Here is a 56,471-nt window from a genome sequence, read left to right on the forward strand (position 1 = left end):
TGAAAGAGTGAATTAAATCCAAGTTTATCCAGAAATTTGATGACAGGAATCAATCCAGCTTTACTGGTCATGTTTTTCCCTGTTTTCTGAAAATGAATTTTTGCTGGCTTTGTGCGTGCCTTGCTGGGGGGGGTTTCTGGTATGCTTACTCATGAAAATGGTGACTCATCGGTTGTGGTTAAATGCAATTAACTGATTGATGAGTTTACCATTTTCTTTCATTGCTGTTATCTACTTGCAGGATTTAGGAGAAACATTAAACTTCGTGCGTAAAAAATAGAGTGTATCCCCCCGATCCCCCGATAGAAACCTTTAAATCGCAGAAAGCCTTAGCTGTATAATGGTTAATGACAAAAGCCACCATCACCCAATGGGTACACAGCTCATGGCTTATGATGCTTCTCCCCTACAAACTTGATACAACAAACGATTTGCTCACTTCCCGTGCGGGCTTGTTGGCCGCTGCGCAATTAATGGATTTCCTGAAACTCGCTGCTGGATATTTCGCAAGCACCAAAACAAGCTCGCTCCAGAACAACCATTGAGCAAGCTCCAGTGGCCAGCGCACCAAGCCACTGATTAGCAATGCTGTAACTACGGAGAGCATGACCGAGAAGAGTGCCGCCGTCAGTGAAGTGTGGTTGAATCCAGAAAATTAGGGTAAAAAAGAGCCTGGAATTAGAGGGGAATCAGCAGAGCGCTGGACAACTACCTTGACAAACATCGATCCCCAGATAGAAACACGTATGCTGCACAAGCTCTTGACTCCACAGCAAAACAAAAAATAGCCGCCGAACCTGCGGGTGCGACTAATATTTGTAGTTTCACTGTGAAGCCAAACGCTTACACATCATCTCGCGTTTCTATCTGGGGGTTAGGGAAAGATGGCAAAGACACCCAGCCCACCGAGGTATTTGCCTGTCTATACCAAAATGATGGCTGAGCACGCCGAGCAGGGGACGAAGGTGATCAGTGCCGAGGCGAGTACATGCTCACGCCCATGGGTGGTTTGCGCTACGCTGGTGATGGCAGGCACATTGCGACCTAGACCGAGCAGAAACGGCACGGCCACCCCGCTATGCAGTCCGAGGCGGTGAAAGTCGCGATCCACCACAAAGGCGATGCGGTGCATGATGCCGCTCTGTTCCAGAACTTCTAATAACAGTACCAGCGGCAGCATGTAGGGGATGACGATACCCATCAAGCCCACCAGTCCGTCGACCACTGCACGGGCGACTACTCCGCTGGTGGAGTCGGGCTGCCACCCACCAAGGCGATGAGCAGGCGTCGATCACCGCAGAAGAGTTGTTTTGGAATGACGAAAGTAGATTCAGTCATACGATTGTCTGGCTTGGGTGCTTTGTCAGTTTGCACAAAAAATCACGCAGAGTGTTGGTTTCACAGGGGGTGTTCTCGAAAGAGCGCTGGGTTGTAGCGGTCGATGAGTTCGAGTAACAAAGCACGGTCATCGGCGCTGGCTGGCTGTGCGGCAAAGAGCACGCGTGTGGCGAGCAGCATGGTCGGCAGTGAAGTAACGAGTGAGGTAGACATGGGTACTCTCCTTATTTTCTGCGCCAAGGGGCATGCAGTGATTGTTGTAGGCGAATCAGAAAGCCGCGATGACGCTGAGTCTCTTGTGACATGTGGCGGTAGACCTGTACCTTGACCCAGTCGGTGAGCAGGGCCGAGGCGATGGAATAGCCCCAGATGAGGGCAATCTCTGGCCAGGTGATGGGGGTGATGAGTCCGAAGCCGTAGGCGGCCAGCAGGGTGGCGGCTAGCTTGGTGATGAGTGCTGACCAAATCATAATGGGTGCTGGCCAAGGGTGTTGCCAGAAGTGTCCTTTACTGCGCGCAACGAACAGCACCAGATGTCCGGCCACGGCCATCTTCAGAAATACATACGTCTGGATCTGTGTCACATCCAAAAGCATCCAGTCCATGGCAATCAGCAGCATGCCAAAACTACCAATGACACCGACGATGCCCATAGCAGTGGCCACGGTAATCACCTGGCGCATATTCCAACGCACGGGGTCTTTTTCCAAATTGGTGTGGTCGTAGGCGATGGTCATGATGGGTAGATCGTTAAAAAAGGCCAGTAGGATGATCATCACTGCAGTGATGGGGTAGAAGCCGAAAAAGACCATGGCCAGCACGACGAAGAACATAATGCGGATGGTTTCGCTGATGCGGTAGATGGCGTAGGCATTCATGCGTTCAAAGATACGCCGAGCCTCCTCGATGGCGTTGACGATTACCGATAGTCCGGGTGCGGTGAGCACTAGGTCGGCCGCTGCGCGTGCGGCATCGGTGGCACCACTGACGGCGATCCCGACATCGGCTTGCTTGAGTGCGGGGGCATCGTTGACACCGTCGCCGGTCATGCCGGTGATGTGATCGTGTTTTTGCAGAATCTTGACGATGGCGAATTTGTGCTCAGGGAACACCTCGGCAAAACCATCGGCTTTTTCGACGGCCTCGACACTGGTTTTTTGATCGTGGTGATCATTGGCGACAGGCAGTGCATCAGCGCACAGGATATTGCTGCCCAATCCAAGTTTAGCGGCGACCTGCTTGGCAATGGCAAGATTGTCGCCGGTGACCATCTTCATGCTAATGCCGTAGGCGCGGATGCTGGCGATGGTTTCGGTGGAGTCCGTACGAGGGGGGTCGAAAAGTGAGAGGATGCCGAGAAAGGTCCAGCCTGCGGCACCGCCGTCTCGGCGTGCCACACCGAGGGCGCGGTAGCCCTGTTCAGCAAAGTCAGCGACGACCTGTTGGGCACGAACCTGCATCTCATCCGATAGCCCGGCCATCGCCATGATGACCTGCGGTGCACCCTTGACCACCTGAAAGGTGCTGCCATCAGCACTCTGGATTGTCGCCTCAGTACGTTTGTGTACTGGGTCAAAAGGCACGAAGGCCGTCTGGCGAAAGGCTGCGAGGCGTTCCTTGTTCACCAGGCCTTCCAATACGGCCTCATCGATAGCATCCTGATTCTCTTCACGAGAGGCCAGTGCTGCAGCCAGCAGCACCTCTTGTCCATTCTCGGCGTGAAAGATCTCGACCTCACCCAGGGTGAGGCGATTTTGCGTCAAGGTGCCGGTCTTGTCTGAGCACAGTACATCCATGCTGGCCATCTCCTCGATGGACTCTAGGCGGGTGACGATGGCCTTGCGTTTCGATAGCGCCATGGCACCCATGGCCATGGTCATAGAGAGTACTGCCGGCATGGCGACAGGAATTGAGGCGACGGTAAGGATCAGCGCAAATTGAACCAGCTCCAGCCAGTCTGTGCCACGGTGAAGTTCAACGATAATCAGCAGTGCCACCAGCGCCAGACTGAGGTAGATCAGATAGTCGCCAATGGTGAGTACAGCTTTTTGGAAATGGGAGGTGGTCGTGGCCTGTTGCACCAGACTGGCCGTCTTGCCGAAGCGGGTGTCGGCTCCGGTGGCTGTCACTTCGGCCAGCACCTCACCCTGTTTGACCGCAGTGCCGGAGAAGGCTTCGTCACCGGTACGCTTGGTGACCGGTAGGGACTCGCCGGTGAGCGCCGACTGGTCGATGCTGAGGTAATCACCGTCCACCAGCTTGACATCAGCAGGAACGACATCACCTAGGCGGATGCGCACGATATCGCCTGGTACCAGTTGCTTGGCATCGATCTCCTGCCACTGACTGTCGCGCAGCACCCGAGCCTTGAGGGCCAGCTGCTTCATCAACGCTGCTATCGCATTGCCTGCGGTGTACTCCTGCCAGAAGCCAACCGCAGCATTGAAAATGAGCAGGGTGATGATGATCCAGAAATCAGCCCAGTGCTGAACCAGTGCAGAGAGCACGGCTGCCACCTCGATCATCCATGGGATGGGGCCCCAGAAATAACCCAGCAGGCGCCGTAGGGTGGAGACTTTCTTCTCTTCCAGGGCATTGGGCCCATACTGCGTGAGGCGTTGGGCCGCCTCGCCACTACTAAGGCCCTGCACGGGGGGTGTTCTATCAGCGGCTTGCGTGGGTTCTGTCATTACTGATCTCCTCCATCTGAGAGTGCGAACTCTCGGTCAGGTGTTATTCCGTCTCTTGTGGAGCAATAGTTCATTCAGCTCATCGTGAAGATAATCCTCACCCTTTCGTAGCAGGGATAGCTCTCGTTGTATGAATTTACGCCGGGTCAGCCCACAATAGATCAACTCCACCAGTACACTGCCGCCGAGAACAATAAAGGTGCCATAAAAACTGCTGCGGTTGGTGTGCCATTGATAAGCCAGTAACAAGAGAAACACTGCGGAAACAACGATAAAACCCAAGGCAATAATTGCTGCATTCCCACCATATTGACTCTTCAACCGCCAGTGGGCGTAAAGCACAAAGAGGTAGATGACCATGAAAACGCCACTGGTGATTGAGGCGATACCATTGAGATTGAAAGTGAGTGCAAAAATAATCCCCAAGGCAGCAGTAAAGTAGAGCCCTTCACTGGAATTAAACCACAGTTTTCGATTGAACTGCCGCGGCAGTTCCCCCCGCTTTGCTAAGGCATAGGCCACATTGGCACCCCCGAACAAGGTGGCATTGAGCGCTGATGCAATGGAGAACAGTGCACCGAGAGAAATCAACAAAAATCCGGTCTGTCCCAGAAAGGGTTCAGCGGCAACAGCCAGGGCATTGTCCTGTGCCTTGATCAGGTCAGCCGGTGCCAGGTTTCCTACTGCTACCAGCGATACCAGGATATAAACAATGCTAACGATAAATATACTGAGGTAGATGGCGCGAGGAACATTCTTCTCTGGATTTTGCATATGTTCAGAGGCATTAGTAACCAGCCCAAAGCCCATGTAAGAGAGGAAAAACAGGGCGATTGCATTGATGCTTCCAGTGATTTCAGAAGGTGTAAAGGACGGTGTGACGAGATACGGCTTGATGCTGCTTACGCCCAGCACCACAAACAGAGCCAGGATGGAGAGCTTGATGACAACAATAATCAGCTCAGCCTTGCCCACAGCAGAAGAGCCCAGAACGCCTAGTGCCAGAAAGAGAAGCACGATGCTCGCCTCAGTAATGTCACTTGCCAGAGGTGAAGGTTGGAGGTGCAATAAGGGTAAAAAATAGCTGGCAAAACCTTTGGCGAACAGGGCAATAGAGATCACATAGGTGAACCAGAATAGAAAACTCAGAGCCCCGGTCAGCAGACCATCACCGATACCCTTGAGGATGAATTCGATGGGCCCCGCATCGGAGATAATGCGACTGCCCAGCGTGGCGTAAGAGTAGGCCACCAACAGGGCTATCATGCCAGAAAGAAAAAATACCAGCGGCAGATTAGGCCCGGCCAGGCGTGCACCGAGTCCAAATATTGAAAATATGCTGGCACCTACCATAGTGCCCACTGCCAGTGCGACGACCTGCCACAGCCCCATCTTTTTTGTTGACGCTACCGCTGCCGAGCTATTTTTTTTCGTTAGCATATCCATTATCTTATAGTGTGCTCGGGTAGTCGGTAGGAGGCGTTACAGTATGATATTTCTCTCGCTTGGTGTTTTTTTGGAAATATCACTCATAGTCATCCTGCCTGTTTCAATGTATGACCTCTGCTGATCTTATTCTCTTATCTTAATGTTCATCTGCTACTTGGGTTACACAGCGCATGGGAAAGTAGTGGTTGAAATGAGCCGGATGGCGCAATCTCTTTATTTAGCCGAGTTCTGTTATCGCTTTAATCGTCGTCTTAAGCTAGAGGGCATGCTACCAAGGTTTGGTTGTATTGCAGCGAGAACAGTGCCTATGCCAAACAGGCTTCTACAGCGGGCTGATAATTATGGGTAATTAGGAGAGCTCAAGACTGGCGTATGAGCTAATTCAAAATCCAGCAATCAAAGGTTGCATTGCTTCTTTAAAGAGCGCCAAAAAATCGCGCTTTCGGGTAAACTACGCCCGAAAGCGAATGAGGGAAATCAACATATAGCTAAACTTTACTGCGTTTTTAGTTTAGCTTTATATTGACTTATATTTTTTAAGTATAGATTTAACTAAACTAATGATGGTTTAAATTATAGATTAAGGTCATCCGATGGGCATCGAAGCGGTTGTTTTAAAGCAATATCAAAACAAGGTGAACCAAGCTTTAAAGCAGTTTGGTGACTATGCCATGCCCTCTTCTGAAGGGTGGCTTAAAACAGTTCGCAAAGCGCTTGGCATGTCAGGCTCGCAATTGGCAAACCGCCTTGGTGTTACCAAGGGGCGGGTTTCACAAGCGGAGTCTGCTGAGCTAACAGGCAGTGCCACGCTTAAAAGTATGCAAAGCATGGCGCAAGCCATGGATTGCCGCTTTGTGTATGCGGTCATTCCTGAAAAAGAAATTGAAAGCGTGATCAGGGATCGGGCCGTATTTAAGGCAAAAGAACAGATCAAAGCGGCATCCACACAGATGGCGCTTGAAGCGCAAGCGCTCAGCGATGAGCAGCTTACCTTTGAAGTGGATCGTCTTGCTTCTGAGATCATCGAGAAGATGCCTTCTGATTTATGGGATGAGTAATGAGTTAGTTGAAACAGATGGCGCAACACCCCTCGATCCTGATGAAAAGGAAGGGCTTCGTTTTAAGCACATTACAACCAGAGGCGAACTTGATCAGTTGGAGCAAGCCAATATTGTTGAAGGCATGCAGTGGCTTAAAAAGCAAAAGAACCCAGATATATTGAGCGAAGGATTTGCGCGAGATTTGCACAAACGGTTATTTGGGCAAATGTGGAAATGGGCAGGCACATTTCGTAAAACGGAAAGGAACATCGGTGTTGATCCGACCCAGATCGCAATTCAGTTGCGACAGCTATTAGGTGATACGCGCTACTGGATAGAGCATGAGACCTGTCCACCAATAGAGCTTGCTGCACGCTTTCATCACAAGCTGGTATCGACCCACCCATTTCCAAATGGAAATGGTCGCCATGCACGCATAATGGCAGATGCAATACTCACCAAGCTCATGGACGCACCTGCGATTGATTGGGCGGGGGGCTACAAATTAGCAGCAATGAATGAGCGCCGTGATCAATATATTGCGGCACTCAGAGCCGCCGACAAACATGATTTTGACAAGCTATTTGAGTTTGTTGGTGCGTAAGATTTTTGATCAGGTAAAATAACGTGCTTTTCGAGTATTCCATTTGTTCGAAAAGGTATTTTTAACAATGGCTACAAGTTTGGGTACAAACTAAGGTTTTTAGGGCATGGCAGATAGCAATTTTATTAATGAAATCAAGAGAAGACGCACGTTTGCTATCATCTCTCACCCAGATGCGGGTAAAACAACACTAACAGAAAAGTTGTTGTTGTTTGGGGGTGCTATTCAGTTGGCGGGTAGTGTTAAAGGACGGAAGGCGGCGCGACATGCGACGTCTGACTGGATGGCGCTTGAGCAGCAGCGCGGTATTTCTGTTACGACATCTGTGATGCAGTTTGTGCACAACGATCGGATTATGAATCTGCTCGATACCCCGGGTCATGAGGATTTTTCTGAAGATACTTATCGGACTCTGACGGCTGTGGATTCTGCGTTGATGGTGATCGATTGTGCCAAAGGTGTTGAGAATCGCACGGTCAAGTTGATGGAGGTTTGCCGATTACGCGATACGCCGATCATCACTTTCATCAATAAGCTGGATCGTGAAGGGCGCGATCCCATTGACCTTCTGGATGAGGTTGAAGAGGTATTGAAAATCCAGTGTGCACCAATTACCTGGCCAATTGGTATGGGTAAAGAGTTTAAGGGGGTGTTTAACCTGGTGACTAATGCGATCCACCTTTTTAGCTCGACCCATGGGGGTAAAATACAAGAGGGTGAGGTGATTCATGGGCTGGATAACCCTCGGCTTGATGAGCTTTTTGGTCAGATGGTTGTTGATTTTCGTGAAGAGGTGGAGCTGGTGCGAGGCGCAAGTCATGCGTTTGACCTGGATGCCTATTTGAGTGGTGAGCTAAGCCCGGTGTTTTTTGGTTCAGCAATCAATAACTTTGGTGTGAAGGAGCTGCTGGATGCTTTTGCTGAATATGCGCCGGCACCGCTCCCCCGTCCTACAAATAGTCGCGTGGTTCCCGCCACTGATGAGGCGTTTAGCGGTTTTATATTTAAAATTCAGGCCAATATGGATCCACAGCACCGGGATAGAATTGCATTTATGCGAATCTGTTCGGGTGAGTTTCGCCAAGGGATGAAGATGCGACATGTGCGGATTGGCCGCGATGTAAAGATTCCCAATGCGATCACTTTTATGGCGGGCCAGAGAGAGCATGCGATAACCGCATGTGCGGGTGATATTATTGGCTTACATAACCACGGTACTATTCAGATTGGAGATACCTTTACACTCGGCGAAGATTTGAAATTCACCGGTATTCCCCACTTTGCTCCCGAGCTTTTTCGTCGCGCCCGCCTGAAAGATCCGCTACGCCAAAAAGCACTGGTAAAAGGGTTGGATCAATTGTGCGAAGAGGGAGCCTCTCAACTCTTTAAGCCGATGAATAATAATGATCTTATTGTGGGTGCTATCGGGGTTCTCCAGTTTGATGTGGTTGCACATCGACTTAAGGATGAGTATAACGTTGAATGTTTGTTTGAACCTGTTAATGTGGCCACTGTGCGTTGGGTCGAGTGTGATGATGAAAAAACACTTGAAGAGTTCAAGCGCAAAGCGGCTGATAATCTTGCCATTGATGGGGGCGGGGACCTTGCCTATGTTGCCCCCACTCGCGTTAACCTTCAGTTGACGATTGAACGGTGGCCAGATATTCGTTTCTTATCTACACGTGAACATTAGAGGTTAGTATGAGTCCACGAGTTATTCTGTATATTGGGCTTGTTATCGCCCTCATCCCGATGATTGGAATGTGGCAGTATATGTCGGTAATACTGGCTGTTCCCGTCGAGTCGCATGATCCTGAAATGCTGCGTAAGCTGACAGAGAAAATGGCTATGCTAGGCATGTACTCATGGCCTGTCTGGCTCGGTGTGGCCGGTTTTTCAGTGTTTCGCTGGCATGAGTTGAAAGCACCTGAGCGTTTGCTTGCCTGGATACCAATGATGGTTTTTCTGGCATGTTATGCTGTGATATTTCTGCGATAACGTGCCGTATTATTTTTTTGTGGTTTAAGGTTTTGGCTGCTACCTTTAAAGTTGAGGTGCATTAAGACGCTGGGCTGTTGGTCGGCGGGTATCCTCAGAGGTGTGATGGTGAAACCTCTTTTCAGGCTATGTGTGGTGTCGCTCTTCTGTGGGGCGCTGCTCTCTACCCCCGCCACCGCATCAAGCGCGGCTGCGAATGATGTTGTTATGAAGGAGCACTCTTCATTGATGTACCAGCAACGTCACGCTTATGCCGTCATGCTGTTTGGGCTGATTGATCGCCACCTGCCAGCAGTTGTTGGCAGCGATACTCATCAAGAGGCGGAGCGTCTGCTCAATGTGGCTAGAATTTCACGTGATGAGGGTGATATTGAGCAGGCTATGTTGCAGCTTAATGAGTCACTCTTGTTGCTGAAACAGCTTTCGAGCGAGCAGCCATTGCAGCTCCGCGAAAAAAGACGTTACCTTTCATTGAAAGAGGGAATCCCTCTCTTTACTACGGCATATCAACGCCATTATGACGAGCTTGCTCCGCAAGCCGCAGCAAACAGTCCGTATCGTTACAATCAGGAAGAGGTCGATCTGTTGATGCATGAGGCCGAAGTGTATGTTCAGCAGGGGAGATTCGGTGAGGCATCCATCCTGATGAAAACCGCGCAGGAGCATATCGCTGTCGCGATAAAAAGCTTGCTGGATCACAAGCGGATAGGTGTTGTGGCCTATCCGGCGGTATCAGTAATCGAGTTGGGTCGACCACAGCATGAGATTGATCGGGAGCAGTACCAGCAAGTTATCGTATCGATCAATGCCTTTAAAAAGGCTCATTTACGACAAAAAAGTGTAGACGCTCAACCTGTGATTGGCTTTGATAAAGAGCTAGTAGAGTGGTTGTTATCTGAGGCGGCAGCTTTAGCATCGAAACAGCGCTATGTGGCCGCGACCGAAATAGCTGAGCGTGTGCGTACGCTAATAACAGCGGCGCTGCGAGACACCCTGGATGGTCATGATATTGTCGTAAAGCTGGATATCAGCACACCGAAGCTTGAGTTTATTTATGAGCACCGCCGCTATTTAGGCTATGAAGAGCTGATTCCCATTGCCATTAGACAGATGCAGCCGGATGCTAAAACCCTGGCAGAGATTACTCAATATAGAGCGCAAGGCGGAGCGATGGCACAAAAAGCCTTGGATAAAAGTGCTGAGGGTGAGTACCCCGTTGCTATTCGTATGATTATGGATGCAACACGAGCCATGCAGAGGGCTCTGCATACTGCGGGTGTGCCCATTTATGATGCAAGATAGTCGGTTTTTTCTCAAGATATTGTGTGGCAACCCGAATGCCTGTGGGCTGTATCTGGTTTTTTATCCAATTTCGTATAATAGCTAGGTTTTTATGGCGGTTATTTCGTCAGGAAATTGACAGGCAGGCAGGGCAATAGAGTGTGGACGTTATTTTTAGGTTGCACTTATTGGGTGCGGGCGTTGCAACTTGATTGAAGCAATGGGAGGTTAATCGGCCGTTTTGATATCTATTACCACATTTTTGTCATCTTCATGGCGTATGATCCGAGCCGGTGTTGAACCGATGATGTGTTGATACAAGGCAGTTTGTTTTTTTATTTTCCATTATCTATCGGCTTGGAGCAAATATTGCTTCATGATTCATGTGTAAAGTATTTTTTAGTGGAATCAGGGAGGATGGCTAGGTTGCTTGGTATACGATGAATTGACACTGAATTTGATATTTTTTGGTTAGGCCCTAACAGGGAGGTAGGTCTATGCTGCTTTCCTGTTGGCTGACAATCGAGTAAATAAAACTATGCTGCTAACAGTTGCTGCGCTTGGGTTATGTGAAAAAGAACAAGGGGCGCTGCGTGCCGCACTTGATGTTGCCGCTGGCCTGGAGATTGGTCGCTGGCAGTTAGCTCATCATTCACAGCCTGCGTCGGTTATTTTTGTTAATGTCGATACACCGGTCGCGAATGAGTGGATTAATGAAATAGTGGCGATAGACTCTTCGGCTATTTTCATCCAATGTTCAAGCGAAGAGTTGAAGGACTCTTCAGTTTGCTACCACACCACCCTGCCTCTCAGTTATCGGGCGGTGGTCACTTTGCTTCAAGGGTTTGAAGGCCAGCTTCACTTGGTTAAACGTCCAGATGGAGCGTCTCCGATCACGGTCGAAGCGTTGGCTGCTATCGCGCGACGCATTCCGTATGAAAAGCCTGCTGTATTGGATATGTCGCAAGATGAACCGGTTGCGCAAGTAAAAGTTGATTCAATGGTTGAGGAGCTGGAGGGTGGCTTGGTCGATCCCCCTGTGCTCGATGATGTTTATATCGCAGATGAGTCAGCGGTGTTGCCTGAAAAGGACTCGACTGAAACACTCGTGGTTGAAGCCGTTGAAGCCGTTGAAGCCGTTGAAGCTGTTGAAGCTGTTGAAGCTGTTGAAGCTGTTGAAGCCGTTGAAGCTGTTGAAGCCGTGGAAACAGTTGAAACAGTTGAAACAGTTGAAACAGTTGAAACAGTTGAAACAGTTGAAAATACCGATGTTTTAGAGCCTGAAGAGCTTCTCACCCCTTCCACTGAAAGGCCCTCTTTTCATCGCCCCCCTCTTCGTCAGCATACTTACCTGCCTCGCGGCGGCCTGTTTGATGAGCAGCAAAAGCCTCGGCGTGAGAAGCCCGCGATGGAGATGATGCAGATGCTTAACCGCCCTGCCATGCGCTTCTATCAATATACTCGACTCCTCGGGCTGTTGCATTCAATTGTTGATAAAAATCAGTCTGTTGTGGTTACTCATTTGAGGCTTCCCGCACTGGTTATTTCGCCGGAGAGGGGGGTGTTCGGTTCCATTGATCCTTTGGATCGAGAGGTGGAGCTATTTTCCATGGCGGCTTATAAGTTTAAGGTACAAGAGGTTTCATCGGCTGATCTTGATGATGTGATGGCCGGTTGTATTGTTCAGCCATTATGGGCACTGTTTTACACGGCGGCACTCTTTGGCTCTGAAGGGCGCTTAATGGAGGCTCTGGCACCAAATGATCTGCTTCATTTGAAGCGTATGCCGGACTTTAAACGGGTGCCCCACTGCATGGAGCACATGAAGCTTGCAAAGTATCTGGTTTCACACAACATCGATATTATTGGTTTGGCTCAAATGACCTCTGTGCCACTACCGATGGTGATCAATTTTTGTAACGCATGTGAAGAGGCTGAGCTGATAAAGCGACGCTCTGCTCTGCGAAAAGTACCTGAAAAAGCGCTGGCTAGTCGGCCTAAAAAAGGGGTTGTGACCGCTTTTCCCTCACCCGCACATCATAAAAAAACCAAGTTTAAACATAAAGTGGGTACTTCATTTTGTCTGGAGCGAGATGGCGACAGCTTAAGAACTGTGGATGATAGTCGTTATAAACAAACAACAGAACCAAGTAACAACAACGGGGATGCATAATGAGTAAGCAAGATGAGCTAAATAAAATAACCAAAGAGCTGCGGATGAATGTACCGGATATCTCAGGCGTGATGATTGCCAGTGATGAGGGTCTCTCAATCGCCACTGACTTTGCTGAAGAGGATGCCGTGCGCGTGGCTGCTGTGAGTGCGGCCGCATCGGGCTTGGGGAACAGGATTTCACAAAATGCCACTTTGGGTGAGCCAGAAGAGGTGATGGTAAAAGGGCGTGATGGCCTTCTGCTTATCTATCTTGCAGGAGATAACAGTGTTTTGGCAGTGCGTGCGCCATCACGAGGTAACCTAGGGCTTGTTCGGCTTGAGGCTAGCTCGGCGGCACAGGAAGTACGTAAGGTTTTGGGCTAATCACAACAAAAGTGACGGGACAATATAATCATGACAAATGAAATTATCGAGCAGATACCCGAGTGCGTTCGTTTTAATGATGAGGATGCTCAAGCATTAATTCGCAATAAGGATGTGCTGCTGACACTTGAGGATGGCCTTGTGGATGGGTTTTATAACGCAGTCTACTCTTACAGTGTGACGCGTGCAGTTTTTACTGATAATGAGCGAGCAGCTCGCGAGCAGACCTTGAGAGACTGGTATAGGCGCACTTTGAATGGCCCTTTTGATGATGCATACTGGCAGTGGCAGACATTTGTTGGCTTGGTGCATATTAAGCGTAAAGTGAATAATGCGATGGTCTCCGGTATGTGGGGTTGGATTTTGACCTACCTCAGTTCAAATGCACTTGAGCATTTGGGTGAGAATGAAGCAAAAGCGGTGATTAAGGCGCTGCATTCGTTACAGGCTGCTGTTATGGCTTTAATATCAGAAAGCTACCAACGTAATATGTTTGTCGCTGTGGATAAAGCATCCGGTATCAAAGAGGCGTTGTTAATGCGCTTGGTTAATATCGAGATTGATGGCATGTTGGACGATGCCCGTTCAAACGGTACCGGATAACTGATTTGTATGGAGTATTATCAGTTAGTAACACAATCGGCGAAAGGAGCAGCGTTAGCCGTTAATGGTCTTTCGGGTGGAGAGGCGAGCTTGCTACCTGATAGTAAGGGGCTTCACCCAAAACTCTCTGCAGCAGTATCCAATGATGCATATGCTGAGCACCTACAGCGACGCATTGAGCGTAACCCACGAGACCTTCGTTCACATACACAGCGTGTTTTGATGCGATTTTCTCGAGGGGATGCTTTTGCAATATTCAGTGCACTGGCTGATCTTTTCATTGTGCTGGGTGATCGGGGCTATGACCTTCGGCATTCGCTACTCACTCATGTGTCGGAAAAGCTTCAGGCAGATCAGTTACAGTTTTTGATGCAACGATTACAAACCGGCTTGCGTGCAGATGAGCAGCTGCCGGATGGTAGTTACTCTCGGTTATCACAAGGTGGGGTTGAAAATTACCCCTTGGTCTCTCAGGCGGGCATTGCTTGTCAGCAGGGTGACGGTGTCGTGCTGGTTCAGCACTACATCGATGCAGGCAATATTGAGCAGGCATGTGGTCTGTTAGAGCAGCGTGTTGATGCGGACCCGGGTGATCAGAGTGCATGCGAAAAACTATTGGCACTCTATCGTGAGCATCAACTGGTCAATGCCTTTCAGGCTAGTTATTATCGCTTTTCAGGGCGCTCATTGGCGGTTCCAACGTCTTGGCAGGCGCTTGATGAGTATTTTAAAAACAGATCTTAATATTACAAGGAAGCACATTTGTCTGATTATCAATTGGCGGATGACCTCTATTTATACCCTACGCCGGCCGGTGCTTTTCATGCCGTCTCCAGTGCAGAAGATGATCATACCCGTGACCTTTTACGTCACATTCTAAGTTTCCAATCCTGCCCAAAGGCGGAGATAAACAAACTCTGTGAATGGTTGCGGGTGGATGATGAGCAGCAGGCGCTCGCCCTATTGCATCAGGCACAAACCATGTCATGGGTTCATGGCCTCAAGGAAGCGAAGGAGATACATGATGCGGGCATTGGGCAGGAGATGGCGGCACTCATTCCGCAGCTTTCATCAATAGGTAAAGGGTTGCTAGTGGATGATAATGGCTTCTCATTGGCACGCAGCGGGGTCGACGATCCCACCGCAGAGGCGTTGTCAGCATTGACGGCTGACCTGTTATCTGTGCAGGATCGTCATGCAAAAAGGATGGAGAAATGCTTGGGTGTCACCACTCAGGCATGGGGCGCTATTGATGCCTTTGGTGCCAGTCGCATTGGTGTTTGGCCGCTTTATGTTGGGGATTATCGCTTTTCACTGGTGCTGCTGGGTGTGCCACAACTGAATCGCCAAGAGTTTGTTGCCCTGGTCTGGAGCTTAATGAAACGCTATGGCGGGGAGAGTAAAGAGCGTTAGCTGCTGGGATAGTGTCATGGATTGCGTATACATTGACTAAAAAGCCCCTGCCAATAAATGGCAGGGGCTTTTTTGTGAGAAAGAAGTGGCTACTGGCTGGAGAGGTACTCGGCCACGGCATCGATACTCTCTTCTGAAACGGAGGGTAAAATAAGGTTCATCATGTAACCTTCATTGCTGGTGCGTTTACTGGTTCGGAAATCATACAGCGCCTTCACAATATAGCGTTTGCTCTGCCCTACAACCATGGGTGATGTGGCACCTTCGGTAGGTGCCTCTCCCATGCCGTCACTGCCGTGACACATGCTACAATTATAAGAACTAAAATAGACTTTTTTGCCTGCTTCAATCAGCGATTTATTGGAGCTTCTGTAGCGTGCCCGGGGTAGAGAGCCGTAATAGGCGGCAACATTTTCGATATCCTGTGGGTTGTTAAGTAAATTAGCGAGACCATGCATCAGGCTGTCTCCTTGTCGAGCATCACGAAATGAATTGACTCGCTTGACAATGTAGTCAGGGAGCTGCCCTGCCAGATTAGGGACTTCAGCACTGGGGCTGATGCCATTGTTACCATGACACGAGGTGCAGTTGGCAGAGAAGGCCTCGCCTGCTGCGATATCAGCAGCATTGGTCTGGCCGGCAATCAATAGGGCAACTGCAATTGTAAGCCACTGTTTTTTTATAAGCATGGTCTCTCTCTTTTCATATTCATAATACACAATAAGTTCAGGGTAATGCTATTTTATGGCGTGGCTAGCTTGCCAACACTCCGCCACTTATCACTTAGCCCGAACAATTTGTAAATTATACACAATTTCACTTGCCCGTTGCTGCCATGAGGGAATATTTCCTCCATCATCACTGATGCAGGGCTTTTGGGTCATTGTTCTGTGAAACCAGTCTCCTGAGCGATCTTGGTACAAGTTGATGGGATATTCGGGCTGGTTGCAAGGCTATTTAAGTGTTTTTGTGAGTTCAGCCGCCAAAATCAGGACTCAATGGTGGTGGTTCATTTCAGGTGCGGCATCGACCGGGTGCTGGTCACCATGATGCGGGTGAGGATGTTCTACAGGTTGAGGCATCACATGCTCAGCATGCGGCTGCGAGGTGTTGCTCGTTGCATGGTTATGGTCACCGTGAAGTAGATTGCGGCTGGCGGTGAAGATAGCCAGAATGATCAGCGCAACCGCGGCCACTTTTAAGAGTGTGCCGCGTAGTTGTGGTGTAAGGGTGCGCATTAAATAGGGCGTGAACAGCATGGCGGGGATTGTACCGGCCCCGAATGCCAGCATGACCAGTGCGCCTTCGAGTGGTGAGTTGGCTGTTAGGCTAAGTGCTAAGCCGGCATAGACGAGGCCGCAAGGTAGCAAACCGTTGAGCATGCCCACCATTAGCCAGGGGGGAAGCTTGTCCTGTTCGTTCGCCTGTTTGCTCCAGCGGCTGAGGCCAGTTACTCGCATTATTGTGCCGGTGAAGCGGCTGAGTGGGTCAGGCATCCAGCCACCCAGGTTTAAGGCAAACAGCACCATGATTGCAGCGGCAAAATAGCCTAGCCAAACCTGAGTGGATTGCAGATTATTTTCACCGTGCAGGTTGATGCCAATGGCTGCAATCATCGCACCCAATAGCATATAGCTGCTAACGCGTGCCAGCTGATAGCTAATAAGACCGGGCCACCACACTTTTTCACGACTCATCGTGATAGCGGTTACCAGGCCACCGCACATGCCAATGCAGTGAAGGCTGCCTAGCAAGCCAATAGTGAAGGCGCTTACCAGCAGTACTTCCATCAAAGTGCCTCGTTGTTAAGTTTTTGTGGGTGAGTGTTGTCGCTCACCAGATCTTTTTCATCGATATCTAGAGAGTCTAATACCAGGGAAAATTTTCCGGGCTCTACAAACTGCAACAGTGCTTCGCCGCTTCGATCAAGAATGACATCCAGTCCTATCTTGGGGTAGAGGAAGTGAACAATCTCCCCGCGCACATGAACCAGCGCCGGCTCACCGAATTTATTGCTGATATCTTCCGGCCCCAGACTGACGCGTGGAATTGAGGTCAAGGTAATTACCGGCATGGTGTTAACCATCGACTGCTGTTTATCGTCAATTTCCAGTTTGATATTGCCAGAGGGAAACGCGATGGGGCCGTGGGCCTTGTAGCGAATCTGCTCTAGCTGTGGTTCTGTGGAGTAGAGCCCGAGCAACATTTTGCTGTTATCCGGCATGCTGGGGAAGAAGGCCTCAACATTGTGTTCGGGGACTAGGTCATTGCCTTGTTCATCTTTTTCCGGAGGCATGATGAAAAGAGCCCGCTTAGCGCGACTTCCTAATATTATTTCTGCCTCACTCAAGGTTGTTTTCCCCAAGACAATGCCAAATACAGTCATTTCGCCCTGCTCACTCTCACCGATGATGGCCGCTTGGGTTATCTCTTGTTTATCGCCGCCAGAGGGCCACAGGGTGTAGACGACGAGTATGGCAAGGGCGAGATATAATATTTTTATTTTAGTGCTCATAGCGTGGGTATCTTTCATCTAGCTGATAATTTGCGCTATTGTACATTAAGAGCGCGCCGAATAAGAGATGATTATTTTACGCTGAAATGAAATTCAGTCAGGCCTTATTCAGGAGCGCTTTAAGCCCAAACATCATCAGGAACTTATTGTGCACTTTCGTCACCATAAAATTTTGTTAGTTATTTTGTTGCTGGTAGAGTTGTTGCTGGCGGCTAATATTGAAATCGAACGTATGCATCGCTTGAATTTGGCGATGGGTGTTGTCTATTTTGGTGTGGTGTTCTGGTTTATCTTTGGTGAGCGGCAGTGGTGGCCCTATCTGCTTGCGGGCGTCACCTATATTGTCTACATCGTAAGCTATCGCCTGTTATCCGTCTTTGACCTTACTTTTGATCGTGTCAGTTACCACCTCTATTTAGCGCTACTGTGGGGGAGTATCTGGCTTATTCACACTTTTGTTGAGCGAAACATGGGTCCACCTGTCGCGCCGCCGCAAAAAGACCACTCCAAACGGCTCACTCTAGATGATGATAAGGATGATGACCCTTATTAACTCGATTTTTTTGTAAAATATTGCCTCAAATGATTACTGCCTGCTCTCCTCAGCCCCAAAAAAATACCACTCACAGCAACATGCGGCCACTGGCCGGATAGACGCTGCCATCCTTAATTTTCTCAGATAATCTCTCTACAACCTTACCGAAGTTTCAATTTTTATATTTTATAAACAAGAGGAAGGATAGTGATGAAAGAACTATTAGCCAATCGTGTTGGGCGCATTGTCAGTGGCAGCCTTAATGCACTTATAGATGCTGTTGAAAATGCAGCGCCTGAAGCCGTGATGCAGGAATCCATTCGTGAAATTGACAGTGCGATTGATGAAGTCCGAGCCGAACTGGGGCGTACCGTTGCGAGCAAACACTTGGCAAACAGCCGCCTCGTGGAAGAGCACCGAAAACATGCAGCGCTCGCAGAAAAAATAGCACTTGCGGTAAATGAAGCTTGTGATGACCTGGCAGAAGTGGCGATTGCTAGCCAGCTGGATATCGAAGCGCAGATTCCAGTACTGGAAGGGACCATAGCCGAACGCAGCACCCAGGAAAAAGAGCTGGAAAGCTACATCGCAGCATTGCAAGCAAAAAAGCGTGAAATGCAGGCTGAACTCAAGCAGTTTCGTGTCATGCAACAGCAAGCAGATGCCGTTGGAACGGCGGGCAAAGCGACGGCAACAGAGAGCCGCATTGAAAAAAACGTTGAAAAAGCAAGCGCTGCTTTTAGTCGCGTCATGGAAAGTAGCACGGGCCTTTCAAACGGGCCTGCTGCACATTCACATCATGCCGCACAACTGGCAGAGCTGGACAAGATGGCGCACAAGAATCGAGTACAAGAAAGACTTGCGGCCATTAAAAAAAACAACCCCGCTGACAGTAGATAAATCTGATGATTGAATTTTTGACAGAGACCGGAAATATACCTTTTAGCGTGGCATTAGCGCTGATGATCGGTATTACGGTACTGGAAGGTGTCGCTCTGTTGATCGGTTTTGCACTGTTCAGCACCATAGGCCCGTTGTTGCCCGGTGTTAATGTTGATGTGAAAACATCTTCATTCTCGTCACGAACGTTGGGTTGGTTGCGTATCGGCCAAGTACCTTTACTCATGTTGTTAGTGGTTTTTCTCACAGCCTTTGGCTTGATTGGATTAACGCTACAGTCATTTGCACAAAGCATGACGGGCTCGCTATTACCGGCTGCATTGATCTCAATACCGGCTTTGCTGCTTAGCTTGCCCATCGTCCGTGTTTTGGGTGGCGCGCTGCATAAAATGATACCGAGGGATGAAACGGACGCCGTAACCGAAGAGAGCCTAGTAGGGCGTATTGCCACCATTACACTGGGCACCGCATTCGTTGATAAGCCAGCTGAGGCGAAAGTCAGGGACCTACACGGCACCACCCATTACGTGATGGTTGAGCCGGATGCCAAAGGAAAATTGTTTACCTCAAGCCACTCAATTTTGTTGGTGCGTAAAGAGGGTGCAATCTTTAAAGCGATTGAAAATACCAACCCTGCATTAATTGATCACGATATAGCTTGAAAGTATATCGAAAAATAAGGAGTCACATCGATGGATAATTTAACGACTATTGCGTGGTACGTGGGCAGCATACTCATCATGCTACTGTTGCTGGGGATGATGTTTTCACGCATGTACAGGCGCGCATCGAAAGAAATTTCTTTTGTAAGAACGGGCTTTGGAGGACAAAAAGTAATACTCAACGGCGGCGCACTGGTTATTCCAGTATTGCATGAAATTATCCCGGTCAATATGAATACGTTACGCCTGGAAGTTCGACGATCTAGTGAGCACGCATTGATTACACGAGACCGTATGCGAGTCGATGTCACGGCGGAATTCTATCTTCGCGTAAAACCGTCTCAAGACTCCATTGCGAATGCAGCGCAAACACTCGGTATGCGCACCATGAATCCGACGCAGCTAAAAGAGTTGATTGAAGGAGAATTTGTCGATGCATTACGTGCTGTAGCCGCTGAAATGGCGATGACAGAACTGCATGAGCAACGAGTCGATTTTGTGCAAAAAGTACAGCAAATTGTCTCAGAAGACCTGTTGAAAAATGGCCTGGAGCTGGAGTCGGTATCGCTCACGGGACTCGATCAGACAAAAAGAGAGTTCTTTAATCCAGACAATGCGTTTGACGCAGAAGGCCTGACTCGGCTGACTGAAGAGATTGAAACACGCCGTAAAGTGCGCAACGACATTGAACAGGATACCAACGTCGCTATCGCAAAAAAAGATTTGCAAGCCGAGCGTCAGCGCCTCGAAATACAGCGTGAGGTTGAATACGCGCAGCTTGAACAGCAACGTGAAGTAGAAGTGCGTCGTGCCGCTCAAGCGGCAGAAATCACCAGCGAGCAGGCAAGCAAACATCGAGAAGCTCAGGAAGCCGAAATCACGGCCCAACAGAAGGTTGATACGGCAAATATTATTGCTGAGCGAATCGTCGAAGAAGAGCGCATTGTAAAAGAACGACAAATTAAGGAGCAAGACATCAACCGGGAAAAGGCCATTGAAACTGCGGAAATCGAACGTCGCAAAACCGTTGAGTTGGCAGAGCAGGACAAAGCCATCGCTGTTGCGGAAAAATCCAAATCACAATCAGAAGCTCAGGCTGAAGCAGATCGTGCGCGCCAAAAGTCGATGAAAGAGTCCGAGATCATTCAGACCGTACGTGAGACAGAAATTGCCGAACGAGCTAAAGAAGTTGAGTTGGTCAAAGCACGGGAAAATGCAGAGCGTCAGGCCATTAGTATCACCTTTGCCGCAGAGGCACAGAAACAGGCGGCACAAGACCAGGCCGAGTCGATCCGAATACTGGCTAATGCCGAGGCCGAAAAACAACGCATTGAAGCAGTCGGTGAAGCAGAGGCCATCAAATTACGTGCCGATGCAGACATCCAGCGTTATAGCGTTGAAGCAACGGGTAAACAGGCCATTAATAAAGCGTCAAACACGCTCTCTCCCGAACAAATAGCGATGAAAATTAAACTCGAATTATTGGAAAAACTGCCTGATATCATCCGCGAAAGTGTCAAACCGATGGAGCAGATTGATGGTATCAAAATCATCCAGGTCGGTGGTTTAAATGTGGGTTCAGATTCGGTGGCTGATGGGGTAAGCAACTGCGGCGGCAATAGCGGCAACCTTGCCGATCAAGTGGTGAACAGCGCCTTGCGTTATCGAGGGCAAGCTCCGCTGATTGACTCCTTGTTGTCAGAAATTGGTTTAAAAGGTGGTGATATCAATGGGCTGACGGAATGCGTGCAGTCTGACTTAGGAGATGAGCCAGTGGGGTCAGTGTAAATAATAAACCGCCTCTACTGTTCAGGCTCACTACGAACACGCAAAAAACTGGCAAATTTAGGTATGCCATTGATGGTTGTCCCTGTGAAGGTGTAGGTGACGGTGCTGCCGATGGGTGGCGGTTTTTTGCGTTGTTGGTCACTCAAGCCGCTACCTAGTTTGAATGTTTTGCCATGGCGATTAATAACCAGTAGGGAGCCTAACAGGCCGTGGTATTTTCCTTTTCCGGGCTGGTGTCCGATCACGGTGGCTTCTTCGTCCTGATATATTTTCACTTTAAGCAGGTTGTTGCTTCTCCCGGCTCTGTAGTGGGCGCTCCCTTTATGTAACATTAACCCCTCTCCACCGGCAGTGACAACCTGCTCCACTCTTTTCATCAGCGCGGCATGGCTGGGTAGTTGGTATTGTTTGACCATCTGTAGGTGGGGGCTTGGGTGGGCATCAATAATTTGTTTGAGTTTGATCAGGCGTTGTTCGAAGGGGATGCCTGCGAGCGGAAGGTCAAAAACCATGTAGCGAACCTTGCGCCACAGCTTGTGATGGGTTGGCCGCTGTCGCACGGTGCTGAGCAGTTTTTCAAACTGACCTCGGCTAATCCATAGCTCACCATCCAATTTATGCGTGGGAAGTGCATCGGTAAACCACTGGGGTGCGGGGAACGGGTTGCCATTTTTTGAGATTAACTCGTTTCCGTCCCAATAAGCTCGCACACCATCAAGTTTTTCACTTACCCAGTATTGTTCAATGTCGATGCTGTTTTGGTATTTGTGGGCCAGCGGTAGTGGCGGTGGTTCGGCTGAGTAGAGTACGTTGTAAGGGGTGATGACCAGTAGCCATATTAGCCACTGGGGAAGTAGGTGTCTCATCTGTGACCACTCCTTGGTCTTTAAACGGCTTGTTACGGTTTGGCTTTGCCAATGAACTGCTCTATGGCAGGGTCATTTTGTGATGCTTTGATCTCTATTATCTTGCCGCTGTTCTTTCCGATAAACGGTTGTGCTTTGCTGAGCATCAGCGGGATTAACACCCGTAAATCATTGTTCGCACTGTCCGCCTCAACAGTAATCATCCAGAGCTGTTTTGCTTGTTCATCGTTACTGCGCCCCTCTAGTCTGAGGTAACTTTTATAGGTGGTTGTCTCGCTGGAGCGTCGCTCTCTCCCGACTAATTGATAGCGGTAGGGGACATAGAGCTCGGTAGTGGTGGTGGCGGCAGCGCCATCACGGATTGTGTGCTCTTTAATGGAGATACTTTCACCCCCCGTGTATTCATAGACGGGCGTGCTGTAGGTGCGGCGCTTAGTGGTGCCTCGGTTAATGCCAAAACTGAAGTATATTTTCTGCTGGGCAGAGGCCTTCTGCTGGGTGCTGTGTAGCCCAGCCTCTTTGAGGGCTTGCTGAGCATAGTGGCTAAACTCCTTGAAGTAGAGGTCATCGGGGTCGATGTTCGGATCGCCGCTGAGTAGCTGATAGGCTGGGTTGTCTGTTGAGTAATCTGGCGCGGTAATGGCATCCAGCTTCAGATGGACAGTGCTGGTGCTGCAAGCACTGAGCAGTAAGGTGATGAGTAGTAGTGGTACTTTTTGCAGCATGGTGAGACCTTTTGCGATTCTACGAGGCAGAGTGTAGCGCCTCTTTGGGTTTTTGTCAGGATCCCTGTTTTTAGTATTGTATATTAGCATTTACTGATATAGACTTAAGTGGCGAGGAAAAGTTCCCGAGAGGCAGGCAGGTGAAGATGAGTAAATTGACGACAATGGCAGTACTGTTTTTTGTGCTGGGCGTGGCCCCGGTGAAAGCTGAAGATTCGATGCCGTTACAGCTGCTGGAGTACAAGGAGTATTCCCAGCAGATGACATATGACGGCGTTATTGAGGCGGTTCAGCAAGCGACCCTCTCGGCGCAGACATCGGGTCGTATTATCGAAGTAAATTTTGATGTGGACGATTTTGTACCACAGGGCAGTGTCATCATCCGGATGCGAGATAAGCAGCAGCAGTCGCAATTGAGTGTGGCCGATGCGGCGCTGCAAGAGGCGAAAGCTCAATATACCAAGAACAAGGCGGAGTACCAGCGCCTTGCGGATTTGCGAGATAAACAGCTGGTCTCTGTTGCGGTGTTTGATCAGGCGGTTGCGGATCTTAATGCCGGTGAGCAACGCTTGAAAGGGGCGCAGGCCAAATATCAGCAAGCAAAAGAGCAGCTCGACTACACTGTTGTTAAAGCGCCTTTTAGCGGTATTGTGGTGGCACGCCACATTGAACCCGGTGAGATGGCAAGTGTCGGTCAGCCACTGATGAGCGGTTTTGCGGTTGATGATATGCGGGTAAATGTATCTGTTCCGCAACATTATATTGAACGGGTTAGAAAAAACAGCACGGCAAAGGTTATTTTTGGTGTAGGCGAGGGGAGGGCCTTTATCAGTGAGGCGGTTGTTGTCTACCCCTATGCCGATCCGGTTACCCATAGCTTTACTGTTCGAGTGGGTTTGCCGAGTGGCCTGGAAGGTGTCTACCCCGGCATAATGGTGAAAGTGGCCTTTAGTGCAGGCTCGTTTCGCGCATTGGCGATTGAACCGAAGGCGATTGTTCAGCGCAGTGAGTTAAGTGCAGTTTATGTGAAGAGTGGTGATGTGCTCTCTTTTCGGCAGATTCGTTTGGGTAGGAGCCTAGAGGATGGGCGTACCGAGGTGTTAGCCGGGTTGTCTGAGGGGGAGCAGGTCTCACTGGAGCCGCTGCGTGCCGGTATTTTGCTCAAACAGCGTCAGCGGGCGGGAGAGTAATTGATGAGTGAGTCGTCTCTGGGTCTCTCCGGTGGTATTGCAAAGCGCTTTCTTCAGACCGAAATCACGCCACTGCTGGCGTTAGTCGGGCTGCTGCTGGGTCTGTTTGCCGTGATGGTGACTCCGAAAGAGGAGGAGCCGCAAATTGATGTCACTTTTGCCAATGTTTTTATTCCATTTCCCGGTGCGTCAGCTCGTCAGGTGGAGGCGTTAGTCAGTACACCCGCAGAGCAGGTGCTTTCAGAGCTGGAGGGGGTGGAGCATGTCTACTCGGTCTCCAAGCCCGGTATGGCATTGCTAACCGTCAGCTTTGAGGTGGGCGAGCCGCGTACCGATGCGATTGTTCGCCTCTATAACGCCATACACTCCAATAGTGACTGGATTCCGCCCAATGTTGGGGTTCTACAGCCCATTATTAAACCGATGGGGATCGATGATGTGCCCATTGTCTCGCTCACGCTGTGGAGTGAAGATGATCAAGTCGGGGCTGCTGAGCTTTCCAAAGTTGCTCACGCTATCGAAATTGAGCTGAAACGGGTTAAAGGTACCCGGGATATTTACACCTTGGGTAGTCCCGATCAAGTGGTACACATCCTGCTCGACCTACAAAAAATGGCAGGTTACCACATAGCGATTGATGAGCTAAGCCAGGCACTACAGCAGGCTAACGTCTCCAGTGAAGCGGGGGTGATGATTCGTGATAACCGCGAAATTCAGGTGCGAGTGGGTGATTTTTTCAGTAGTGCCGAAGAGATTGGCCAGCTGGTGGTGGGTGTCGAAAAGGGCAAACCAATCTACCTGGCCGATGTTGCCGAAGTACATATCGGCTCTGATCAGCCCGAGCAGTATGTCTGGTTTGGTACCGGCCAGGCGATTGCCGAAAAAGGTGTGACGGCGCGGGGTGAATTTCCTGCGGTGACGATTGCCATTGCCAAACAGCCGGGCACCAATGCGGTGGATGTGGCAGAGCAGGTGGTTCAGCGTATTGATCAGCTGCGAGGGATTTTGATTCCTGATGGTGTTGAGGTGACGGTCACCCGAAACTATGGAGAAACAGCCGATAACAAGGCGACCAGTTTGATTAAAAAACTGCTCTTTGCCACGCTCTCGGTGGTGATTCTAACCTGGATTGCGATTGGTCGACGTGAAGCCTTTATTATCGGTAGTGCGGTGGTCGTCACGCTGGCAATGACGCTGTTTGCCTCATGGGCATGGGGCTTTACCATCAACCGTGTTTCGCTGTTTGCACTGATTTTTTCAATTGGTATTTTGGTCGATGATGCGATTGTGGTGGTTGAAAATATTCATCGTCACATTCAACTGAACAAGGGTAAGCCCCTTTCAGAAATAATTCCTCAAGCGGTAGACGAAGTAGGCAGCCCGACCATTTTGGCAACTTTTACAGTGATTGCCGCACTGCTGCCGATGGCCTTTGTGAGTGGCTTGATGGGTCCCTATATGAGCCCAATTCCGATTAATGCCAGTATGGGTATGATAATCTCTCTGGCCGTTGCTTTTGTGGTAACGCCTTGGCTAACACTTAAAGTGCTGGGTGAAAACCCCGTTGTTGCCGGGCACCAAAAGAGTGGTGAGCCGGGCCTATACCCTCTCTTTAATCGTGTCATGCGCCCGTTTTTGATGGGCGACAAGGGGCGAGCTAAACGTTGGAGTCTGTTGGGTGTGGTGGTGCTGTTGATCGGGCTGTCGGTCTCTTTAGTTGCGGTTAAACTGGTGGTGCTGAAAATGTTGCCATTTGATAATAAATCTGAATTTCAGGTGGTGGTCGACATGCCTGAAGGAACACCCGTGGAGGTGACGGCTCGCGTACTGCGTGAGTTAGGCGCTCATATCGCCAGCGTGCCAGAGGTGAGTGATTATCAGGCATACGCCGCCACGGCAGCGCCGGTTAATTTTAATGGTTTAGTACGTCAATACTATCTGCGCAGTGATTCGCATAGGGGTGATCTGCAAGTGAACCTGGTCGATAAATCACAGCGTGATCGCAGTAGCCATGAAATAGCGCAAGCAGTTCGTGCACCGCTACAGCTGATTGGCCAGCGCTTTGGCGCAAATGTAAAAATAGTGGAGGTGCCGCCAGGGCCTCCCGTGCAAGCGCCTTTAGTTGCCGAGGTTTACGGACTCGATTATGTCGGCCAGATTCAGGTGGCTAAACAGCTGCGCAAAGTGATGGAAAATACCGATGAAATTGTCGATGTGGATGACTCCATAGAGACTTCCTCACAGCGCTACGTGATTCGGGTTGACCGTTCCAGAGCCGCACTTTTGGGCGTCTCGCAGCAAGATGTGGTGGCGGCCATTTCAACCGTGCTAAGCGGTGCCGATGTGAGTTATCTGCATCGCGACTCTTCAAAGTATTCGGTGCCGGTACGGATTGAGGTCTCTGAGGGTGACAAGGCGGACCTAAATACGCTCTTGGCGATTAAACTCAGAAGCCAAAGTGGTCGATTGGTGGCGCTGGCGGATCTGGTAACGGTGCGTACCGAAGAGCGTGAGCAGACCCTCTATCATAAAGATTTAATGCCAGTAGTTTTTGTGACTGCCGATGCGGCAGGTCGCACGGATAGCCCGTTATACGGCATGTTTGATGTTTTCTTTCAGCTGAAAAACACACTGTTTGAACCAGGGCACAGCATCGAACAAGTGCTGTTTTCACAGCCGGATAACCCCTATCAATACAGTGTGAAGTGGGATGGTGAGTGGCAGGTCACTTTTGAGACATTTCGCGATATGGGGCTTGCCTATGCGGTGGGCATGATTCTTATCTACCTGCTGGTGGTTGCTCAGTTTCGCTCGTATATTGTGCCGTTGATTATTATGGCACCGATCCCTCTGACGATTATCGGCGTGCTACCCGGCCATGCGCTGTTTGGCGCGCAGTATACGGCAACATCAATGATCGGCATGATTGCCTTGGCCGGAATTATCGTGCGGAACTCCATTCTATTGGTGGACTTTATTAATCAGGAGTTGGCCGCAGGTCGGCCATTTGATGAGGCGGTGATTCGCTCAGGCGCGGTGCGCGCAAAGCCGATTATATTGACCGGTTTGGCGGCGATGCTGGGGGCGATGTTTATTTTGGATGACCCGATTTTCAATGGCTTGGCGATTTCGCTGATCTTTGGGATTCTGGTGAGTACCGTACTCACCCTATTGGTGATTCCTGTTATGTATTATGCCTTTATGCGTAAGCGATTCTCAGTCTGAGTGGTGCGCTGTGGTGATAATTTCGACAAAGTCGGCACCGTAGCGCTCTAGCTTCTTAGCGCCTACGCCGGTTATTTGTCCCATCGCCAATAGATTGGCTGGGCGCGAGATCACCATCTCGCGCAATGTGCTGTCGTGGAAAATAACAAAGGGCGGCACCCCTTGTTGATCGGCCAGCTCTTTGCGGTACTCCCGTAACTTTTCCCATAAGCTATTTTCTGCTGGGGTGGCAAATGCTTCGACGCTGCTTTTATCACGCTTGCGGCTCTGGCCGGCGGCTTTTTTCAATTTCCGTAACTGCAATGCCTCCCCCTTTAATATGGGGCGAGCGGCTTCATTCAGCTTAATCGCGCCATGTCCCTCAATGTCGATACTCAGCAGACCCCGTGAAATCAGCTGACGAAAAAGGTGCCGCCACTCCTGAGTATTTAGCTCTTTACCGATGGCATAGGTACTCACCTTATGATGGCCAAAGCGAGTAATGCGCTCACCCTCTTTACCCATTAACACATCAACCAGGTGATTAACCCCGAAGCGCTGGCCGGTGCGGTGTACGCAGGAGAGCGCTTTTTGCGCGGCGGTGGTGGCATCCCAGGTTTTGGGTGGATCCAGGCAGGTATCGCAATTGCCACACGGGGCATCTAGGTGGTCACCAAAGTAGTTGAGTAGTGCTTGGCGACGGCAACTGGTAATTTCACAAAAGCCCAGCATGGCGCTTAACTTGTGTTGTTCAACCCGTTTATAGCGCTCACTCGCTTCAGACTGCTGCTGCATCTGGCGCAACACGATCACATCTTGTAAGCCATATAACATCCAGGCATCGGCGGGTTGGCCATCACGTCCGGCGCGGCCAGTCTCCTGATAGTAGGCTTCCAAGCTTTTAGGTAGGTTAAGGTGGGCCACAAAACGCACGTCGGGTTTGTCGATTCCCATGCCGAAGGCGATGGTGGCCACCATAACAATGCCATCCTCTCTCAAAAATCGTTGTTGATGGGTGCGGCGCTGCTCTGTGCCGAGTCCCGCATGGTAGGGGAGCGCCTTGAGGTCTTTGTGACAAAGCCAGCTGGCGAGCTCATCAACTCGCTTACGCGAGAGACAGTAGACGATGCCCGCTTCACCCCGGTGTTCGTTCTGCATGAAGCGCAACAGTTGATCACGGGCATTACCACTGTTTTCGGAAATACTGTAACGAATATTGGGCCGGTCAAAGCCGCTATTGAAAAGCGTGGCGTGTTGCAACGAGAGGCGTTCGATAATCTCCTGCCGGGTGGCCATATCGGCGGTGGCGGTGAGTGCAATACGCGGAATCTGTGGAAAGCGCTCATGCAGCACCGAGAGCTGAATATACTCCGGACGAAAATCGTGCCCCCACTGGCTGACGCAGTGAGCCTCATCAATGGCAAACAGCGCCACCTCGATTTGAGATAGCAGGGCCAATGTCTGCGGCATCATTAAACGCTCAGGGGCGACATAGAGCATCTGTAGCTCACCCCGATGAAGCTGCTGGATGACCTGCTGTACCTGTTGCGCAGTCAGTGATGAGTTGAGATAGGCGGCACGGATACCGAGTTGTTGCAGCGTGTCGACCTGATCCTGCATCAGTGCAATCAGTGGTGAAACGATAATGCCCACACCGTCCCTGACTAGTGAAGGTATTTGGTAGCAGAGTGACTTGCCGCCACCGGTGGGCATCAGCACCAGCGCATCCTGGCCATTGCAGAGCTGATCTACAATCTGGCTTTGCTGCGAGCGAAAGTCGTCATAACCAAATACCTGCTTGAGGATCTGCCTCGCTTTATTCGATGCGGGTGTTTCATTTTTCATCTATTCTCACATAAAAAGTAATAGCGCGACCCATAGAGTAGCCTATTGTGTTTGGAAGGTCATTGAAGGGTGTCGGAACGCTAGGAGGCTTAAAACCTCATGCCGATCACTCCGAGCAAGCCCAGCTCGCCTTTAAACGCCTTGTTTCGCATAAGGAGGCCCCTAAAAATTGACCTGCATCAAAACATACCATATTGATTGAATGCTATAGTGAAGAGAGTAATCACTACACCTATCGAGCCACTCTGAGGTTGTTTTTCTGCTATGCAAATCGAACGTCCCCACGATCCCATTACCGGATACACCCCCTTTGCACTCGGCTTTAGGCCCTTTTTTTGGGCGGCTGGCGTCTGGGCACTCATCATCTTCCCTTTCTGGCTCAGCCAGCTTGGGCAAGCGTGGCTAATTTCACCCTATTACGCTGATAATATCGCCTGGCATCGCCACGAAATGCTGTTCGGCTATGTGATGGCGGTGATTGCGGGCTTTCTACTTACGGCGGTTAAAAACTGGACCCATCAACCCACACCAAGTGGTGTGCCGCTGGCCATGCTGTTTCTCTTGTGGCTAGCCGCACGCATCACGCCACTCTTTGAGCTGCCCATACTCATCACGGCCACACTCGACGTGCTATTTACACCGCTCCTCGCATTGCTGATCGCCATCCCCATCTGGCGTAGCCGCCAGCATAACAACCAGATATTCCCGCTCTTATTGTTGCTCATTGGCGGTGCCAATCTGTTCATTCACCTCAGCATGCAGGGGGTGGTTGAGGCCGATATTCAACGCAGCAACACCCTTGCCGCACTATTGATGTTGTGGATTCTGGTTATCATGGCGGGGCGAGTAGTGCCCTTTTTTATCGAGCGCGCCACTCAGGGCTTTAAACGGAGAAGTTGGCGCATTATCGAATTTCTCAGCCCAGCCACACTGGCATTGTTGATCTTCGTACAACTCACTTCTAACCCTACGTTGATCAGCCTGGCTGCTCTGTTTGCCGCCGCTGTCCATCTTATTCGCCTAATGGGGTGGTATACCCACCAGTTGTGGCGTGAGCCATTAATTTGGGTGTTGTGGCTTGGTTATTTGTGGCTGGTGATGGGCTTTGCACTGCACGCGCTCGCAATGCACGGTGTCATGCCGTTATCTTGGGCGCTGCACGCCTATTTTGCAGGTGCGCTAGGAGTGCTTTCCCTGGGGATGATGGCCCGCGTGGCGGTGGGTCACACTGGCCGAGAGATGCGACTACCCCACCCAGCACTGGTTTACGCTTTTGCTTTAATAAACCTGGCTGCACTGCTTCGCGTATTCGCACCACTTCTACCACTCAGTTACCATTGGCCACTCGGATTTGCAGCCGCTGCATGGTGCTTAAGTTTTCTCATTTTCACCTGGTTCTACACCCCGATATTGCTAAAGGCACGCATCGATGGGCGACCGGGTTAAGCGATTTGAATCATTACTTTAAATCTTGGGTAGAGTGATTAATGGCAGCTCCCGAATGAAAATTTTTCTATACCGATGGCGGCTCATTTATAGTTTTTGGTAAAATGGCCGCCTTTAAACAGTAGAATGGCCGGCAGTAAACCCTAATCCTCAGGTAGAAACGTAAAGCAATGATTAAGGGCTAAAGGCTTTTCAGCTAGGCTAACTCAGATGTGTGAGAATTTTATGTCGTACTATAAGCTACCCAGAGCGCGTCAGATGATCAATATGGCAGGCGTTCTATTATTACTGCTGATATTTTCAAATCAGCTGCATGCCAAAACAGGCTACCCCGAACCCGAACTGCTGGAGTTATTGAGTAAAGCGGTTTCTGATGTTCACAGTTTTGAAGATCGATTCGATGCAGAAGTGTGGCTGCACGATATGTCATCCCGCCTTGCCCGGCGCATTCCTGACCATGAAAAGCGCATTGAGCTACTAAAGATGATTCATCAAGAGGCAAAGCTTGCCGGATTACAGCCCGAGCTCGTGTTAGCGGTCATTGAGGTGGAGAGTAACTTTAATCGCTGGGCAATCTCATCTGCGGGTGCCCGAGGTTTGATGCAAATTATGCCATTCTGGTTGGATGAACTGGAACGACCGGATGATAATCTATTTGATATACCCACCAACCTTCGCTTTGGCTGCACCATTCTCAAGCACTACCTTGACCGAGAGAAGGGGCAGCTGAGCCGCGCACTGGCGCGCTACAATGGTAGCTTGGGTAGCTTTCGCTACCCCAACAAAGTATTCAAAGCGCTGCGTGAGCGCTGGGGTATCCGTTAGCAGAGGATCAGTAGTTCAAGGTACAGACCAAATTACGGCAACTGGCTCCAGGGTTAACACCAATGGTGCATCTATCCGCTCGCTCAAGTCGATGATCAAGCTTATTATCTGTCACATCATACTCCCGTGCCACGCTGGTGATTTGGGTCACATCTGAAGAGGTGACCGAGTAGGCGAAATAGTAACGAAATCCTCCGCAAGATTTGGTGCCAACACCAATTGTTTGACACTCAAAATCAGAGCTACAGTGCGCCTGTTGTGTCAACATTTCTAATTTAAACTGTAATTCAGACAACTTCTTATAAAGTTGGCCATCCTCACCGGAATCACCATAGATCTCGCTCACCACCTGATCAGGTGTCATTCCAGAGCAGCCTGTGAGCAATATAAACAGAAAAGCCAACCCACTCTTCTTCAGGTACACCATAACGCCCCCCTTTCCAACTATTTGATCACTGTTTCGATTAATGTAGTTTACATTAAATGGTAAATGCTTGCAGGCCACATCTCACGCCCTCGAAGGTCGCATCACCTGAGGTCAGTTGTTACATTCAGCACAACGGCGAGTGTCGCCATATCCACTGCAGCTGAAAAGAGAGCCGACGCACCGTTCGGTAAATGAACACACCCCTCACGATCAACCACGCCCCCATGAGCTGTACCCGCTGAACAGGTGGTCGAGTCAGTAGTGTTGGTGGTCGTCGCGGCTGCGGAGTGGGTTGTCGGGGATGAGCTTTGGCATGGCATGAGCGCAATCTTTATGCTTTGATGCCATTTTGCGCTATTGGGGTGGGTTGGGTTTTTTCTACGGCTTGAACACCTACTCCTCTTTCAGCAACTTATGCTGCATTGCCAACTGCATCAGCTCCACATCACTGCCTATCTTGAGCTTTTCATAGACTCGACACCGATAGGTACTGACTGTTTTAGGGCTGAGGCTGAGGCGGTCAGAAATATCCTGTCCACTCAGCCCTTGGGTCAACATCATCACAACCTGCAATTCACGTTGTGATAACAGCACAAAGGGTGAGATGTCAGCTTGTTGTTTATGTGACATTGCGATGTTTTGCGCCACGCAGCGAGCGACGTAGGGCCGCCCTTCAAAAACGGTGCGAATCGCCTGAATCATCTCTTCACAGGCACACCCTTTGGTTAGGTAACCCACCGCGCCCGCTTGTAGCAGCTTGTTGGGAAAGGGGCCATCCGCATGCACCGTCACAATAATGATCTTCAGGTTTGGTTGCAACTGGAGTAACTTCGTGGTCGCTTCCATGCCACCAATGCCCGGCATGTTGATGTCCATCAAAACCACGTCCGGGTGTGACTGCGCGGCAGAACTCAGCGCAACTTCGCCACAGTTTGCCTCGGCAACTACTTCAATATCAGGTGCATCATCCAGCACTCGTGCCAGCCCTGCCCTAACCAATCCATGATCATCAACAATCATTACCCGAATCATACGGTCCATCCATTTAAAATATAGCGTGAAACTTGGCTGCTATAAAATTAGATCAGCGGAATAAATCATTTAATCAGTTGTAAATTCAACTGATGAAGACGCTCTGGGGTGCCCACATCACACCAGGTGCCTGGGTAATACTCTCCACTCACTCTTTTTTTCACTATTTGCTCTTTCAGCAAAGGAGCAAGAGGGTAACGGCCAGCCTGACATTTTGCAAAAAAATCGGGGTGAAACACCGCAATCCCGGAGTAGGTTAATGCATGATGAGGTGAGAGAGAGAGTTGTCGTTTATTCAGTGAAAAATCGCCCTTAGAGTGTTGAGCCGGGTTATCTACCATTACTAAATGAGCAACACCTTCAAGCTGCGACGGCAGTTTTTTGAAAGGGTAGTCACACCAAATATCACCATTAACCACTATAAATGGCTCACTACCCAACAGTGGTAAGGCGTGAAAAATACCGCCCGCCGTCTCCAGACCCCCCGCCGGTTCTGCTGAATACCTCACCTGTAGGCCATACTTCGCTCCATCGCCAATTAACGCTTCAATTTGCTCGCCAAGCCAGGCATGATTAATCACTACTTGGCTTACACCCGCCTCCTTTAAGGCAATCAAATGGTGAATTAGCAGTGGCTTTTTTTGAACCTTTAATAGCGGCTTGGGTGTGCTATCGGTTAACGGGCGCATCCGTTCACCACGTCCAGCTGCCAGTATCATAGCCCGCATCAACCAGCCTTTTCTGTCAAGCGGTTGTTGGGTGATCGTAATTTAAGCACACTGGCCATCTCAGAAAACTGAGGGTATTTTTCAGTCATTTTAAGCAGATAGTTAAAGGTTCGTGGGATATCATCTAGGTAGTTCGGCTTGCCATCTCGATAGTTTAATCGAGCAAAAATGCCAATCGCTTTAAGGTGTCGTTGCATTCCCATCAGATCAAACCATTTAACAAACTGTGGCTCATCACAGGTAAGCAAACCGGCGGCAAAGGCACGCTGGTAATATTGATGCACCCAGCTATATATTTGAGTATCTGGCCAACCAATATAGCAATCTCTTAAGAGTGAAACGAGGTCGTAGCTGATCGGCCCCATAACGGCATCCTGATAATCGATCACCCCGGGGTTATGAGTGGCACATACCATCAGGTTGCGTGAGTGATAATCACGATGCACGCACACTTTTGGCTGGGCCAGGGCACTGGAGATCAAGGTTGAAAAACTCTGCTGCAATACGTCATGTTCAGAGCAGCTTAGTTCCACTTTTAGGTGTTGGCCAAGAAACCACTCACTGAAAAGCATCATCTCGCTCTGCAGCATCTGCTCACCATAATCAGGCAAGGTTTTATCCTTGCGGCAAGCACTCTGAAGCGTCAACAGAGTGGAAATAGCATCGTCGTATAGCCTGTTTGCACTCTGATCATTTAGCGCAGAGAGATAATCTTCTCTTCCCAGGTCACCCAGCAATAAAAAACCATTTTCGATATCTTCTGCATAGAGCTGGGGAACATTGAGGCCCGCCTGCTCAAATAGCCGGGTTATTCTGATAAATGGGGTGATCTCTTCATGGCTGGGTGGAGCATCCATCACAATATAACTTTGACCAGAGGCGGTAATACGAAAATATCGCCTGAAGCTGGCATCACCAGAAACAGGCTCCAGTATCAGTTTACTTTCGTTAAGGCTCTTTTTTAGCCAGTGGTTGAGTCGCTCAAACCTTTGCATTGCCGCTTAAACCCTGTTGTTGAACGAAGCCGCTATGCGGCAAGAAAGAGCAAGCCCATTGTCCCACTGTGTGGTGAAATTACTCTCAGGTGTAACCTCCCTCTTCATTCGAAGGATGTTCGTCACAAGCATGAGGTTACACGGCTATGACATCATCAATCGAAATGACATTCAAGCAGGATTTTCAGGCCCATGGCTAGAGGGGCGGGGCAGCGCTCATCTATCTTGGGCGTTATCTCTACCGGGTGCTCAACGCCTCTGGATAACGCTTTAGCACGTTCTCAATCGGCTATGTAGAGTCTCCTCAAAAACTTAGCATCAAGCGCGTCGCTCTCCATGGTGATCAGTGAACAAGTTGAGATAGAGGAAAAAAGAGCTGCGTAATCAGAAAAAGTGCCCATTGTCTTGAAAAACCTTAGGAGGGCTAAAAATCGTGGGTAGTGGTTTGTTTGGCGGCCACGGTGACATTGGTGGTGCCAATGTAGGTGAGGGGTTCGCTGCTTGCCGGAAGATCATCGGCTGCATTGCAGACAAAGCTGATGGTGTAGTCACCTTCTGGGAGAAATCCGAGGCTGTATTGGTAAGTGGAGTCGGTGAGTAGCGAGCTTGTAATGGGTTCTACCCCGATGTTATCCACATCGTCCGGGGTGGTATTTTGCCCGGTATAGGCGTATACCGCGTGGCTTGTTCCGGTGCAGTTTGCACTGATGGTGGTACCATTCACGGTGCCTTGTATATGGCTACTGCTGTGGGTCATTACCTGTCGAAGTGTGGGTTTTAAGGTGTAGTTTACATCGGGTGACTGAGGTGCGGTGATGGACTTTCTCAGGTCAAAGTCGATGGTGATATAGGTATCGCTACTGGCAGAGATAACAAAGCTTTGGCTGAGCCGAAGGCCGCGCTCACTGCCGTTGGGCATATAGAGTGAGTAGCGGCCACCATTTGCCTCAACATAGGAGTCCTGGGTGTTTTCAAGTGCATTGACCTTAAGGCGCATCCAACGATAGGTGCCCGCTTCGATCGCCTTGTTGTTTAACAGTCGTTCAAACTGACTCCCCTGTAGAGCGAGCAAGTTGATTTTTTTGGGTGTATCAAAGTCGATACTAAATCGATTTGCTGATGCTGAAAGAGGCTCGAACTCGATGCCGCTAAACTCGACCCAGACAGCGCTAACCTCATCCACTGCAGCATCTGTAATGTCGAGGGTGAGTCCGCCATCATTTACGCTAAGGTCTGGGCCACTGCCACAGCTGAGGAGTGCGATACCCGCCATTAGATAGCCCGCAATTTTGTTTGCAGAGAACATCACAACACTCCTATATTTTGTCTAGTTTACACTAGCACGAGATCTTTGCATAAAAGGGGTTCGTGGCTGTTTATCTACTCGTGTAGCAGTATGCTAGAATGGGTGTTTTTCCTCCTCAAACCAAAAAAACAACGGGAGAGAGTAGTGTCTCAACGATCAATCCACGGGCAATGGTCCTCGCGCTGGATGTTTATGCTGGCAGCAACCGGTTCGGCGGTGGGCCTGGGTAATATCTGGAAGTTTCCCTATATCACAGGCGAAAATGGTGGTGGGGCCTTTGTGTTGGTTTACCTGCTCTGTATTGCCGCAATCGGTATTCCTATTATGATGGCAGAAGTCATGCTGGGTCGCCGTGGCCGGCAAAGCCCGGTTAATACTATGGCGCTCTTGGCAAAGGAGGCCGGTAGCCACAAGCTATGGAAATACCTGGGTTGGATGGGGGTGATTGCTGGTTTTTTGATCCTTTCGTATTACAGCGTGATTGCCGGCTGGGCCACGGCCTATGTGTTTCGTGCTGCCAGCGGCGTTTTTGTCGGCCAGACCGCAGATGGTATTGCCAATCTATTTAATGACCTGATCTCTGATCCGGAAAAACTGCTCGCATGGCATACTATTTTTATAGTTTCGACCATGGTGGTGGTCTCTCGTGGTGTCTCCCATGGCTTGGAAAAAGCGGTGCGCTTTTTAATGCCGTCACTCTTCATACTGCTACTCATTATGGTGGGGTATGCGATTAATAGCGGTGCCTTTAGTGAGGCGGTTGATTTTCTGTTTACGCCAAACTTTGATGCGTTGACTGCTCAGGGGGTGTTGATTGCCATGGGCCACGCCTTTTTTACGCTGAGCCTGGGCATGGGTGCGATTATGGTTTATGGCGCATATCTAGATAAAGAGACCTCGGTGGCGCAAACCTCCATCGGTATCGCCTTTGCGGATACGGCGGTTGCCCTGCTGGCGGGCCTGGCAATCTTTCCTATCGTCTTTGCCAGTGGCCTGGAGCCGGGTTCTGGCCCTGGTTTGATCTTCAACACGCTGCCAATTGCCTTTGGGCAGATGGTTGGCGGCACATTTTTTGGCACGCTGTTTTTTGTTTTGCTGGTTTTTGCTGCGTGGAGTTCTGCCATCTCCCTGATTGAGCCGCTGGTGGCCTGGCTGGTGGAAAAGCGGGGAATGACCCGTGTAAGAGCTTCTGTTTGGAGTGGTCTGGCAACGTGGCTGGTGGGTATCGGAACGGTGCTCTCATTCAATAACTGGGCTGACAACAAGATTTATGGCATGACCTTTTTTGAGTCGGTGGATTTCTTGACCTCAAACGTCATGTTGCCACTGGGTGGGTTGTTAATCGCACTCTTTGCCGGTTGGGTGATGAAGCGGGAGCACGCCAAAGATGAGTTGGCAATCGGCTCTACATTGTGGTTTCAACTCTGGCTCTTCCTGGTGCGTTTTGTCACGCCGGCTTGTGTGATTATTGTCTTTCTTAATGCCCTTGGCGTATTCAATTTAGCGGGGTAATTGAGTGGCTTCAATCAGTCGTAATGCGTTGGTTTCATACTCTGCCGCACAAATGTATCAGCTGGTGGATGATATTGAACACTATGATCAGTTTCTGCCGTGGTGCAGCGGTACCACGGTCATCTCCCGTGATGAGGATGAGGTGCGGGCACGCATCAGTATCTCCAAGGCGGGTTTTAACAAAAGCTTCGCCACCTGTAATCGCTTGCAGCGCAACAAGATGATCGAAATGCGGCTGCTGGAAGGCCCCTTTAAGCACCTGGAGGGGTATTGGCGTTTTGATGTGTTGGCGGATGATGCCTGCAAGGTGACACTCGACTTGCAGTTTGAATTTTCCAGTAAAATTATTGGCGCAACCTTTGGTCCCATCTTTGGGCAGATTGCCAGTGGTATGATGGATGCCTTTATGAAGAGAGCGAAGCAGGTTTATGGAAAATAAACAGCTGATAAATGTTGAAGTTGCCTATGCATTAGCAGATAAGCAGACGCTGATTCCTCTGGCGCTGGAAGAGGGGAGTACCGCACAGCAGGCAATTGACTCTTCGGGGGTTTTGTCACAATTTCCGGAGATTGATCTTACTAAAAACCGTATTGGTATCTTTGGCAAGCTGTGTAAATTAAATACGGTTTTGCGAGAGAAAGATCGGGTGGAGATATATCGTCCGCTGATTGCAGACCCCAAAGCGGTGCGGAAAAAACGTGCAGAACAGGGCAAGGCGATGAAAAAGGGCGGTACCACTCCGGCAGGGTGATTTACTCTGCTTTACCGCTACGCTCTTTGGGGGGCGTATAACCACTTTTGTCGATAGCGTTTAGTTTGCCCTCAGTGTCGAAACGCAGTACCAAGTGGCTGGTTTCAGTCTGCTTATCTTTTTCACGATAAGTGTAGGTATAGTCCCAGCGATTAGCGTGGAAAGGGTCTGTGATGGGCGGTGAGCCGAGCAGAAAGCGAACGCGCTCCTGACTCATGCCCACATGCAGCTGTGCAAGCACTTCAGGGGTGATGACATTACCTTGTTGAACATCGAGTTTGTGCAGGCTACAGCCCACCAATAGTGCCTGGCTAATGCAAATAATAATGAGAAGTTTTTTCATTGCTTGTGTAAAATAACCGGTTGTTGGCTGAGTTAAATAATCGAGCGAGCATCATACCCCAAGCACTGGGTAATAGCACGTTGCTCAATTTCGAGGTGAGATATGAGTAAAATTGATCTGAAAAAAATGGGTTTAAAAGTGACCCTGCCGCGCCTGAAAATACTCGCCATGTTAGAAAATAATCAGGGCGAACATTTTAGCGCAGAGGATGTTTACAAAGCGTTACTTGAGAGCGGTGAAGATGTGGGTCTGGCGACCGTTTATCGAGTGCTTACTCAATTTGAGCAGGCGGATATACTCAATCGTCACCATTTCGGTGAAGGGCACTCGGTATTTGAGCTTAACCAGGGCGAGCATCACGACCACATTCTTTGTGTGAAGTGTGGTGAGGTGAGTGAGTTTTCTGACGAAATAATTGAACAACGACAGGAGGCCATTGCGAAACAAATGGGCTTCGAAATTACCCATCATAGTCTCTATCTATATGGTATTTGTCCTGGATGCCAAAAGAAAAAATAATCGATGACTGAAACGGCAAAACACCTTGCACGGTTTATTGGGCCACTGATTGGCATTGGTTTGCCACTATTGGTGGATATTCCAGGACACTCGCATGCCGACATTATGCTGGGTGTGGTGATCTGGATGGCGATTTGGTGGTTGACGGAGTGTGTGCCGTTGGCGGTTACGGCGTTGTTACCGCTGATTATCTTTCCACTCACGGGCATTGCGAGCGCGAAGGAGACGGCTCCGCGCTACATGAGCTCGATCATGTTTCTGTTTATCGGTGGCTTTTTGATTGCTCAAGCGATGGAGCGCTGCGGATTGCATCAACGTATTGCACTGCTTATTTTATCCCGCCTACACCATAGCCCGCTGCAAATTCTACTGGGATTTGCATTGACCACGGCTTTCTTGTCAATGTGGATCTCTAATACCGCCACCACCATGCTGATGGTGACGATTGTGGTGGCAGTGTTGAGTCGGCTTGATAAATTGTTTGACCAAAAAACCATGCTACTGCTCTCTTCTACTTTATTGTTGGCGATTGCTTACAGTGCCAATATTGGTGGTATGGGCACACCCGTCGGCACCGTACCCAACTTTGTTTTTCTGGAAAATATGCGACTGGTTAACCCAGAGCAGGTACCCAGTTTTATGCAGTGGATGATGGTGGGTGTCCCGCTGGTGGTGGTTGGTATTATTATTGTCGTGATGTTATTAGGGCGCAGAGTGAAAAATATACCCTGGCCAAAACAGGCGATGGAGGGTGTACACGATGAATTAGTGGGCTTGGGTCGCATGCGGCGGGATGAAAAATTTGTCGCCTGGGTGTTGGGTCTAACCGCATTGGCATGGATGACCCGTAAGGGTATTGCCGGGGATAGTTTCTCTGTTCCAGGCTGGTCTTCGCTGTTGCCATACCCGGGTGTTGATGACTCAACGGTGGCGATGTTCTCCGCGCTGTTGCTGTTCCTGATTCCCATACGTGAAGGCAAGCCTATTCTTGACCATAAAGCAATTGGTCGCTTGCCGTGGGAGATCCTGATTCTATTGGGTGGCGGTTTTGCACTGGCGATGGGGATGATGAATTCGGGCCTTTCACAGTGGATTGGTGAGCAGTTAGCTTTTCTTGCGGTTATTCCTCTGCCTTTGATGTTGCTGGGTATCGCGCTGGTGATTACCTTTCTCACTGAAGTGACCAGTAATACCGCGACGACACAAGTGATGCTGCCAGTGTTGGCGGCGGTGGCCACGGTGGCTGGCATGGATGTGACGATGGTGTTATTGGTCGCCACACTGGCCGCGTCCTGTGCCTTTATGTTGCCGGTGGCGACACCGCCCAATGCGATTGTTTTTGCCACCGAACGAGTGACAATGGCTGAGATGATGAAGGTGGGTATTCGGCTAAATATTATTATGCCGCTGGCGATTATTGCGGTGGTGATGCTGTTACGGGATGTGATGCCTTGAAGCCGCGTTCGAGGTTGATTAGATAGCTTTTATCACCCAGACCACTGGCGTAGCCAGTGAGCTTTCCCGATTTCCCGATAATCCTGTGGCATGGCGCGATAATTGAGATCGGGTTTAAGCCGTTGGCTCTGCCGATAGCTCTCACCGCTTTTGGGTTGCCAATTAATACCGCCTGTTGTGCATAGCTTCTTGTCTCGCCATAGGGCACGGTGAGCAGTGCATTCCATGCTAACTTCTGGAACGCTGTGCCAGAAAAATAGAGTGGCAGATCAAAGTGGCTTCTTTGGTGTGAAAAGTACTCATTCAGCTGCTGCTCTGTTTGTGACAGGAGCGGGTGCCTCTCCTCCACAACCTTCCCCAGAGTAGTTTTTAAACGCTCCCAGTTATTACCGATGGCCAATACCCTTAGGAATTTTCCATCGGTTGCAATATGGATGGAGCCTAACGGTGAATTGAGCTTTTGGTAACAGCCTGTCATGGGTAGCTAACTCTGCTCATGTTGTCTCTCATTAGCCTGTTTGATGAGTGCTTTGCTGCGTTGGATCAACCGTTGGTCACCCGCCGCAAACTGCGCTGCCCGACCCGCAAACTGCTCTGCCTTGCGATACTCGTGGCGTGTTAAATAGAGCTCGGCGAGCAGCAGCCAAGCGTGAGCATTGCGTGGCTGCAAGCGCACAGCCCGCTCCAGTATGGCAATGGCTTGTGCGGTCTCGCCACTGGCCGCTTTGCTGTTGGCCTGTGCCAAAAGCGTATCCGCTGCACTTATACTCTGCGGTTGCTGTTCAGGCGGTGTTGGCAGTGTGCTACAGCCTGCGAGGCTCAGGGTCAATAATATACAGATACGATATTTCATTATTCAAACCACTTTTTTAGCCGCTCCAGCACTCCCCACTCCCGGCGTGTGTTGCAGGGGGCGTCAGCTTGCGGTTCGGTGCCTCTGATAAAGGCCAATTCAAGACGCGCTTCACAACCCGCATCTGCCAATAAACCGCTCTCGGCATCAACCCAGCGGTGAGTGATGTTGGGTGGGGCAGGCAAGGGCTCCAAGTTACCCTCAATCTCCCTCATTATGGCGGCCCAAATGGGCAAGGCACCACTCGCACCGCTCAGGCCAATCACCTGATTATCATCATTGCCTAACCATACAACACTGAGGTACTCACTGCCAAACCCGGCAAACCAGCTGTCACGTAGCTGGTTGGTGGTACCGGTCTTACCCGCCAGCGATAGCGACGGTGGCAGTTGTGCGCCTACTTGCTTACCGGTGCCCTCTCGCAGGGCTAACCGCAGCGCTTCATTGAGCAGATAAACGGCTGCGGAGGAGAACCTTTTCTCGGTGTTTAACCCATAGCGTTGCAGTGGCTGATCTCTGGCATCTAAAACATCACGGACGGCACGCAGCGGGGTGTAATAACCCCGGTCTGCCAGGGTTTGATACATTTGAGCCACCGCCAGTGGCGAAAGCTCCAATGTACCCAGCATGACGGACGGGTAGGGGGGGATCGTGGCATCAATACCCAGTTGTTGCAGGGTGTCAGCCACAGAGCGCAACCCCAACTCCAAACCCAGTTTAACGGCTGCCTGGTTGTAGGATTTTGATAACGCGGTTATTAAGGGTACTGCGCCGTGGCTGGTGTGATCATAATTGGCGGGTGACCAGACGGTGCCATCCGATTGGGGCAGATTAATCGCCTCATCTTTAATCAGGGTTGCCAGGGTGTAGCGTTGTGGCTGGGAAAGAGCCGTCAGGTAGATGGCAGGTTTAAGCAGAGATCCTACTGGACGACGCATCTCCAGTGCACGGTTAAAGCCCCAGTATTGTGGCTCGGCGGCACCCACCATGGCACTCACCTCGGCACTGCCCAGCCGACTGACGACAGCGGCAGCTTGTAGCTTGACACGTTCGGGCTGTAGCCGCTTAAGCTGTTTGATGAGTGCCTGTTCGGTTGCCTGTTGAATGATGGGGTCCAGCGTGGTGAAGATTCGCAGTCCTTCGCTGCGTAGGTCTTGGTCACGATAGTCGTGAGCCAACTGTTGCTTTACCAGCCCCATAAAGGCAGGGTAACGACCCTCACCCCGATTAGGTTTGGGTGTGACTGCGAGGGGGGAGGCTAAGGCAGCGGCGGCTTCGGTGGAGCTGATAACGCCATCACGATGCAGTATCTCGATCACTTGGTTGCGGCGCTCGACTGCGCGCTGGGGGTGACGGCGAGGGTCGTAATAGGCTGGCCCGCGTACAATGGCTACCAGCAAAGCAGACTCTGCCAAGGTGAGGTTTTGCGCGGGTTTGTTAAAGTAAAACTGTGCGGCTAAGCCGAAGCCATGAATGGCGCGATTGCCATCTTGGCCAAGGTAAATTTCATTCATATAAGCCTCAAGAATCTGCGGCTTTTCAAATCGCCACTCCAACAGCAGCGCCATAATCGCTTCATTTATTTTTCGACTGAGGGTTCTTTCGCTGTTGAGGAAAAAGTTTTTAACCAGCTGCTGGGTCAAGGTGCTGCCACCCTGAACAACTCGCCCGGCACGCAAATTAGCCCAGGCCGCTCGAATAATTCCCTGCAGATCAACACCTGGGTGGCGGGCAAACTTTCGGTCCTCTATCGCTTGAAGAGCAATGGGTAGCAGGGGGGGCAGTTGTTCAAGTTGAACCAGAATACGATCCTGTTGATGGGCGGGGCGAATAATGCCAATCTCGACCGGCCTGAGCCTGACCAGGCTTAACGGCTGTTTGCTATCTAAATCACTCAGCTGCTGAACCACTCCCCCTTTAATTTGCACACTGATTGAGTGGGCAGGCTCTTCACCATCCCAATGTCGGAACGCGCGGCTGCTGATAATAAAATGCCCAGCGCTCTGGCGGTAGGTATTGGGTTTCAGCCCATTGGCGGTTGACTGATAACCGGCCAGGTCAAGCTCGGTCCGTAGGTTCTCCGGGGTGAGCGGCTGTTGGCGGTATAGCTCCAGTGCGCGGGCGTAAACCCGTGAAGGTACCGACCAGCGTTTGCCCTCAAACTTTTTCTGTACCACCTGATCAAGGTAGGCGGTGTAGCCAATCAAACCGAGAGAAGAGATAAACAGCACCAGCAACAACCCTGTTAGCCATCGGCGCTGGGTGGTCGGTTTGCTCTTTTTGCGGGGGGGCGGTTTTTTGGGCATGGGCACAGTATACCCATTCGGCAGATTTTCGATTGAGACCTTTACGTATTTTTTTATGAAAACGCCGGTCTATAATTTCCAGAGGAGGATCGCAATGAATAAGATACTGGCAATTAATGGTTCATATCGAGAAGGTGGTATGACAGACCAAACAGTGGAGCTAATGGTTCAGGCTATTGAATCGACAGGTGCCGAGGTTGAGCATATTCTGCTGCGTGAATATCCGATTGAATTTTGCCTGAACTGTCGAGAGTGCACACAAGAGGAGGGGAGTCGCCCCGGTCACTGCGTACAGCACGACGGCATGCAGGCGTTGGTTAATAAAATAGAGCAAGCAGATGGCTACATCCTGGCCTCACCGACCAATTTTGGCTCGGTAACCGCTCTCTATAAACGCTTTATGGAGCGGCTGATTGTGTATGCTTATTGGCCATGGGGCGCAGATGCACCTCAGTTTAGAAAAGCGCACACTGCCAAGAAAAAATCACTCTTAGTCTCTTCATCCGCAGCCCCAGGAGTGATTGGGCGAATAGTGTATGGAACCCATAAGCAACTTAAAATGAGTGCCAAGGTTATCGGTGCCGACACGGTGGGTGCGCTGTTTATCGGTGGTACTGCAAAAGAGTATCACCAGACCTTACCCGAGGGGGTAAAGAGCCGGGCACTTAAGCTGGCCGAAAAGCTGGTTTAAAACAGGGAGCACTACTCAATTTTAAGCGCCTTACTATAGGGCCGGTTGAGTACGAAAAGCTCTCACGAGCTGTTTAGCGGTTCCCTAGGATTTGGCGGCTACTTGTCCAGTGGAAACATTTTGTCCGGGTTGAGAATATTACGGGGATCGAAAAGTCGTTTGACCCCTCTCATCAGTGTGAGTGTGGCATCATTGATTTCACGCCCGACAAAAGCCTGTTTCTCCATGCCAACACCGTGTTCGCCAGAGAGGGTGCCATCGAGCTTTAATACCAGTGAGAATATCTGATCCAGACATGTCGCGGCGCGACTCATCTCTTCCGGGTCATCGGGGTTGACCAGTAGATTGACGTGAATATTACCATTGCCCGCGTGACCGAAGTTAACGATGGTGATGTGATGTTTTTCCGCCAGCTGTTGCAGGCCATCAATGAGCTCCGCCATATGTGAAACGGGTACCACCACATCTTCATTTATTTTTTTCGGTGCGACTCTTCTTAGTGAGGGGGAGAGTGCTTTGCGGGTGGCCCAAAGAGCGGCTACCTGTTCAGCTGTTTCGGCGAGGGTGAATTTTACCAGCCCATTCCCTGCTGCTGCTTTTTCTATGGCTTTAACCGCTGAATGAATCCCCTGCTGTGGGCCATCCACTTCGATCATGAGCAGTGCCCCGGCATTTTTTGGTAGTTCGGCGGCTGAGTATTCACGCACCATTTCAATGGCTTTATGATCGATAAACTCCAATGCGCAGGGTGTTGTGGGTTGGGCCATTATTCGTGATACGGCGGCAGCGGCGGCGGCCATATCGTTATAGATCACCTGCATTGTGCGCTTGGTTTCAGGTAGGGACGTGAGCTTGAGAATCGCCTCGGTAATCACGCCGAGTGTCCCTTCAGAGCCGATAAACAGACGGGTGAAGTCGTAGCCCACCACCCCTTTGGTGGTGGCAGTGCCACACTTGATGAGCTCGCCCTTGCCACTGATTGCGGTGAGGCCAAGCACATTGTCTCGGGTGGTGCCGTACTTGACGGCGCGTGGCCCTGCCGAGTTGTAGGCAAGGTTGCCGCCAACACTGCAGAAGGCCGCACTGGTGGGATCTGGCCCCCAGAAAAAGCCGTGCACTGCGGCGGCTTCTTGAACTTGAAGGTTGGTGACTCCGGGTTGCACGATGATCAGGCGGTTGTCCGGGTCAACTTTTATAATTTTTGTCATCTGCTCACTGGATAACACTACGCCACCGTAAAGGGGTACGGTGGCCCCTGTGGTACCGGTTCCTCGGCCACGGGCAGTCAGGGGGATTTTGTGCTGATGGCAAAATGCCACAATGGCTTGCACTTCTGCTGTTTCACGAGGGAAGAGCACCAGTTCGGGCAGGCTGTGGCGGCGGCTGTTGTCATAACCATAGGGCCAACAGTCAGCCGGATGTTGTAGAGAGGTATCGGCATCGACCAGTGCGGTCAGTGCAGCGGCCAGTGTGGGTGTAAGCGTGGTGTAGTTCATGAGGTGGGCTGCTATATTTACACCGCAACGGTCGACCCGTTACGGTGTGTTGAGGCGGGTGTCCTGATGTTATTGAGCGGACTTGTTGATCCGGTCTAAGGCTTGATCGATCAACGTATTACCGCTGTCTCGGTTGAGCTCTTCTGGGCTGATTTCGCGCTCTTCCTCAACCTCTTCATCCTCGATGATCTCAAACACTCGGATGACCCGTTCAACACCATCGACCTGTTGAGCGATCTCTACGGAGGCGGTGGCTTCCTCCTCTGTGACCAAACCCAGCAGGTAGACATTGGCGTGCTCGGTGACTACTTTGATTTTGGATGGATCAACGGCACTGTTGCGGAGAATTCGCCCCTTCACCTTGGCGGTGATCATCGCATCGTTATTGCGACTCTCAAAACGTGAATTTGGTTGGATTTTTATTTCATTGTAGACCTTTTTCACCCCCGCAATGTTACTGACAATCGCCTCAACCTGGTCTCGTATCGGGCCAGTGGGCGCTTCCCCCGTGAGGAGTACTTGCTGGTTGTAGGAGATAACATTGACATGCACCTGTGTGCCGATCTCTTTGCTGGAGTAGATAGCGTCATTGGAGCGAAACTTGATGGTTTGGTCTTGTAGGAAAGCCTCGGTGGTTCGCCGGTCTTCAACAATAATGAAGCTGGTAGCGGCCACTCCCACCACAGCCGCAGGGGCACACCCCTGAAGTGATATGAAGCTGGCAACGATGATGCTGGCAATCAGCAGTTGACGCATGAGAAGGCTCCCTGGCGAGTCTATGGGTTTGTTGTGGGTCATTATGCCTGAAAAGCGTTCTTAATCCATTGGATTTTTTCTTTGCCGAGGAGTGGTTCAATGGCGACGACATCGAATCGACAGGGGTAGTTTTGTTGTTGTGGGTGCCGCTGCAGGTAGTAGAGCGCGGTCTGAATGATGCGTTGCTGTTTTTTTGGAGTGATGCTCTCCAGTGCAGAGCCATAGTGGCGGCGGCTGCGTTGGCGAACTTCAACGAAAATGAGATGGTTATCCTGCTGCATGATGATGTCAATCTCACCCTGACGGCCATGGAAGTTTTGTTGAATCAGCCGAAGTCCCTGCCGTTGCAGATAGTGCAGAGCGGTCTGCTCAGCTGTTTTTCCTCGTTGGTATGAGCCTCCTTTCACTTTTATCTCCAGATTACAATCCATTGCAGGCTATTGGATAATTGTAGGAGCCACCTTTAGATGGCGAAACGTCAAGCTAGGAGGCTGTCGGGCTTAGGTGATCGTAGCGAGGGAAAGCCATTTTGAGTCCATTTTTTTGATCGTTTGAGGCGAATATTGAGCATATTCAACGAAAATGATCGGAGAAATGGGCCTGAATGGCTTTTCCGCAGTAGATTCACCCTAAGTCCGACAGCCTCCTAGGTATCCCGAACGACAGCTTGCTGCTACATATATAAATGCCATATTGGCTCAGCTTCAGGGGTAGCTGGGTTATATTTTAAGGTGACAGCTTGCGGGGCTTGCCCCGGTAAAAACGCGCCCACTCGAGTTGTCGGTAGAGTTGCCCCTCGTGGGTGAGTTGCATATGGCCAGTTTCGCCATAGTAGTTGAGCTGGCTGGGCCTGGTTTGCAGGAATGCACTGAGTCGATAGGCATCGATACCCATAGCATAGAGTCGCCAATGTTTTTTATGAGCATTGGGCCAGATCGAGAGAATTTTATTCCGCAGTGGCCTCTCTTTGTCGGTATCGAGTGTCCAGGGGGTATCGCCGAAAATGATGCCATCCATATCACGATCCTGCTGTGGGTCAGGTGTGCCCTGATAGAGGTGAGAGGTGCCATATATCGGGATATTGCTGGCGTAGTGGAACTTGAACTGAGGGCGTAGCAATCGTGCTTGGCGTGGCTGCGCGGCGATAAATATAAAATCAACATCCTGGCGGCGACGCGGAGTGAACTTAAGGGGGCTACGCAAGCTTCTTTGCAGCTGTTGGCGGCGTTTATCGCTTAAATCCAGCTCAAATGCGGCACGGATTGGTTTGGAAAAGTCGCTCTCCTTGGGGTTGTAGGATTGCTTGCTACGCACCTCGCCGCCCAGCAAATTCCATGTCTCCTGAAATGAGAGGCTGATGCGCTCACCCCAGTTATTACCCGGTGTCAGGATGACCGGATGGCGCAGCCCACTGTTCCAGGCGTAGAGAGCCGCTTGTATCGCCTCATCTTCTGGGGAAAGCGCTAGTTGATAAAAGCCATTGGGTGCGACTCGGCTGATACGGGTGTGGTTGAGTGCTAGCAGTGGCACTTGCGGAGCCTCTATCATCGCAAGGTGGTCGACGCTCTCTTTGGTGAGTGGGCCGATAATGAAGTGAGCACCCTCTTCGAGGGCCTGTCGGTAGGCTGACCATGCGAGCTCTTTTTTACCCTGCGTGTCATAGAAACGCAGCGTGCTGGTAGATTGTTGCTCATAGTAGGCACTGAGAATACCATCACGTACCGCATTAGCAGGCTGGCTATATCGTCCGGTGAGGGGTAAAAGTATTGCGATTTGTTGCGGCACTTGCAGGGTGTCCGCAGCTTCTGGCGTACCCTCCAGTAGCAAAGACTCCTGGCGGGTGCTACCCCTGTATCGCCAGTTTTCCAAGGCCCCTAGAATCTGCCCCAACCGTTGTTGCAAGTGTTGCCTGATCAGCGGATCGTGTTCATCTGTCAGCTGCTGGTCGGTGATCAATGCGATATCGAGCAGGCGCTGTATATTATCAAGGCGAGCCTCGCCGTCACTGATGTAGGCCATAATGCCAATACGCGCATCCGCCTCTTGCGGGTAACGCTGTAGCTGTTGGTAGGCAGCCACCTGTAATTGATAATATTGCCGAGCTTGCGTGGCTTCGCCCAGCGGTATTCCTTGCAGCGGTTCGAGTGCCTTTATAACCGCTAGAGGTGACCCCATCTCCTCGGCAATCTGTGCCGCCAGCAGTTGACGGCGAATAAGCAGACCAAGCGCTAGTGACCCCACCTCCATTTCATGCAAAATTGCGCTCGCTTGATCCAGCGCTCCCTGATGAAACAGCGAAGAGGCGATCTGCAAGAGCTGATACTCTCGCTCGGGAGAACGCAGCTGCTTAGCTTGAAAAATAGCCCCCTGCAGAGCGTTATCTACTTCCTGTTGTAACCGCTGGGTGGTATCGTCACCGGTCTGTGGCAAGCCTGTTTTTGCGCAACTGGCCAGCGCAAGGCAGAAGAGAAGTAAAAAGAGAGAATAGATAGCGTCTCTGCAATGCATGTAAAGTAGCTCACTGATGAAATTTCACACCAGTATCGTGATGAGGGGATGTTGTGTCAAATACACCGGGTATCTTATATATAGTCGCGACACCTATTGGCAATATGGGCGATATAAGCGAGCGCGCACTACAAACGCTGCACGAAGTTGCACTCATAGCGGCCGAAGATACCCGGCACAGCGCCCGACTACTGCGCCACCACGGGATCAACACCCGCTGTGTTGCGCTGCATGAGCACAATGAGCAGAATGCATCGGCGGGGTTGATTAAGCGCCTAGAGCAGGGTGACTCCATTGCCCTTATCTCCGATGCCGGCACACCACTGATCAGTGACCCAGGTTTCTACCTGGTCAGGGAAGTGCAGCAGTCAGGGTATCGGGTGATCCCGATTCCAGGTGCTTCGGCATTGATTGCCGCACTCTCGGTCGCCGGCCTCCCCTCCGATCGTTTCAGCTTTGAGGGGTTTCTGCCCGCCAAGGGTGAAGCGCGTCGTCGTACACTCGCCGCCCTAAGCCGCGAACCGCGTACCTTGATATTTTATGAATCAACCCACCGGATTTTTGACTCGCTGCATGACATGGCCGAGGCTTTTGGCTCGCAACGCCCGGCGGCGGTAGTGCGCGAGTTAACCAAAACATTTGAAACCGTACACCGTGCAGAGTTGGGAGCATTGTGTGAATGGATGGCGGCGGACGATAACCAGCGTCGTGGCGAATTCGTAGTGCTGGTGCAGGGAGCCGAGCCACAGCAAAATTTTGAACAGGTGGCAATAGATCCCCAAGCACTTTTGATTGAGCTGATGGCACTGCAACCACCCAAAAAAGCGGCGGCCACCGTGGCCAAATTGACCGGCCTGAAAAAGAATGCACTGTATGAGCTGGGATTGCGCTTAAAATCGGCGCAATAAATCGTCATGGCCAGTCACCCTAATCCCCAGATAGAAACACCTATGCTGCACAAGCGCTTGATTCCACAGCAAAACAAAAAATAGCCGCCGAACCTGCGGGTGCCACTCATATTTTTAGCTTCACTGTGAAACCAAACTCTCACACATCATCTCGCGCCTCTATCGGGGGATTAGAGAGTCACCACTGTTTAGCTTATTTACTAAAGCGTATAGCGAGGCAGCCCCCAGCTTGCTATACTGCGCCCCGAGAGTTGGCTAGGCAACCGCGCTATCGCAAGATATCGAGGAAAGTCCGGGCTCCATAGGGTGAAGCGCCAGGTAACGCCTGGGAGGTGAAAGCCTACGGAAAGTGCAACAGAAAATATACCGCCTAAGCACCTTTCGGGGTGCCGGTAAGGTTGAAATGGTGCGGTAAGAGCGCACCGCGTCGGCGGTAACGTTCGGCGGCAAGGTAAACCCCGCTTGGAGCAAGACCAAATAGGGGGGCAATGGTGTGACCCGCACTGTCCCCGGGTAGGTTGCTTGAGGTATGTGGTGACGCATACCCTAGATGAATGGTTGTCCACGACAGAACCCGGCTTATCGGCTAACTCTCACTTTCTTAAAAATATCTATCCGGCCACTCTCTCGCCTAACGCTATAGCGCCTAACCAATGAGTAAGGTGTTAACCGCTTGCAAAATATTCAAGGTGTATCTCGTACCTCTTCTCACTCATTACCTGCTAAGCCACTGCTCTGTTTTATGAGGCCGTTGCAAGCCGCTTAAAGTCACCCCACCGTATAACAAGGCACGAAAACGCTACGTGTGATGTAGTGGTGACTCGGGGCGTTCAAGCTGTAGGAAAACCCCCAAACCACCCCAAATAGCGTAAAATGGCATCAAAGCATAAGGATTGCGCCAATGCCAAATTTCATCCCCCGCAACTATCGGCAAGCGATCATGGTCACCCTCAATTTTGAGGATCAATTACAGCCGGGCACCTTCGAATACGCGCTGCACTATTTCATAGAAAACAAACTCGACCTTTCGATAGGTTGTGCTACGTTAGTGCGAGCACTTGCAGGATTTAGGTATTATATGGGGTTATCCAGTGGGCTTATCACCCCACGCCCGCCACGGTTTAGCACATGGGTATAAATCTCCGTAGTGCTCACATCAGAATGTCCCAATAGCTCTTGAATAGTGCGAATATCATAGCCCGCCTCCAGTAAGCGAGTGGCAAAACTGTGGCGAAAAGTATGACAACCACATTTTTTTACAATGTTACACTTTTTCACCGCTTGCTTAACTTTACGCTGAATGGTGTTATTTGCCATGTGGTGGCGACGAATGATGTTTGATCTAGGATCAAGCCCCACCCTCTCTGCAGGAAATAGATATTGCCAGCCTAACTCAGTCTCAGCATTGGGATACTTTTTAGCAAGAGCATGGGGCAGGTAAACGCACCCATGGCCATTATTTAAATCAAACCTATGCAGATTCATCACGTAGTTAATCTGTTTTTCAAGTATTTCTATTAATCCCTGAGGCAATAGCGTACGGCGATCTTTTTGTCCCTTACCATCGCGCACCACTATCATTGACATTGAAAAGTCGATATCTTGAACACGCAAGCGCAGTGCCTCACTAATACGTAATCCACTACCGTAGAGCAGTTGTACAACTGATTTATAGATACCCTCCATTTGATTAATTACCCCATTAGCCTCCTTGTGGCTAAAGACCACAGGGATACGACGACCTCGACTAGCACCCACCATGCCAATATTGCCAAGCTCCTTGCCAATAAAACGCTTGTAAAGAAATACCAATGCATTTAACGCTGTCTTCTGAGTGTTGACTGCCACATTACGTGATAGAACTAAATGGTCGAGAAAAGCCTTGACCTCAACAACGCCCATGGCCTCAGGGTGGCGCTTATTATGGAATAAAATAAAACGACGAACCCACTGAATGTAGGTTTGCTCAGTTTTATACGCCAAGCCTTCAGTGCGAATAAAGGCACGTAATTGATCAAGGAGTTTAGTAGGTTTATCTGGAATTTTTATCGGGATATCATTCATATTAAAATCCATTTTACTGTATAAATAAACAGTAGTTACCAGGTTGAAGCCTGTCAACAAGGGATTTACCGGGCTATATCAGCGCACGTGTTGCATATCCGGGTATATGCTTTTTGTAGTCCCCTGTAACGCATTGATATTGCTTTATATTTTCAAAGATGGAAGAGGTTATTAGAAAATAGATGGCTCAAAAATAGTCTCACTGGCATAAAAAGTCAGAGTGATAATTTTTGGTTTCATTGCAATGCATTGAAAATAAACAACTAATAATCAATCGATTATTTCTTTGTACAAAATAGTTCTTTAAGAGATAGTATGGTGGTTAGACAGAATAAAACTGTTAGGTGCATCCAAAAAAATAGCAAAAAGTGGTGCGTGTATTTCCAGTTTCTTTTGGTGGCGCTAGCAAAGTTTAGCGTGAAATTGTTCCACTATCCAAATCGGCCAGTTCTTTGATCGTGGCTTCTGACTATGGGTCTCCCTCGTTCGGTCTTTTGCGTTTTTATTGCAGGCCCGGTGGTCTCTTCTGGGTGCTAATCGAAAGGGTAGGGGGCGGATCAAAGAGGTCGAGATTTGTGGCAGCGAACAACGGCGCAGAAGTTGGGCCGTGGCAGCGAACGACAGTGGTGAGTCTGTTGGGTGAAATGTCAGTGTAAGCGTCAAGGGTTGTGTTCTGTTGGGTGTTCGAAAGGCTGCACCTAACCAGGGCAATTAACACGGACAGTCCTCCGCGGCATTTAAATTGTGCGGTCATTCCGTTACACTCCATTTTCGCACAATTCAAACGCCGCTCCGGCCTTCCGGTTATTGCTGGCGTTATGTTTTTGTCAGCACTGAAGTAAGTTTTAAGTGTTTGACGAAGGGGATAAAGTCTCTATCTGAGAAAAGCAAGGGCAGTCGGTTGTCGATACAAAAAGTGGCAATAATAATGTCTGTTGTTTTCCTGATAGTGATTCCCTTTTTTCGTAAATTACGATAGTTATTCGCGCACTTTGAAACCATATTATGGCCAAACAGCTCGTATTGATCCAAGGTGGCAAGCCTTTTCTTGGCCTGGTTATAATCTTTGTCGTGTCTAAATCCTTGAAGAATTTCTAATAGTATTATGTCACCTATGGCAACAGAGTCATCTTCAAGGGCAGTATCAAGTGTGTTAGTTTCAGTGTTATCTAAGCCGTTGAAATAGTCAATCCAAACGCTGGTATCAACTAAAATCACTTTCCGCCCCTCATCTCGTCAAGGTCGCCTTCCCACTTAAGCTTGCCCCTCAACTTTCGTATTGCTTGCTGCTGGTTTTTCTTAACAAGTAGTTTAAGCCCAAGTTCTACAGCTTCCTTTTTTGTCCGTAGTCCGGTAGCCTTTAACGCATCGTTCATTAATTTGTCGTCAATTACTATGTTCGTTCTCATAAATCACCTTATGTGTATATTTAATGTCAATATACACATTATAGTGAAATATAAAAACATAACAAGGCCCATCAACTCGGACAATTTACCGCGTGGTTTGGTTTGCGTATTCGCTACGCTCAATTTTACGCAAACCAAACCACGCGGTAAATTGCCGGTTATGGGCGACGTTATGTTGCTATGAAAACTGTTAAGGGGAGATCAAGGTGCCTGTAGAAGAAGAGAAAAAAGACATTGAATATTCTGATGGACTTGATAAGTTCATTCACTTTGCTTTCGATGATCTAGTCGATGTTGCCAGCAGTAATTATCAGTTATTTGAAGAACTTTATTACAATAGGAAAAGCCAATGCGATGAGTTTTATGCGTTGATGGAGGATAGTCATGTTACTTCACCAAACGTATTAATAGTGGGGGGGGCCGGGGTCGGAAAGACAAGTTTTGTACATAAACTTATAATAAGTACAAAAAAAGACCGTCACTATTGCTTGATGCTTGATTATAGAAAGGTTGTCCCAAGGACGAAGGATGGACTGATTAGCTATTTCATTAAAGAAATGGAAAAGTATTTCGATGAAGTTGGTCATCCAATTAATACTCTCTCAGATACAAATAAGCTGGATTCAAATTTTCAATGTGTGTATAGCCACCTCGATCTTCTAGATAAAAATGATGTTAGTAAGCATTTGATACTTTTTTTGGATGATTTCGATTATGCAGAGGAAGAGTGGTTTGAGCTTCTCAGTTACTTTATCCCTTTTTCTAACAACGAAAAAACAAGCCTTGTTCTGTCTGTAAGGGAACCGCTGCTAAATTCTATCGATGAATATGATGATCGATTTAGAAGTTCATATATAAAGAAGGCTAGGCAAATAACGTTATCGCCTATCTCTGTCGAAAATGTAATATCAACGCGGCTTGCTCCTATTTTGATAGAAAAGGAGAATACAAATAAGTTATATGGAATACTGTCAGGGCTATTCAATAGAAAAAGTCCCTTGTGTGTTTTGGCAAGGACGCACGGGACGATAGTGGATGACTTGCCTCGGTTTGAGTACCCTTTGACAAAAAAACACAACACCTTTATGCAGCGTATCACTAGTGGGGATATCAGGGAAACTTTTGCGATTGCGTATGAAAGTTTGAAATTTATATTTGAGCATGATGAGTACGTTCAAGTATTGAGTGAAGATGGGCTTGAGAAAAAACGAGTAGGCCGTGAAGGTGTAATGAAAATGCTGTATGACAACAGCGACGCAAGCTACAAAATAGAAAACATACATAAATTGCGGTCAAAATCAGGAAACTCTCTGTTTTTTAATGTGTTAGAGGCCGTTAAGATGCTAGGCGTAGTAGATGAGAGATTTTATAGATCACTGACAGAACTCGGGCATTCAAAAAAACGTATTGATGATGCAATTGAGTCGCTATCATCAAAGCGGTATAAGTTTTTCGTTCCTTCCAAAATTGTTCCGAAAAAAGTAAAGAAGAATATTGAATACAATAGAGAGTATATTCCTCTTCCTAAGTTAGAAATGTATTTAGAAATGTGCACTGATTGGCAAGAATACATATCTCGTTGTGGGCACTATGGTAAATCAATTGAGGTCTAGTTTAATGAAGTCAAACGTTCTTTTGGATGTTGCAGAGTTGGCCCTATCTCACCTTGGTGATAAATCTAACGTAACATACGTGAATATCAACGACCTATATGATGAATATATATCCGGTGGGGCATTATGTAGAATTCCTGTATCCAAAGAATATTTTAGGTCGGCTCTGAAAACTATGTTCCCAATATATAAAAATGTGAGGAAGCACACAAACGATTTTAAAATATCGATCAAATCTGCATATTTTGTATGTGATGAATTGTCTCTAACCCTTAGGCCTATTGAGCATATAATGCAGAGAAAAGTAGAGTTATGTTTGGCTTGAAAAAATTGTTTAGTAAAAAATGTAATACATGTTTCTTTAAGCAGGAAGGTAATTGTATTCTATATCGTGTAATGCACCATCCTTGCGGGATGAAAACAAATAAAATAAAAGGAATTACCGATGCTGGTTTTTATGTGAATCTAGTTAATAATAGCAAGTTAAGTATAAGAGCCCTGTATTTTTCAATAGCATCATTGATGGTAGCTGTTGCAGCACTTTTGGTAAATATAGTGAGGCTTATATCTTAGTCAAGAAAATACGCAACATAACAAGGCCCATAAACTCGGACAATTTGCAGCTGTGTTTGGTTTGCGTATTCGCTGCGCTCAATTTTACGCAAACCAAACACCGCTGCAAATTGCCGGTTATGGGCGACGTTAGCGTCAAAAAAAAATAAACACCAAACCATCCGAAAGTATTGGTATTGTACATAAAGATCTTATAGTGGAGCAGAGGTGCTGGAAAACTTAAATCTTAAAGACTCCGTTGTCTCTGGAAATTCATTGCGACTAAGCGAATTTAATTTAGGCATATTACGCCTATCGAATACATTGGTGTTTTGAAAGATTTAAAACCCGTACAAAACAAAAAAATCCCAAACAGCATTGTTGCGTAAAATTAATAGTCAATAAAGAGTGCAGGGTTTAGATTGTCCCCCTTCCAAATATCGCATACCCTGAGAGCATTTAACGTGCACACGACAAAAAACTAAAAAATCCAATTCCACGTAATGGCAACAGTCAATAATGAATATTTTATCCAGGCTTTACCACTACCGAATATCGCGCTATTCTGATGGTTATTGAAATGAAAAAGAAAACAAAAAGAGAAAATACAAACATATCCAGGGTGAGTGCTAATAGCGATGGGTGCGAATGCTGGAAAAACGCTAATCGGGTAGCCAAGGGTCTCTAACCCTCAGCCCCCACAACACCCTGCATGCGGCTCCGCACAGGGCGTTTCACTTAGCATAGTGAAGCTTGATCCATCCATCACGTAGTGCCACTAGCCCCTGAGA

General features: G+C 49.4%; 54 protein-coding genes, 1 other RNA gene and 1 pseudogene. 29 read left to right on the forward strand and 27 right to left on the reverse strand.

Annotation, left to right across the window (positions count from 1 at the left end):
- Window positions 1-922: 922 nt before the first annotated feature.
- The 4 genes from L3J94_07085 to L3J94_07100 all read right to left on the reverse strand — a co-directional run bounded on the left by L3J94_07085 (window position 923) and on the right by L3J94_07100 (window position 5,468).
- On the reverse strand, window positions 923-1,225 hold the full coding sequence (locus L3J94_07085; GenBank protein ID MCF6218506.1) for a hypothetical protein: 303 nt from the start codon (window positions 1,223-1,225) through the stop codon (window positions 923-925).
- A gap of 173 nt (window positions 1,226-1,398) precedes the next feature.
- On the reverse strand, window positions 1,399-1,551 hold the full coding sequence (locus L3J94_07090) for a hypothetical protein (GenBank protein ID MCF6218507.1): 153 nt from the start codon (window positions 1,549-1,551) through the stop codon (window positions 1,399-1,401).
- A gap of 11 nt (window positions 1,552-1,562) precedes the next feature.
- Entirely contained in the window at window positions 1,563-4,028 is a 2,466-nt protein-coding gene (locus L3J94_07095; GenBank protein MCF6218508.1) for a plasma-membrane proton-efflux P-type ATPase, read from the reverse strand.
- Window positions 4,029-4,064: 36 nt separating this feature from the next.
- Complete coding sequence (locus L3J94_07100) at window positions 4,065-5,468, reverse strand: APC family permease (protein MCF6218509.1); 1,404 nt, start codon at window positions 5,466-5,468, stop codon at window positions 4,065-4,067.
- Between the two features lie 223 nt (window positions 5,469-5,691).
- On the opposite strand from L3J94_07100, the pseudogene L3J94_07105 reads away from it, so the two are divergent.
- The 11 genes and pseudogenes from L3J94_07105 (at window position 5,692) to L3J94_07155 (ending at window position 14,954) form a co-directional block, all read left to right on the forward strand.
- Window positions 5,692-5,826: pseudogene (locus L3J94_07105) on the forward strand (IS1595 family transposase).
- A 244-nt stretch (window positions 5,827-6,070) separates the two neighbouring features.
- Complete coding sequence (locus tag L3J94_07110) at window positions 6,071-6,535, forward strand: mobile mystery protein A (protein ID MCF6218510.1); 465 nt, start codon at window positions 6,071-6,073, stop codon at window positions 6,533-6,535.
- Window positions 6,528-7,121 carry a mobile mystery protein B gene (locus L3J94_07115; GenBank protein MCF6218511.1) on the forward strand — a complete coding sequence of 198 codons (594 nt, stop codon included), beginning with the start codon at window positions 6,528-6,530 and terminating at the stop codon, window positions 7,119-7,121. Before L3J94_07110 ends, L3J94_07115 begins: the two co-directional genes overlap by 8 nt.
- Window positions 7,122-7,227: 106 nt before the next feature.
- Window positions 7,228-8,814: a peptide chain release factor 3 gene (locus L3J94_07120; protein ID MCF6218512.1), complete on the forward strand. Its 1,587-nt coding sequence runs from the start codon at window positions 7,228-7,230 to the stop codon at window positions 8,812-8,814.
- Window positions 8,815-8,822: 8 nt separating this feature from the next.
- Window positions 8,823-9,119, forward strand: a complete 297-nt coding sequence (locus L3J94_07125; GenBank protein MCF6218513.1) for a hypothetical protein — start codon at window positions 8,823-8,825, stop codon at window positions 9,117-9,119.
- Window positions 9,120-9,254: 135 nt separating this feature from the next.
- Window positions 9,255-10,421 carry a hypothetical protein gene (locus L3J94_07130; protein ID MCF6218514.1) on the forward strand — a complete coding sequence of 389 codons (1,167 nt, stop codon included), beginning with the start codon at window positions 9,255-9,257 and terminating at the stop codon, window positions 10,419-10,421.
- Window positions 10,422-10,938: 517 nt separating this feature from the next.
- Window positions 10,939-12,573, forward strand: a complete 1,635-nt coding sequence (locus L3J94_07135) for a hypothetical protein (protein MCF6218515.1) — start codon at window positions 10,939-10,941, stop codon at window positions 12,571-12,573.
- Complete coding sequence (locus L3J94_07140) at window positions 12,573-12,938, forward strand: roadblock/LC7 domain-containing protein (protein MCF6218516.1); 366 nt, start codon at window positions 12,573-12,575, stop codon at window positions 12,936-12,938. Before L3J94_07135 ends, L3J94_07140 begins: the two co-directional genes overlap by 1 nt.
- Before the next feature lie 30 nt (window positions 12,939-12,968).
- A complete protein-coding gene (locus L3J94_07145; GenBank protein ID MCF6218517.1) occupies window positions 12,969-13,541 on the forward strand; it encodes a protoglobin domain-containing protein in 573 nt (190 codons plus the stop codon).
- Between the two features lie 9 nt (window positions 13,542-13,550).
- A complete protein-coding gene (locus tag L3J94_07150; GenBank protein ID MCF6218518.1) occupies window positions 13,551-14,285 on the forward strand; it encodes a hypothetical protein in 735 nt (244 codons plus the stop codon).
- Between the two features lie 18 nt (window positions 14,286-14,303).
- The gene (locus tag L3J94_07155; protein ID MCF6218519.1) at window positions 14,304-14,954 is read left to right on the forward strand and encodes a roadblock/LC7 domain-containing protein; all 651 of its coding nucleotides are present in this window, start codon (window positions 14,304-14,306) and stop codon (window positions 14,952-14,954) included.
- A gap of 89 nt (window positions 14,955-15,043) precedes the next feature.
- Here L3J94_07155 and L3J94_07160 read toward each other — a convergent pair whose 3' ends face one another.
- The 3 genes from L3J94_07160 to L3J94_07170 form a co-directional block, all read right to left on the reverse strand.
- The gene (locus L3J94_07160) at window positions 15,044-15,643 is read right to left on the reverse strand and encodes a c-type cytochrome (GenBank protein ID MCF6218520.1); all 600 of its coding nucleotides are present in this window, start codon (window positions 15,641-15,643) and stop codon (window positions 15,044-15,046) included.
- A gap of 306 nt (window positions 15,644-15,949) precedes the next feature.
- The gene (locus L3J94_07165) at window positions 15,950-16,744 is read right to left on the reverse strand and encodes a sulfite exporter TauE/SafE family protein (protein ID MCF6218521.1); all 795 of its coding nucleotides are present in this window, start codon (window positions 16,742-16,744) and stop codon (window positions 15,950-15,952) included.
- Window positions 16,744-17,469, reverse strand: coding sequence for a hypothetical protein (locus L3J94_07170; protein MCF6218522.1), 726 nt, complete (start codon window positions 17,467-17,469; stop codon window positions 16,744-16,746). The genes L3J94_07165 and L3J94_07170 overlap by 1 nt, the downstream gene beginning before the upstream one ends.
- Window positions 17,470-17,617: 148 nt before the next feature.
- Between L3J94_07170 and L3J94_07175 the strand changes: the two genes are divergently transcribed.
- The 4 genes from L3J94_07175 (at window position 17,618) to L3J94_07190 (ending at window position 21,354) form a co-directional block, all read left to right on the forward strand.
- Window positions 17,618-18,022, forward strand: coding sequence for a hypothetical protein (locus tag L3J94_07175; GenBank protein ID MCF6218523.1), 405 nt, complete (start codon window positions 17,618-17,620; stop codon window positions 18,020-18,022).
- A gap of 192 nt (window positions 18,023-18,214) precedes the next feature.
- Window positions 18,215-18,904 (forward strand): PspA/IM30 family protein, encoded by a 690-nt coding sequence (locus L3J94_07180; protein MCF6218524.1) that lies wholly within the window; start codon window positions 18,215-18,217, stop codon window positions 18,902-18,904.
- Window positions 18,905-18,909: 5 nt separating this feature from the next.
- The gene (locus L3J94_07185) at window positions 18,910-19,566 is read left to right on the forward strand and encodes a YqiJ family protein (protein MCF6218525.1); all 657 of its coding nucleotides are present in this window, start codon (window positions 18,910-18,912) and stop codon (window positions 19,564-19,566) included.
- 30 nt (window positions 19,567-19,596) lie between these two features.
- Window positions 19,597-21,354 carry a flotillin family protein gene (locus tag L3J94_07190; GenBank protein MCF6218526.1) on the forward strand — a complete coding sequence of 586 codons (1,758 nt, stop codon included), beginning with the start codon at window positions 19,597-19,599 and terminating at the stop codon, window positions 21,352-21,354.
- Window positions 21,355-21,368: 14 nt separating this feature from the next.
- On the opposite strand, the gene L3J94_07195 is transcribed toward L3J94_07190, so the two are convergent.
- Window positions 21,369-22,220 (reverse strand): DNA ligase, encoded by an 852-nt coding sequence (locus L3J94_07195; protein MCF6218527.1) that lies wholly within the window; start codon window positions 22,218-22,220, stop codon window positions 21,369-21,371.
- 32 nt (window positions 22,221-22,252) lie between these two features.
- Window positions 22,253-22,945, reverse strand: coding sequence for a hypothetical protein (locus L3J94_07200; protein MCF6218528.1), 693 nt, complete (start codon window positions 22,943-22,945; stop codon window positions 22,253-22,255).
- A 146-nt stretch (window positions 22,946-23,091) separates the two neighbouring features.
- On the opposite strand from L3J94_07200, the gene L3J94_07205 reads away from it, so the two are divergent.
- On the forward strand, window positions 23,092-24,135 hold the full coding sequence (locus L3J94_07205; protein ID MCF6218529.1) for an efflux RND transporter periplasmic adaptor subunit: 1,044 nt from the start codon (window positions 23,092-23,094) through the stop codon (window positions 24,133-24,135).
- Between the two features lie 3 nt (window positions 24,136-24,138).
- Window positions 24,139-27,360, forward strand: a complete 3,222-nt coding sequence (locus L3J94_07210; GenBank protein ID MCF6218530.1) for an efflux RND transporter permease subunit — start codon at window positions 24,139-24,141, stop codon at window positions 27,358-27,360.
- On the opposite strand, the gene recQ is transcribed toward L3J94_07210, so the two are convergent.
- A complete protein-coding gene (gene recQ, locus L3J94_07215; GenBank protein ID MCF6218531.1) occupies window positions 27,352-29,184 on the reverse strand; it encodes a DNA helicase RecQ in 1,833 nt (610 codons plus the stop codon). The two genes, L3J94_07210 and recQ, sit on opposite strands and share 9 nt — an antisense overlap.
- Window positions 29,185-29,448: 264 nt before the next feature.
- Here recQ and L3J94_07220 point away from each other — a divergent pair, with 264 nt between their 5' ends.
- Together L3J94_07220 and L3J94_07225 are read left to right on the forward strand one after the other, a co-directional pair.
- Complete coding sequence (locus tag L3J94_07220; GenBank protein MCF6218532.1) at window positions 29,449-30,630, forward strand: NnrS family protein; 1,182 nt, start codon at window positions 29,449-29,451, stop codon at window positions 30,628-30,630.
- A 225-nt stretch (window positions 30,631-30,855) separates the two neighbouring features.
- Window positions 30,856-31,455, forward strand: a complete 600-nt coding sequence (locus tag L3J94_07225; protein MCF6218533.1) for a lytic transglycosylase domain-containing protein — start codon at window positions 30,856-30,858, stop codon at window positions 31,453-31,455.
- 7 nt (window positions 31,456-31,462) lie between these two features.
- Here the strand turns inward: L3J94_07225 and L3J94_07230 are convergent, their stop codons facing one another.
- The 6 genes from L3J94_07230 to L3J94_07255 all read right to left on the reverse strand — a co-directional run bounded on the left by L3J94_07230 (window position 31,463) and on the right by L3J94_07255 (window position 35,943).
- Window positions 31,463-31,882, reverse strand: a complete 420-nt coding sequence (locus L3J94_07230; GenBank protein ID MCF6218534.1) for a hypothetical protein — start codon at window positions 31,880-31,882, stop codon at window positions 31,463-31,465.
- Window positions 31,883-31,983: 101 nt separating this feature from the next.
- On the reverse strand, window positions 31,984-32,202 hold the full coding sequence (locus L3J94_07235; GenBank protein MCF6218535.1) for a hypothetical protein: 219 nt from the start codon (window positions 32,200-32,202) through the stop codon (window positions 31,984-31,986).
- A gap of 73 nt (window positions 32,203-32,275) precedes the next feature.
- Entirely contained in the window at window positions 32,276-32,914 is a 639-nt protein-coding gene (locus L3J94_07240; GenBank protein ID MCF6218536.1) for a response regulator, read from the reverse strand.
- A 65-nt stretch (window positions 32,915-32,979) separates the two neighbouring features.
- On the reverse strand, window positions 32,980-33,642 hold the full coding sequence (locus L3J94_07245; GenBank protein ID MCF6218537.1) for a nucleotidyltransferase family protein: 663 nt from the start codon (window positions 33,640-33,642) through the stop codon (window positions 32,980-32,982).
- A complete protein-coding gene (locus tag L3J94_07250; protein MCF6218538.1) occupies window positions 33,642-34,637 on the reverse strand; it encodes a phosphotransferase in 996 nt (331 codons plus the stop codon). The genes L3J94_07245 and L3J94_07250 overlap by 1 nt, the downstream gene beginning before the upstream one ends.
- A gap of 424 nt (window positions 34,638-35,061) precedes the next feature.
- Entirely contained in the window at window positions 35,062-35,943 is an 882-nt protein-coding gene (locus L3J94_07255; protein ID MCF6218539.1) for a DUF4382 domain-containing protein, read from the reverse strand.
- A gap of 186 nt (window positions 35,944-36,129) precedes the next feature.
- On the opposite strand from L3J94_07255, the gene L3J94_07260 reads away from it, so the two are divergent.
- From L3J94_07260 to L3J94_07270, 3 genes are read left to right on the forward strand one after another with little or no spacing between them, the layout of a single operon-like run.
- Complete coding sequence (locus L3J94_07260) at window positions 36,130-37,455, forward strand: sodium-dependent transporter (protein ID MCF6218540.1); 1,326 nt, start codon at window positions 36,130-36,132, stop codon at window positions 37,453-37,455.
- A gap of 4 nt (window positions 37,456-37,459) precedes the next feature.
- Window positions 37,460-37,894 carry a type II toxin-antitoxin system RatA family toxin gene (locus tag L3J94_07265; protein MCF6218541.1) on the forward strand — a complete coding sequence of 145 codons (435 nt, stop codon included), beginning with the start codon at window positions 37,460-37,462 and terminating at the stop codon, window positions 37,892-37,894.
- Window positions 37,884-38,207, forward strand: coding sequence for an RnfH family protein (locus tag L3J94_07270; protein ID MCF6218542.1), 324 nt, complete (start codon window positions 37,884-37,886; stop codon window positions 38,205-38,207). Before L3J94_07265 ends, L3J94_07270 begins: the two co-directional genes overlap by 11 nt.
- Before the next feature lies 1 nt (window position 38,208).
- Here L3J94_07270 and L3J94_07275 read toward each other — a convergent pair whose 3' ends face one another.
- Window positions 38,209-38,550 (reverse strand): outer membrane protein assembly factor BamE, encoded by a 342-nt coding sequence (locus tag L3J94_07275; protein MCF6218543.1) that lies wholly within the window; start codon window positions 38,548-38,550, stop codon window positions 38,209-38,211.
- Window positions 38,551-38,652: 102 nt separating this feature from the next.
- Here L3J94_07275 and fur point away from each other — a divergent pair, with 102 nt between their 5' ends.
- Together fur and L3J94_07285 are read left to right on the forward strand one after the other, a co-directional pair.
- Window positions 38,653-39,069: a ferric iron uptake transcriptional regulator gene (gene fur, locus L3J94_07280; protein ID MCF6218544.1), complete on the forward strand. Its 417-nt coding sequence runs from the start codon at window positions 38,653-38,655 to the stop codon at window positions 39,067-39,069.
- 3 nt (window positions 39,070-39,072) lie between these two features.
- Complete coding sequence (locus tag L3J94_07285; protein MCF6218545.1) at window positions 39,073-40,524, forward strand: SLC13 family permease; 1,452 nt, start codon at window positions 39,073-39,075, stop codon at window positions 40,522-40,524.
- Here L3J94_07285 and L3J94_07290 read toward each other — a convergent pair.
- The 3 genes from L3J94_07290 to mrcB are packed head-to-tail and all read right to left on the reverse strand — an operon-like array spanning window position 40,484 to window position 43,683.
- The gene (locus tag L3J94_07290; protein ID MCF6218546.1) at window positions 40,484-41,002 is read right to left on the reverse strand and encodes a methylated-DNA--[protein]-cysteine S-methyltransferase; all 519 of its coding nucleotides are present in this window, start codon (window positions 41,000-41,002) and stop codon (window positions 40,484-40,486) included. The genes L3J94_07285 and L3J94_07290 overlap by 41 nt on opposite strands.
- A 6-nt stretch (window positions 41,003-41,008) precedes the next feature.
- Entirely contained in the window at window positions 41,009-41,377 is a 369-nt protein-coding gene (locus L3J94_07295) for a tetratricopeptide repeat protein (protein MCF6218547.1), read from the reverse strand.
- Window positions 41,377-43,683 carry a penicillin-binding protein 1B gene (gene mrcB / locus L3J94_07300; protein ID MCF6218548.1) on the reverse strand — a complete coding sequence of 769 codons (2,307 nt, stop codon included), beginning with the start codon at window positions 43,681-43,683 and terminating at the stop codon, window positions 41,377-41,379. The genes L3J94_07295 and mrcB overlap by 1 nt, the downstream gene beginning before the upstream one ends.
- A gap of 94 nt (window positions 43,684-43,777) precedes the next feature.
- Between mrcB and L3J94_07305 the strand changes: the two genes are divergently transcribed.
- The gene (locus L3J94_07305; protein MCF6218549.1) at window positions 43,778-44,374 is read left to right on the forward strand and encodes a flavodoxin family protein; all 597 of its coding nucleotides are present in this window, start codon (window positions 43,778-43,780) and stop codon (window positions 44,372-44,374) included.
- A 98-nt stretch (window positions 44,375-44,472) separates the two neighbouring features.
- Here the strand turns inward: L3J94_07305 and L3J94_07310 are convergent, their stop codons facing one another.
- The 4 genes from L3J94_07310 to L3J94_07325 form a co-directional block, all read right to left on the reverse strand.
- A complete protein-coding gene (locus L3J94_07310) occupies window positions 44,473-45,870 on the reverse strand; it encodes an FAD-binding protein (GenBank protein MCF6218550.1) in 1,398 nt (465 codons plus the stop codon).
- Between the two features lie 69 nt (window positions 45,871-45,939).
- Entirely contained in the window at window positions 45,940-46,626 is a 687-nt protein-coding gene (locus L3J94_07315) for a BON domain-containing protein (protein MCF6218551.1), read from the reverse strand.
- 41 nt (window positions 46,627-46,667) lie between these two features.
- Entirely contained in the window at window positions 46,668-47,033 is a 366-nt protein-coding gene (locus L3J94_07320; GenBank protein ID MCF6218552.1) for a YraN family protein, read from the reverse strand.
- Window positions 47,034-47,352: 319 nt separating this feature from the next.
- On the reverse strand, window positions 47,353-49,134 hold the full coding sequence (locus L3J94_07325; GenBank protein MCF6218553.1) for a penicillin-binding protein activator: 1,782 nt from the start codon (window positions 49,132-49,134) through the stop codon (window positions 47,353-47,355).
- 104 nt (window positions 49,135-49,238) lie between these two features.
- Between L3J94_07325 and rsmI the strand changes: the two genes are divergently transcribed.
- Together rsmI and rnpB are read left to right on the forward strand one after the other, a co-directional pair.
- The gene (gene rsmI, locus L3J94_07330) at window positions 49,239-50,042 is read left to right on the forward strand and encodes a 16S rRNA (cytidine(1402)-2'-O)-methyltransferase (GenBank protein ID MCF6218554.1); all 804 of its coding nucleotides are present in this window, start codon (window positions 49,239-49,241) and stop codon (window positions 50,040-50,042) included.
- 247 nt (window positions 50,043-50,289) lie between these two features.
- Window positions 50,290-50,640, forward strand: an RNA gene (rnpB, locus tag L3J94_07335) — RNase P RNA component class A.
- A gap of 476 nt (window positions 50,641-51,116) precedes the next feature.
- On the opposite strand, the gene L3J94_07340 is transcribed toward rnpB, so the two are convergent.
- The 3 genes from L3J94_07340 to L3J94_07350 all read right to left on the reverse strand — a co-directional run bounded on the left by L3J94_07340 (window position 51,117) and on the right by L3J94_07350 (window position 53,515).
- Window positions 51,117-52,106, reverse strand: coding sequence for an integron integrase (locus L3J94_07340; GenBank protein MCF6218555.1), 990 nt, complete (start codon window positions 52,104-52,106; stop codon window positions 51,117-51,119).
- Between the two features lie 816 nt (window positions 52,107-52,922).
- On the reverse strand, window positions 52,923-53,324 hold the full coding sequence (locus L3J94_07345) for a PIN domain nuclease (protein MCF6218556.1): 402 nt from the start codon (window positions 53,322-53,324) through the stop codon (window positions 52,923-52,925).
- Window positions 53,321-53,515, reverse strand: coding sequence for a type II toxin-antitoxin system VapB family antitoxin (locus tag L3J94_07350; GenBank protein ID MCF6218557.1), 195 nt, complete (start codon window positions 53,513-53,515; stop codon window positions 53,321-53,323). The genes L3J94_07345 and L3J94_07350 overlap by 4 nt, the downstream gene beginning before the upstream one ends.
- Window positions 53,516-53,721: 206 nt before the next feature.
- Between L3J94_07350 and L3J94_07355 the strand changes: the two genes are divergently transcribed.
- Together L3J94_07355 and L3J94_07360 are read left to right on the forward strand one after the other, a co-directional pair.
- Window positions 53,722-55,128, forward strand: coding sequence for an ATP-binding protein (locus L3J94_07355; protein ID MCF6218558.1), 1,407 nt, complete (start codon window positions 53,722-53,724; stop codon window positions 55,126-55,128).
- Window positions 55,129-55,132: 4 nt separating this feature from the next.
- Entirely contained in the window at window positions 55,133-55,453 is a 321-nt protein-coding gene (locus L3J94_07360) for a hypothetical protein (protein ID MCF6218559.1), read from the forward strand.
- The last annotated feature ends 1,018 nt before the right edge of the window (window positions 55,454-56,471 follow it).

The sequence above is a fragment of the Gammaproteobacteria bacterium genome (assembly GCA_021647245.1).
Classification (GTDB): Bacteria; Pseudomonadota; Gammaproteobacteria; order RBG-16-57-12; family RBG-16-57-12; genus JAFLJP01.

Bases quoted from the DNA above. Each gene is read 5' to 3' on its own strand.
- L3J94_07090 (MCF6218507.1), bottom strand. From the start codon at position 1,551: ATGTCTACCTCACTCGTTACTTCACTGCCGACCATGCTGCTCGCCACA.
- L3J94_07095 (MCF6218508.1), bottom strand. From the start codon at position 4,028: ATGACAGAACCCACGCAAGCCGCTGATAGAACACCCCCCGTGCAGGGC.
- L3J94_07100 (MCF6218509.1), bottom strand. From the start codon at position 5,468: ATGCTAACGAAAAAAAATAGCTCGGCAGCGGTAGCGTCAACAAAAAAG.
- L3J94_07110 (MCF6218510.1), top strand. From the start codon at position 6,071: ATGGGCATCGAAGCGGTTGTTTTAAAGCAATATCAAAACAAGGTGAAC.
- L3J94_07115 (MCF6218511.1), top strand. From the start codon at position 6,528: ATGAGTAATGAGTTAGTTGAAACAGATGGCGCAACACCCCTCGATCCT.
- L3J94_07120 (MCF6218512.1), top strand. From the start codon at position 7,228: ATGGCAGATAGCAATTTTATTAATGAAATCAAGAGAAGACGCACGTTT.
- L3J94_07125 (MCF6218513.1), top strand. From the start codon at position 8,823: ATGAGTCCACGAGTTATTCTGTATATTGGGCTTGTTATCGCCCTCATC.
- L3J94_07135 (MCF6218515.1), top strand. From the start codon at position 10,939: ATGCTGCTAACAGTTGCTGCGCTTGGGTTATGTGAAAAAGAACAAGGG.
- L3J94_07140 (MCF6218516.1), top strand. From the start codon at position 12,573: ATGAGTAAGCAAGATGAGCTAAATAAAATAACCAAAGAGCTGCGGATG.
- L3J94_07145 (MCF6218517.1), top strand. From the start codon at position 12,969: ATGACAAATGAAATTATCGAGCAGATACCCGAGTGCGTTCGTTTTAAT.
- L3J94_07150 (MCF6218518.1), top strand. From the start codon at position 13,551: ATGGAGTATTATCAGTTAGTAACACAATCGGCGAAAGGAGCAGCGTTA.
- L3J94_07160 (MCF6218520.1), bottom strand. From the start codon at position 15,643: ATGCTTATAAAAAAACAGTGGCTTACAATTGCAGTTGCCCTATTGATT.
- L3J94_07165 (MCF6218521.1), bottom strand. From the start codon at position 16,744: ATGGAAGTACTGCTGGTAAGCGCCTTCACTATTGGCTTGCTAGGCAGC.
- L3J94_07170 (MCF6218522.1), bottom strand. From the start codon at position 17,469: ATGAGCACTAAAATAAAAATATTATATCTCGCCCTTGCCATACTCGTC.
- L3J94_07180 (MCF6218524.1), top strand. From the start codon at position 18,215: ATGAAAGAACTATTAGCCAATCGTGTTGGGCGCATTGTCAGTGGCAGC.
- L3J94_07185 (MCF6218525.1), top strand. From the start codon at position 18,910: ATGATTGAATTTTTGACAGAGACCGGAAATATACCTTTTAGCGTGGCA.
- L3J94_07190 (MCF6218526.1), top strand. From the start codon at position 19,597: ATGGATAATTTAACGACTATTGCGTGGTACGTGGGCAGCATACTCATC.
- L3J94_07195 (MCF6218527.1), bottom strand. From the start codon at position 22,220: ATGAGACACCTACTTCCCCAGTGGCTAATATGGCTACTGGTCATCACC.
- L3J94_07200 (MCF6218528.1), bottom strand. From the start codon at position 22,945: ATGCTGCAAAAAGTACCACTACTACTCATCACCTTACTGCTCAGTGCT.
- L3J94_07205 (MCF6218529.1), top strand. From the start codon at position 23,092: ATGAGTAAATTGACGACAATGGCAGTACTGTTTTTTGTGCTGGGCGTG.
- L3J94_07210 (MCF6218530.1), top strand. From the start codon at position 24,139: ATGAGTGAGTCGTCTCTGGGTCTCTCCGGTGGTATTGCAAAGCGCTTT.
- recQ (MCF6218531.1), bottom strand. From the start codon at position 29,184: ATGAAAAATGAAACACCCGCATCGAATAAAGCGAGGCAGATCCTCAAG.
- L3J94_07220 (MCF6218532.1), top strand. From the start codon at position 29,449: ATGCAAATCGAACGTCCCCACGATCCCATTACCGGATACACCCCCTTT.
- L3J94_07225 (MCF6218533.1), top strand. From the start codon at position 30,856: ATGTCGTACTATAAGCTACCCAGAGCGCGTCAGATGATCAATATGGCA.
- L3J94_07230 (MCF6218534.1), bottom strand. From the start codon at position 31,882: ATGGTGTACCTGAAGAAGAGTGGGTTGGCTTTTCTGTTTATATTGCTC.
- L3J94_07235 (MCF6218535.1), bottom strand. From the start codon at position 32,202: ATGCCATGCCAAAGCTCATCCCCGACAACCCACTCCGCAGCCGCGACG.
- L3J94_07240 (MCF6218536.1), bottom strand. From the start codon at position 32,914: ATGATTCGGGTAATGATTGTTGATGATCATGGATTGGTTAGGGCAGGG.
- L3J94_07245 (MCF6218537.1), bottom strand. From the start codon at position 33,642: ATGCGGGCTATGATACTGGCAGCTGGACGTGGTGAACGGATGCGCCCG.
- L3J94_07250 (MCF6218538.1), bottom strand. From the start codon at position 34,637: ATGCAAAGGTTTGAGCGACTCAACCACTGGCTAAAAAAGAGCCTTAAC.
- L3J94_07255 (MCF6218539.1), bottom strand. From the start codon at position 35,943: ATGTTCTCTGCAAACAAAATTGCGGGCTATCTAATGGCGGGTATCGCA.
- L3J94_07260 (MCF6218540.1), top strand. From the start codon at position 36,130: ATGTTTATGCTGGCAGCAACCGGTTCGGCGGTGGGCCTGGGTAATATC.
- L3J94_07270 (MCF6218542.1), top strand. From the start codon at position 37,884: ATGGAAAATAAACAGCTGATAAATGTTGAAGTTGCCTATGCATTAGCA.
- L3J94_07275 (MCF6218543.1), bottom strand. From the start codon at position 38,550: ATGAAAAAACTTCTCATTATTATTTGCATTAGCCAGGCACTATTGGTG.
- fur (MCF6218544.1), top strand. From the start codon at position 38,653: ATGAGTAAAATTGATCTGAAAAAAATGGGTTTAAAAGTGACCCTGCCG.
- L3J94_07285 (MCF6218545.1), top strand. From the start codon at position 39,073: ATGACTGAAACGGCAAAACACCTTGCACGGTTTATTGGGCCACTGATT.
- L3J94_07290 (MCF6218546.1), bottom strand. From the start codon at position 41,002: ATGACAGGCTGTTACCAAAAGCTCAATTCACCGTTAGGCTCCATCCAT.
- L3J94_07295 (MCF6218547.1), bottom strand. From the start codon at position 41,377: ATGAAATATCGTATCTGTATATTATTGACCCTGAGCCTCGCAGGCTGT.
- mrcB (MCF6218548.1), bottom strand. From the start codon at position 43,683: ATGCCCAAAAAACCGCCCCCCCGCAAAAAGAGCAAACCGACCACCCAG.
- L3J94_07305 (MCF6218549.1), top strand. From the start codon at position 43,778: ATGAATAAGATACTGGCAATTAATGGTTCATATCGAGAAGGTGGTATG.
- L3J94_07310 (MCF6218550.1), bottom strand. From the start codon at position 45,870: ATGAACTACACCACGCTTACACCCACACTGGCCGCTGCACTGACCGCA.
- L3J94_07315 (MCF6218551.1), bottom strand. From the start codon at position 46,626: ATGCGTCAACTGCTGATTGCCAGCATCATCGTTGCCAGCTTCATATCA.
- L3J94_07325 (MCF6218553.1), bottom strand. From the start codon at position 49,134: ATGCATTGCAGAGACGCTATCTATTCTCTCTTTTTACTTCTCTTCTGC.
- rsmI (MCF6218554.1), top strand. From the start codon at position 49,239: ATGGGCGATATAAGCGAGCGCGCACTACAAACGCTGCACGAAGTTGCA.
- L3J94_07340 (MCF6218555.1), bottom strand. From the start codon at position 52,106: ATGAATGATATCCCGATAAAAATTCCAGATAAACCTACTAAACTCCTT.
- L3J94_07350 (MCF6218557.1), bottom strand. From the start codon at position 53,515: ATGAGAACGAACATAGTAATTGACGACAAATTAATGAACGATGCGTTA.
- L3J94_07360 (MCF6218559.1), top strand. From the start codon at position 55,133: ATGAAGTCAAACGTTCTTTTGGATGTTGCAGAGTTGGCCCTATCTCAC.